This window comes from Lamprobacter sp., from assembly GCF_034860625.1.
Lineage (GTDB): Bacteria > Pseudomonadota > Gammaproteobacteria > Chromatiales > Chromatiaceae > Lamprobacter.
Genome location: NZ_JAYESN010000009.1, coordinates 1 through 57,671 on the forward strand (window position 1 = coordinate 1; position 57,671 = coordinate 57,671).

The window sequence follows — 57,671 nt, forward strand, 5'->3', positions numbered from 1 at the left end:
GCGCGCAACCGCATCGAGTCATGAAGCCAAAGGCGATATCGACTTTTGTTAGCGGCCCTTGGCCTCTGGATCAAGGCGCGCGCTGCCTTAAAGCACAACCACCTGCCAGAGCGCATACAGACCAAACCCGATCACCATCAGGCCCGCAAGTTGACGCAGCCAGCGTTGCTCACTGAGGCGCGCGGCGGCACCGGCTAGAAGACCAAGCCCGAGCAGGTTGGGCAAGGTGCCGAGACCGAACAGCAGCATCAGCAAAGCCCCCTGCAACGGCCCACCCGAGCCTACGGACCAGATCAGCACACTGTAGACCAGTCCGCAGGGCAGCCAGCCCCAGACCAGACCGACTGCCAGCGCTTGCGACCAATGGCGCACCGGCAGGAAGCGGCGGCCGAGCGGCTCGATCCGGCGCCAGAGCCGAGCACCCAGCCGCTCAACCCGGGTCAGACCCTGCCACCAGCCGCCCAGATAGAGCCCAAGCGCGAGCATGAAGACCGCCGCGATGAGATACAGCGCCCGCTGCGCCAGATGCAGCGGCAGAAACTCGAGCGCGACCGCGCCCAGCGCGCCCATCAGCGCCCCCGCCAATGTATAACTGAGGATGCGTCCGCTGTTGTAAGCGAGCTGGAACGGCAGCTGCCGCGAGACCTGCTGCCGCTGCTCGCGTGGCAGTCCGGCGGTCAGAGTCGCGACAATGCCTCCGCACATGCCAACACAGTGAACCCCACCGAGCAGACCAACCAGCCAGGCCGTGAGCAATGAGCCGGTCATCATGCGCATCTCCCCCACGGACGCGACGTCGGACTCGGGCTATCATGCCGGCCCGGTAACGATGATGAGAGAGACCAGACGGCGCCATGCATTCCTATCAACGAGATTTCCTCCGCTTTGCAATCGAGGCCGGCGTGCTGCGCTTCGGCAGCTTCACCCTCAAGTCCGGTCGCATCAGCCCGTATTTCTTCAACGCGGGTGGCTTCAATACGGGCGCGAGCCTGGGCAAGCTCGGTCATTTCTACGCCCAGGCCATCATCGCCACCGGCCTGCAGACCGACGTGCTCTTCGGCCCCGCCTACAAAGGCATCCCGCTTGCCGCGGCCACCGCGATCGCGCTGGCCCATGAGCATGGTCTCGAGACGCCCTTCGCCTTCAACCGCAAGGAGGCGAAGGACCATGGCGAGGGCGGCATCATCGTCGGCAGCCCCCTTCAGGGCGATGTGCTCTTGATCGACGATGTGATCACCGCCGGCACCTCGGTGCGCGAATCCGCTGCTCTGATCGAGCATGCCGGGGCTCGGCTCGCCGGCGTGATTATCGCACTGGATCGGCAAGAGCGGGGCGAAGGCCGCACCTCAGCCATCCAAGATGCGCGCCAGCGCTACGGCATCCCGGTGCAAAGCATCGTCAACCTGGATAACCTGATCCAGTACGTCGACGAGAGCGGGATCTCGAAGGAGACGCTGGCGGCCTTGGCTGACTATCGGGCTGAGTATGGAAGTGAGGTGGAAGATTGAAGCTATAAACCGCAGATGGCGCAGATGCGCGCAGATTAAAATATTACAAATCAACGCCTAGTAGATTTAGCAAGGCCACCAACAGGTGAATCAGTGATGATCAGTAATGCATTAAAATCTCTGGGTTAATCTGCGTAATCTGCGGTTAAAGTGCTCTTTTTAGGTTTTAGGTTAAATGTAAAGCAGGCCAAGTGCCAAAACCTCGACTAGGTCGCAGTTCAGCCGACGGGCATCAGCTAACCTTTGACTGTGACTTCGGCGAGGCGGGAACGCGTCGCTCCACGGCCTTCAGCCACCGTGGAGCGACGCCCTTCATTTACGCCCTCAGCGCCCTCGAATCAGCGTTCCCACACCTTCATCGGTAAACAGATCCAGCAGCACGGCATGCTCGACGCGACCGTCGAGGATGTGGGCGGCACGCACTCCACTTTGAACGGCCTCGAGAGCGCAGCGGATCTTGGGTAGCATGCCGCCGTGGATCACGCCCTCGGCGATGAGCTGATTCACCCGTGCGACCTCGAGCTGACGGATCAACGCCCCCTGCTCGTCGAGCAGCCCAGCGGTGTTGGTTAGCAACACCAGCTTCTCGGCCTGCAGCACCTCAGCCATCTTGCCAGCGACCAGATCGGCGTTGATGTTGTAGGAGAAGCCATCCTTGCCGACACCAATCGGCGCGACCACGGGGATGAAGTCGCCCTGAACCAGCATGTTGATCACTGCGGGATCGATGCTGTCGACCTCTCCGACATGACCCAGATCGAGGATCTCGGGGGCTTCGAACTCCGGCGCATCCCGTTGCAAGACAAGCTTGCGGGCATGGATCAGATCGCCGTCCTTGCCGGTGAGGCCAACCGCGGCGCCACCATGGCGGTTGAGCAGGTTGACGATCTCTTTGTTGACCAGACCGCCGAGCACCATCTCGACCACATCCATGGTCTCGCTGTCGGTGACCCGCATACCTTGGACGAACTCGGTGGCCTTACCCAGTCGCTTCAGCAGATCGCCGATCTGCGGCCCGCCGCCGTGCACCACCACCGGATTGATGCCGACCAGTTTCATCAGCACGATGTCGCGTGCGAAGCCGTCTTTCAGTGCCTGCTCGACCATGGCGTTACCGCCATACTTGATGACCATGGTCTTGCCCGAGAAGCGACGGATATAGGGCAACGCCTCGGTGAGGACGTGGGCAATATTTTGGGCGCTGTCTGCAGCAATCGACATCGAAATTCCTCGCCTGAAGACATCAGCCGCCAAGCACGGCCGATGGAAACCGGTTCGCACCAGGGGCGGCGATCCCAACCACCCCCGTTGCGGCTTGGTGCTAAAGGATCATCGCGCGCCCCGGTTGCGAAGCCGGAATAGCGCCCGAGTTAACCTGATTCTCGCGCGATTCATCATCGAATGGGCACAGCAAGCCATGACCATTAGGATCAGGATCAGGATCAGGATCAGGCTCAGGATCAGCAGCAGGAGTCAGTGTCAGGGTGCGCAGCGAATCCGCCATCAATGCCGACCGCTATGGCCAAAACCACCCTCGCCGCGCCTGCTCTGCTCGAACGCGGTCACCAGCTCCAGCTCGGCATGCACTACCGGCACTAGGATCAGCTGCGCGATGCGCTCGCCGATCTCGATGCGGAAGGGCTCGCGACCCCGGTTCCAGCACGAGACCATCAGTTGGCCTTGGTAGTCTGAGTCGATCAGCCCGACCAGGTTACCGAGCACGATGCCATGCTTGTGGCCAAGCCCGGAGCGAGGCAGGATCATCGCCGCAAGACCGGGATCAGCGATGTGGATCGCCAGCCCGGTTGGGATCAGCTCAACGGCGCCAGCGGCCAGCTCGAGCGGCGCTGCCAGCATCGCCCGGAGATCCAGCCCGGCGGAGCCGGTGGTCGCATAGGCCGGCAGCGGAAATTCGCCACCCAGCCGTGCATCCAAGACCTTAACCTGCAGACTGTGCGGCATAGCGTTCGGCGATCAGATCAGCGAGCGCCGTGGCCAGCGCTGGTTTAGACATCATGGGCAGCTCACGCCGGCCACCGCCTGGCCACAGGCAGATGAGCGCGTTCTTATCAGACTCGAATCCACCCGGTCCGTCACCGACGCGATTGGCGGCGATCATCGACAGCTGCTTGGCCTCGAGCTTTTCCCGTGCATGGCCTTCGAGATCATCGGTCTCGGCGGCAAAACCGACCGTAAACGGCTGCTTTGGCAAGGCCGCCACCTCGGCGAGGATATCGGGGTTAGGCACCAAGGTCAGCGTCATTGCTGCGTCGGTCTTCTTGATCTTGCCCTCGACCGGCGCTTCAGGACGATAATCCGCGACGGCCGCGGTCGCGATAAAAAGATCACAGGTATGCACCTGCGCCATCACCGCAGCCCGCATCTGCAGCGCCGATTCAACATCCACTCGCATCATCTCGACCGGCGCCGGAACGCTGGTCGGCCCGGCAATCAGCATGACCTGCGCACCACAGGCGCGCAGGGCTTCGGCGAGCGCATAGCCCATCTTGCCCGAGCTGCGATTGCCGATGAAGCGCACCGGATCGATCGCTTCACGCGTTGAGCCAACCGTCATCAGCACCCGTCGTCCGGCAAGCGGATGACCGTTGGTGAAGGTTGTTGCCTGCAGCATCCGCTCAGCGCCAGCTGCACCAGCGTGACTCGAAACGGCATCCTGCCGCTGCTGCGCCACTTTGGCTGCCAGCGTTGTCGCTTGGGTTCCAGCGCGTGTCGCTTGGACTTCGGCGCGTGTCGCCTGAACTCCTCCTCCGGCTCGTGTCGCTTGGGTTGCAGCTCGGGCCTCAGCCTCGGCACCACCCTGGACTGCATCATGCGTTGCTCGATGAGCGCCTAAAACCGCCTCTGCGATCGCGACCGGCTCCACCATCCGCCCAGCACCCTGCTCGCCACAGGCCTGCTCGCCAACGGCGGGGCCGATGATCCGTACCCCGCGCGCGGCCAAGCGCTCGGTATTCTCCTGGGTTGCCGGATGCGCCCACATCTGCTGGTTCATCGCCGGCGCAATCGCCACCGGCGCCTCGGTCGCCAACACCAGCGTAGTCAGCAGATCATCGGCTAGCCCGCAGGCCAGGCGCGCAATCAGATCGGCGGTCGCTGGCGCGATCAGCACCTGATCGGCCCAGCGCGCCAGCGCGATATGATCCATCCCCGCCTCGGCCTCCGGACTCAGCAGATCCACGCGCACCGGGTGGCCACTGAGCGCTTGCAGCGTCAAGGGCGTGATAAAGGCCTGCGCCGCAGGCGTCATCACCACCCGCACCTCAGCGCCGCGCTCAAGCAGACGCCGCACCAGCTCGGCGCTCTTGTAGGCGGCAATCCCTCCGCTGATGCCAAGCAGGACATGCACTAACGGCGCTTGCAATTCCTGGTCACGGGGCTCGATCACTGTCAGCAACCTTTACTGAGTCACCTCGTCGATACTAGCCCTGCATCATAACCGATCAGGGTACACTCAGCCGGTAAGCCTCGAAGCAACCGCCGCGCTAAGACCGATTGTATCGCATGGTTTTCTGCCGTAGATTGCTAGGTCAGATTAACCGCCAACTGGGACATCTGATGTCGGAAACACTCAACAGCGTCAAGCAGCACCATGTAAAGCGACTGGAAGCAAGGATCACTCCGGAGCAAAAGCAGCTTTTGAGCAGGGCCGCAGCATTAGAGGGCCAATCTTTAGCAGATTTCGTCGTCAGTAGAGCCCAAAAAGCAGCAAAAGAGACCTTGCTAGAGCATGAACGCCTCCGCCTGAGCAGGCGTGACCAGGAGGCCTTTGTCGAAGCCCTGCTCGACGACGAGCCTCCCAGCGAGCTGCTTCATTCTGCTGCACAGCGATACCTTCAGCGCCAGCAGTCTTGATGCAGGAAGCCAGCACCGAGCCTTCTCTAAGGATCGAACCCCTCGGCCCGCATCATGATCGCAACGACTTTTCGTGCGGCGTAGCGCCACTCGATGCCTATCTGCGCAAGCAGGCACGGCAGGACGCGAAGAAGCGGATAGCAGCGCCCTTTGTGCTAACGAAGGACGATAGTCCGTGCATCATTGGTTTTTATACCCTTTCCGCCATCAGCATCTTACTCGGTGAGTTCCCAACAGAAATCACCCGCAGATTGCCACGTTATCCACAGATTCCCGCGACTTTACTGGGGCGCCTCGCCATCGACACGAGAGCGCGCGGTGAGGGCCTTGGGGAATACCTTACTCATGGACGCGCTTCATCGCGCACTTCATCACTCAAGGTCCATCGCTTCGTTCGCCGTCATCGTCGATGCACTCAATGAGCAGGCAACAGAATTCTATGCACGATACGACTTCAGGCCATTCCCAGAGCAAGCGCTACGGCTTTTCCTGCCAATGCACAAGATCGAGCCACTGTTCCCGGCGTTAGTCAAAGGACCGAACGGAGACCCCATGACCAAGATCACCGACATGCCCGAGGACGACCGCCCGCGCGAGAAATTGCTCAAGCGCGGCGCTCAATCGCTCACCGACGCCGAGCTGCTGGCCATCTTTCTGCGCACCGGCATCACCGGCAAGAGCGCGATCGATCTGGCCCGCGATCTGATCAAAACCTTCGGGGGTCTCGCTGGCCTACTCGCCGCAAGCCAGCGCGATTTTTGCGAGGCTAAGGGTCTCGGCGATGCCAAATATGCGCAGCTGCAGGCGGTGATGGAGATCAACCGCCGCTATCTGCGCGAGGAGCTGACCGGTCGCGATGTCCTGACCAGCCCGGATGCCACGCGTGACTATCTCAAGCTGCGCCTGCGCGGCCTCTCGCATGAGGTCTTCGCCTGCCTGTTTCTCGACAACCGGCATCGCGTCATCGAGTATCAGGAGCTGTTCCGCGGCACCATCGATGGCGCCAGCGTACATCCGCGCGAGGTGGTCAAGGAGGCGATTCGCTGGAACGCCGCAGCCGTGATCTTCGCCCACAATCATCCGAGCGGCGTCGCCGAGCCCAGCCAGGCCGATCTGCGGATCACCAAGCGCCTACAGGACGCGCTCGAGCTCATCGATGTGCGCGTACTCGATCACATCATCGTCGGCGAGCAAGACGGCACCTCGTTCGCCGAGCGCGGGCTGATTTAGCACGCGAGGCGGAATCGCTGCGCTTGCTCCAACCGAGTGCAACGCTGCTGAAGTCTCGATACATGCCGATGACTCACACCATTGTCGATGTTAAGACTGTTGGAGCTTGGGTACTTTCGGGCGATATCAAAATCTTTGGCAGCGTTGCACTCGCGAGCTGCGCAGTGATTGTGTATCACGCCTTGCCGAGCTGAGGCTGCTTTCAGGTGCCCAGCGCCGTCAATAGACGATTTGACGATCTTAGAGTTGACGCTCGCCGCATTTTCCATTAGCGTTTATCGGCTTAGTATTTTGCGTTCGTCGTGACCTGCCATCATCCTGAGTCGGCGGCGCGCGTCGCGGCAGCGGTCGGCTCGAGTCTCAGTGACTCGCCCGCCCCATCGCCGCAGAGATCATCTGCATCGGAGCCCTGCATCATGTCCAAAATCTGTCAGGTCACCGGCAAACGGCCGCTGACCGGTAATAATGTTTCTCACGCCCACAACAAAACTAAGCGTCGGTTCCTGCCGAACCTGCACTATCATCGCTTCTGGGTCGAGAGCGAGAATCGTTGGGTTCGCCTGCGCGTCACCACCAAGGGCATGCGCGTCATCGACAAGCTCGGCATCGACTCCGTGCTCACTGACATGCGCAAGCGTGGCGAGCGCGTCTGAGCCATCACGAATCAACACTAGGAGCGAGCAACCATGGCCAAGGCCGCACGCGATAAGATTCGCCTGAACTCCAGCGCTGGAACCGGGCACTTCTATACCACGACCAAGAACAAGCGCAATCAGCCGGGCAAGATGGAGATCAAGAAGTTCGACCCGGTCGTGCGTCAGCACGTGATGTACAAAGAAGGCAAGATTAAGTAGCGATTGGATTCGTCAGCCGTCACAGACGCTAGCGAATCGGCGGCCTCGGGCCGCGTCGCATCCAAGGTCGGCAGCGATCTGGTAACGGAATCGACTCAGCCGCCGCGGTCTCGAAGGCCGCATGCTGGCCGCCAGAGGCTGCCGGACAGTCGCGAGCAAAGCCTGCCTTAACCAACAGACGCCCTACCCGAGTCCCATCGGGCAACTCACACCAGCCGCTAATAACGGCGCTCTCCCCTCTCCGACAGCCGCGGCACCGCAGCGCCTGACCCAGCAATTGCGCCTGTAGGTAGCGACACGCCCCGCGCGCGGGCGCCGACTGGTTCGTAATCACCACTTCATTCAGCCTGACCCGCGCCTCACCGACACGCAACAACTGTGCACTCGGCACCGCAGTCACCTCGCCCTCGACCGCCGCATGGCATAGCCACTGACGCAGCAAAGCGATCATAGGCAGCGCAAGCACCATAACCAGCACAAGCCAACGCGGACGGCGCATCAATGTTGGTCTAACCACGCAACAGATCCCCCCCTGCCACCACTCACCAAAGCACGGGCTTCTTTTCAGACTCGCCTTGCATTGAGCACAGGCCAAGGGTTAGCTTCATGCTTGCCCAACAGCTATTCTCCGAGACATCGCCATGCGTATGCCCCGTTTTTCGCTTGCCCGGCCCCTTTCACCCTATTCCCTGATTCCAACCCTGCTCTTTCTGTTACTGAGCAGCAACCTCCTCGCCGCCCCGATGGTCGAGGTGATCGCGCTGCGAGGTAGCGGTGAGGTCATTGCGCATGGCAAGACGACTGCACTGTCCGTCGGCTTGCAGCTGGAGCAGGGTACCGAGATTCGCACCCACTCGCCTGGACGCGCCAAATTGCGCTTCCCTGACAACTCTATCGTCATCCTCAGCGATGCATCGCGCATGACCATCGAGCGACTCACCGAGGAAGCCGCGGCCAATAATCCCTCCGCCTTCGTCGACCAGCTCTTTACGCATCAGGGCAAACAGCTCAAACAGGTCCAGTTGATGCTCGCCACCGGCCTGATCGGCCAAAAGGTCACGCCAGGCCAGGACAAGTCCTGGTCGGTGCGCAGCCGAAGCTCGGTGACCGCCGTCCGAGGCACTGAGTTTCAGGTCGCCGTCAATGCCGATCAGACCTCCGAGATCCATATCAGCTCAGGATCGATCTTCGTCACAGCAGTCACCACAGCCGACCAGCAGCCCCTTGGTCAGGGCGCTACCCCCTTCGTGCTCGACCAGCCCAACCAGGGTATCGATTGCCACCTCAGCGCAGGCTGCGACCAGCCCAAGGTGTGGGGCGCCAAGCGCGTCAATGCCATGCTCGAACGCCTGAGCGGCGTTTAGACGATGCCCGACTCACGGCAGCAGCCGCCGACCCGATCGGTGATCAAGCCCCGGCTCGCCGGCATCGGCTACCTCAGCCTCGCGCTGCTCGCGATCCTGGTCACACTCCTCGGCTGGGGTCTGCGCGAGCGCATCCCCTTGCTGCAGAACCTGGAGGGGCAGGTCCTCGACGCACAGATTCACGCCCGCGGTCCAATCATCCCTGCCGCGGCCGACGGCCAGCCGGCCATGGCGCTGTTGCTCATCGATGACCCCAGCATCCGCGAGATCGGCAGCCTACCGATCGATCGGCACATCCTCGCCGAGGTGGTCGATCGATTGCAGGCCGACGGAGCGGCCACGATCATCTTCGACATGCTGTTTTCCGAGCCATCAGCGCATGGCGAGGTAGCCGACCAGGCCTTCGCCGCGGCCATTGCGCGGGCAGGGAACGTGGTGCTCGCCTATGCGCTTCCCGATGAGGCCGCACAAGCCTCCTCAACCATGCTCAGCAGCGGTCCAATCCTCGACAGCGCCTATCGACGCTATCGCAACCAGGCGCTAGGCGCCCAGATCGAGCTGGCACCCAAGGGCGTGCTAGCCCCCATCCCCGCGCTTGCCGAGACCGCGCAAGCGCTCGGACATGTCAGTGCCCTCACCACCACCGACGGCGCTCTACGCTACGATCTTCCGGCGCTGCCATTCGATGGCGAATGGCTGCCAAGCCTCGCCATCGTCTCCGCTGCACAGCTGTCCGAGACGCCTTGGGACAGGGTCGAGGCGCAGTTCGCCGATCACATCGAGATCGGCGCAACAGAGGTGCCCATCGACGCCCGCTCGCGGCAGTGGGTCAACTACTACGGCCCCGCAGCGACCTTCCCCACCTACTCGCTCGCGGACTATGCCTTCGGCCGTCTCGATCCAGCGCGCTTTCAGGGCCGCATCGTCCTGATCGGCGGCACTGCCTTGGGCACCAACGATCGCAATCTCTCACCGTTCGATCCCCTGTTGCCAGGCGTGGAGCGGATCGCGACTGTGATCGACAACCTGATGACCAAGCGCTGGCTCGAGCGCCCAATCTGGGGCGCGCCTGTCGTGTTGCTGCTGATCCTGCTGCTGCCGCTGGTCGCCGTGGCGCTGGTCGCCAAGCTGCCCCCACTGCGCGCCATCCTGGTCTTGGCGCTGATCGGCCTTGCCATCATCGGCCTGTCACAGTTGTTGCTAGTGCAACAGCAGCAGATCGTCTCGATGGTCTTCCCATTGATTGCGCTCACGCTCGCCGGCGGCTCCGGGCTGACCTGGCGCGCTCGTCTCGACAGCAACTCACGCCGGCAGGCAGAGCAGGCGCTACGCGCGAGCGAGCAACGCTATGCGCTCGCCGCAACCGGTGCCAACGACGGGCTCTGGGATTGGGACATCGTCAATGATGCCGTCTACCTCTCAGCCCGCGCCCGTGATCTGCTTGGGCCAGAATCGGCACCAGCAAACCAAGCGCCTGGCATCGGCCAGTTGCTTGATCTTCTCGATCAGGTTGAGCGAGCGGAGTGTGAGCAAGAGCTGGAGGCACACCTAAGCGGTCAGACCGGCCAGTTCAATCGCCTCGTCGCCCTCGAGCGTGGTGGCGAACGACGGTGGCTGCTGATCCGCGGGGTCGCTGTGCGCGAAGGAGACCACGAAGGAGATCACGAGAGAGAACAGCCGGTACGCATGGCCGGCTCACTCACCGACCTGACCGAACAGAAGCGGCTCGAGCGTCAGCTCGCCTTCGACGCCCTGCACGACCGTCTCACCGGCCTTGCCAATCGTGATCTGTTTACCGATCGCGTCAACCAATGGCTCGGCTCAGCGCAGCGTTCAGTGCACGCGGATCAAGCACAGCCGGATCAAACCCAGCCCGATCAAGCGCCCGACGTTGGCCTGGTACTGCTCGACATCGATGGCTTCCGCGCCATCAACGAGGACTACGGTCAGCTCGGCGGTAACGCGGTCTTGACCCAGCTCGCCAGCCGTTTATCGACGCTCAAGACGGAAGGCATCCTAGTCTCGCGCCTCGGCGCCGACCAGTTCGCGCTCGCCTTCCGTGGACCGGATACGCTGGGCTTGGCCGAGCGCGCCCAACGCCTGGTTGCCGACCCCTTCCAGCTCGACGCCGACCAGAAGCCCATCCCGATCAGCATCAGTCAAGCCCATAGCGCTCAGGGACTCAGCAGCACCGATGAACTGCTCGCAGCAGCCACCTTGGCGCTGACCAAGGCACGACAAGCGCCCACCGGCCAGCCGCAACGCTATGACCCGGCCATGCAGCAGCTGGAGACCTCACGCCGCTGGCTGGCCGAGAACATCGACCGCGCCCTGGCGCACGGCGACCAGTTCCAGCTCCACTATCAACCCTTTGTCGCCCTCGCCGACCGGCGCCTGCTCGGCTTCGAGGCCCTGATCCGCTGGCAGCATCCAGAGCGCGGCCAGATCATGCCGGGCGAGTTCATTCCCTTCGCCGAAGAAAGCGGCCAGATCAATGCCGTCGGTCAGTGGGCCCTGTTCGAGGCGGTGCGCCAGCTGGTGGCTTGGGACCAGCTCGGCTTCAAGGGCGAGCTGGCGGTCAACCTCTCCGGGCGCCAATTCACCGAGACCGACCTGCTCGCCGATGCCGCCAACATCATCGAGCAGCTCGGTCCCGTCGCACCAGGCCGTTACAAGCTTGAGGTCACCGAGAGTATGGCGATGGACAACCCACAGCAGACCACGGAGATCCTCAAGGCGCTCGCCAACCTCGGCTTGAAGATCTCGATCGACGACTTCGGCACCGGCTACTCCTCACTCGCCTACCTGCACCGCTTCCCGTTCCACACCTTGAAGATCGACCGCTCCTTCGTCATGCGCCTGGACGCTGGACGCGAGCCTCGGGAGATCGTCAAGACCATCGTCGGCCTAGGTGTCGCGCTCGACAAACAGGTACTCGCCGAAGGCATCGAAGACGAGCAGCAGGCGAGCACGCTAAGAGACCTCGGCGTCCAGGTTGGTCAAGGCTGGCTCTTCGCGCGGGCTCTACCCTCCGCTGAGGCAACGGCGCTCGTGCAGAACGCGCTGCGCGCCTGAGCATGGCAAAACCAACACTGCACTAGGCCCCTGGCAGCGACGGCGACGACTGGGCTTGGTCTTGCGCCGACTCCTCCTGCGCAAGACGCCGCTCAACTGCTCCTGGAGATTGCGTCCCACGCGCCAAGGCCGAGTAGGCCACCGGTACGACGAACAACGTAAACAAGGTCGAAGCGAGCACGCCTGCCAAAATCACGGTGCCGATTACCGTGCGAGTCTCAGCGCCGGCGCCACTGCTGAGCAGCAGCGGGATCGAGCCGGCCGCCGTGGTAATGCCGGTCATGATGATCGGCCGCAAGCGCACATCAGCGGCTTCCAACAAGGCCGCATCGAAGTCCTTGCCCTCATCGCGCAGTTGATTCGCGAACTCGACGATCAGGATGCCGTTCTTGGCCGACAATCCCACCAGCATGATCAAACCAATCTGACTGTAGATATTCAGCGACTGCCCGGTCAGCCAGAGCCCCAGTAAGGCGCCGGCCATCGCCAGCGGCACCGTAAGCATGATCACCAGCGGATGCACCCAGCTCTCGAACTGGGCCGCCAGCACCAAATACACCACCGCGATGCCGAGCAGGAAGACAAACAGGATGCCCTGCCCGGACTCCTGGAAATCCGCCGACTGGCCCTTGTAGTCGATGATCGCCTGCTCCGGCAGATGCTCAGCCGCGAGCGCATTCAGATAGGCCAGGGCCTCGCCAAGCGGTAGGTCATCGGCCAGATTCGCCTCGAGGGTGATCGCGCGCACCCGGTTGTAGCGGTTCAGGCTCTTCGACTCGGCGGTCTCGGTGACCCGCACCAGGTTCGATAGCGGGATCAGCTCGCCGGTCTTCTGGGAGCGCACGTAGAGGTTACTGAGGCTCGCCGGCGTGCGCTGCTCGTCGCGCTCGCCCTCGATGATGACATCGTATTCCTCGCCGGCATCCAGATAGGTCGTCACCCGGCGCGAGCCGAGCATGGTCTCCAGGGTGCGGCCGATGGTCTCGACCGTCACCCCGAGATCGGCCGCACGGTCGTAGTCGACCTCCACGCGCAACTGCGGCTTGGTCTCTTTGTAATCCCAATCGAGGCCTTGCAGGCCGGGATTATTCTTTTCGATCTCGGCGACCAGGGTATCGCGCCAGGCGGCCAGCTCCTCATAGGTGCCACCGCCGATGACGAACTGCACCGGTTTTTGGATGCGCGCACCGAACCCTTGACGCATCACTGGGAAGGCGCGCACACCGGGCAGATCGCCGAGCTTGGCGCGGATCTCATCCATTACCACCTGACTGGGCCGGCGCTCGCCGAACGGCGCCATCACCATGATGACGATGCCGCTATTGAACACCTCCGTGTTACCAAACGACCGCGGCGCGCGCACCAAGACCCGAATCGCCTCGCCAGACTCGGCATAGGGCAAGAGCCGGCGCTCGATCTCGTCCATGTACGTTTCCATGTAGCTGAACGAGGCCCCCTCAGGCCCATTAACCAGCACGAAGAAGGCGCCGCGATCCTCACTGGGCGCATATTCCTTCGGCAACTGCTGGAACAGCCACCAAGCGAGCCCGAGGGTGACCAGAAGCAAGAGCATGATCAGCCAGCGCTGACGGAGGAAAAAAGCCAACAGCCGCGTGTAGCCGCCGCGCAAGCGTTCAAACGCCCAGTCGACACCGGCGGTCAGGTTGGCCCGACGATGCGACTCCGGCAACAGCTTCGAGGCCAACATCGGCGACAGGGTCAAGGCGACGAAGGTCGAGAAACTCACCGCCGCCGCCATGGTCAACGCAAACTCGGAGAACAGCCGCCCAATGTCGCCCTGCAGGAAGGCGATCGGCAGAAACACTGCGATCAGCACAATGGTCGTGGCAATGACCGCAAAGCCGACCTGACGCGTCCCGCGGTATGCAGCGACCAGCCGTGTCTCACCATACTGCTCCATGCGTCGGTGGATGTTCTCGAGCACCACGATGGCATCGTCAACCACCAGGCCGATCGCCAGCACCAGCGCCAACAAGGTCAGAATGTTGACCGAAAAGCCGAGCATCAGCAGTACGCTGAAGGTCGCGATCAGCGACACCGGCACCGTGACCGCCGGCACCAGCATCGCGCGCACCGAGCCCAAGAACAGGAAGATGACCAGCACCACCAGCAGGATCGCGATCGCCAGCGTCTTATAGACCTCGTGAATCGCGTCCTTGACGAAGACCGAGGTATCGTAGCTTTGGAAGATCCGCATACCCTCGGGCAGCGTTGGATTGATCCGTGCCATCTCGGCCTTGGCGGCATCGGCCACGGCAATCGTATTCGCGGTCGACTGTTTAATGATGCCCAAGCCGACCATCGGCGTGCCGTTGCCGCGGAACAGGGTGCGATCCTCTTCGGTGCCGCGCTCGACGCGCGCCACATCGCTCAAGCGCACCAGGTAGCCATCATCACCCGTTGCGACCACAAGTCGCGCAAAGTCATCCGCGGTGCGGAAGCTGCGCTCGGTGCGCACGCTGAACTGACGATCGATCGACTCGACCCCGCCGGCCGGCAGCTCGACATTCTCCGAGCGCAAGGCCTGTTCGACATCGCTCACCGTCAAGCCGCGCGCCGCCAGCGCGTTACGGTCGATCCAGACCCGCATCGCATAGGTCTGGCTGCCGCCGACGCGGACGCGCGCCACGCCATCGAGCACTGACAGACGATCGACCAGATAGCGCCGCGCATAATCGCTCAGCTCCGGCACGGTCATGTTCTCGCTAGACAGATTCAGCCACATGATCACGTCGTCGCTGCTGTCGACCTTCTGGATCTCGGGCGGATCGGCTTCGGCGGGCAACTGATCGAGCACCGCCGAGACGCGATCGCGCACATCGTTGGCGGCGCCGTCGATGTCACGACCGACCTTAAACTCAATGGTGATCTTGGATTCGCCATCCTCGGAGACCGACTCGATGCGCTCGATGCCCTCGACGCCAGCGATCCGATCCTCGATCAGTTGCGTGATGCGGGTCTCGACCACCGCCGCCGCCGCGCCCGGATAGACGGTCTCGATCGAGACTACCGGCGGATCGATATCGGGATACTCGCGCAGCGGCAGCCGATCGAAGGCGACCAAGCCGAAGGCCACCAGCAGCAGCGATAGAACGCTGGCGAAAACCGGCCGGGTAACGGCAAGATCAGAGAGGATCACGGCATCCGCTCCATCTCGCCAGCAGTCGATTCAACCGGTTGCGCGATCAGCTCACTCAGCGGACGACTGCCATCGTCGATTGCCCGCACCTGCACCGGCTGCCCCGGACGCGCCTTGTCCGCGCCGTGGGTAATCACGCGCTCGCCCGGCGAGAGGCCGGTGACGATCTCAACCTCGCCGGGTCGGCGAAGGCCAACCTGCACCTCGCGGCGCTGTGCCACCATCTGCCCGTCGGCATGCTCATCCACCACCAACACCGCATGCTCGCCGCCACGTTGCAGGATCGCCGCCTCAGGCACCATCAGGGCCTCGCGCGGATCGCGCAACAGCTCAACGCGCATCAAGAGACCAGGCCGCAGTTGGCGTTCCGGATTCTCGATCAAGGCGCGCACCTGCACGCTGCGGGTCACCGGATCGACACGGCTCGAGACGCTGGCGACCTCGCCATCGAAGGCCTGATCACCGAGTGCCGGCGCTTGCGCCTCGATCGTTAACCCCGGCACCAGCGACGGCAGGAACAGGCTAGGCACTGGAAAATCCAGCTTCATCACGCGATCATCATCAAGCGTGGTGATCACATCACCGGGCTCGACCAGCGCGCCAAGGCTAATGTTGCGCAGGCCGACCACGCCATCGAACGGGGCCTTGATCAACCGATCCGCAAGCTGCGACTCGATCGCGGCCAAGGTCGCCCGTGCGGCACGCAGGTCACGGCGGCGCTCATCGAGCAATGAAGCTGAGGCCGAGCCGGTCGCCTCGAGCGACTTCACCCGCTCGTACTGCTGCTCGGCCTCGGAGAGCCGGGCCTGTGCCTCCTCCAAGCGCGCATGCTGCTCACGGCTGGTCATCTCGACCAGGATGTCGCCCGCTTCGACCCGCTGACCATCGTTGAAATGGATCGCGGAGAGCGTCTCGGTAACCGTCGCCGTCATCGTCACCGACTCGTTCGCGCGCAGCGTGCCCAAGGCCTCGACCCGATCCGCGACCTGCGCGACCCGCGCCTCGCTCAGAATCACCCCGGGCGCCTGCGGCTGAGCCGAGACGCTAGCCGCGACCAGAAGCAAACTCATCAGTCCTAGCAGTCCTAGCGTTGCCCTCGACATCGTCATCAGCTCATGGTTTTTGGTTTGGATAAACATGGGGTGGTTGGCGCGAAACTCATCCCAGATGCGTCAAGTCTCAGACTTCAGCCTTGGGCTCAGTTCACACATTCAAGCCAACAGGCAACAGAATACGTGAGAAGTTCGCACAACCCGGCACGCCGAACCAAGATTCAGCTTAACAAGTCTTTACAATGGGTATCCGCTCGCCGGTGTAACTTATAGACCTCAGTAAAGGGGGTTGTCTCAACTCCATCAGTTTGTACCCAGCGATCAGGAATTCTTCCCATGAATCATCCACAGCCTGCAACCGCCTCCGCACCCGCTCGCGCGATCGTCATTGATGAACTGACCGCCACCCTCGTCCCTAGCCTGCAGCGCAAGCTTCAGCAGGCACTCACTTCCGAAGGCCCCCAGCTTGTGGTCGATCTAGAGCCTTTGCGCGTCATCGATTCGGCGGGCATCGGCTTGCTGATCGCGGCCAAGAATAGCGTCGCCGAACAACAGGGCCAGATCCGTCTGCTGAACGTTCCTGCCCCCGTCTTCAATCTGCTCAAGAGCATGCGCTTGATCAGCTGCCTCAATGCCGAGCTCGCGAGCAACGACTCGGACTCAGACGACGATCTCGAACGCTACTTTGACGAAGCCCAAGTCGCCTGATCAAGGGCGCCTGGTCTAGTGCGCCTGATCAAGTACGCTTGATCGTCAACGCAGGTGCAGGCAAACTGAACCTAGCTGGCTCTCCCAGGCCCTTGGCGTGAGTCGTAGGTGCCCCATTGGGCCCTCCGCGACGCGGCAGCACGCGCAGTACCCCTCGCTAACGCCAAACGCCCCGCCCGCATCGGCGACAGGACCGCCAGAATAAGCGTCCTGATCGTCTCTAGCAGCCGCTCGTCACCAGGATGGACGCCGCGCGGGTTCCGGCGGAGCTTGCAACCGATCAGTGCCTTTGTTATCCAGACGGCCTATCATGGCGCCTGCCTTGCGACCCCGCCCGGATAACCGCCCCGCCGAGTATCCCCCACAGGTTGCGTAACGCCGGCCCAACGAAGACCGAGAACAAGACGATGGATGAGCTGTTACAAGAGTTCATTAACGAAGCACAAGAACATCTTGCCACCATCGAGCAAGATCTCCTCGCGATCGAGGACGATGGCGCAAGCGCGGACAAGGAGCTCCTCAACAAAGTCTTGCGCGCGGCCCACTCGATCAAAGGCGGAAGCGGCTTTTTCGGACTCGTGCAGGTTAAGGACTTGGCACATAGCACCGAGACCGTGATGGACCTGATGCGCAGCGACAAATTGGCGCCCAACGCCGAGGTCATCAATGTCTTGCTAGCCGCTTTCGACAGGCTTCGCATGATGCTCAATGATACCGAGCAGAGTGAACAGGTCGACAACGCCGACTTATTGACCAGCCTGAACGATCTTGCGTCGACCTCAGTGTCGCCTCAACAAAAGGCTTCGCTGACCGAGCAGCAAACCTTTGATTCACCGTTAGGGCCCGTTACCCTTTCAACAGAGGATCTCAATCGGCTAAAACGCGATGGACATTTACTCTACCTGGTGGAATGCGACCTCGCGCAGGACATCGAAGGCAAGGGCCGCGATATCTTTCACTTTTTCGACGGTCTCTGGGATAGTGCCGAGCTGCTCGATTGCATCGTCAACACCCAAGCCGTCGGCACGCTGGACGACGACCTCGAGCAACCCCTCCCTCTCCCCCTGCAACTGGTAATCGCCACACCGCTCGAAAAGACGATGATCAGCCAGTTGTTCGCGGACATTGAGCTGAGCCAGATCCATCTGCTGTTTGATCCGCAGGTCGAGAACGCTGCTTCCGACCAAACGCCGCTCGCCGAAGCCCCCTCCGCGCACGCGCTGACCAACCCCTTGCCGACGGCCTTGACCCGGACTGCGGAAGCGCCGCCGCCCCCATCAGCGGCGTTGGAGCCGGCCGCAGCCAATAGCGAACGTCCCAAAGCCCCGGCTGATGAATCCCTCAGGGTCAGTGTCAAGCTATTAGAAGACCTGATGAACTTGGCCGGAGAGCTAGTGCTCAGCCGCAATCAGCTACGCACCGCAGTGGCGATGGATGACCGCCAACTCCTTGCCAGCGTGGATCAGCGCATCAACCAGGTCACCGCTGAGTTGCAGGATGTCATCATGCAGACTCGGTTGCAGCCGACCGGTAACGTCTTTGCCCGCTTCCCGCGCATGGTCAGGGACCTGTCGCGCTCGCTCGGCAAGCAAGTCGACCTGCAGATCATCGGTAAGGAGGTCGCCTTAGATAAGACCCTGATCGAGGGATTGTCAGACCCGCTGACCCATCTGGTGCGTAACGCGGTCGATCATGGTCTGGAAACCGAGGCGGAGCGGAAAAACAAGGGCAAGCCGCCGCTGGGCCAGCTGCGTATCGAAGCACGCTACGAGGCGGGTCAAGCGATCGTCGAGATCGCCGATGACGGCAAGGGCCTGGACCCCGAAGCGCTCGCTGCCTCGGCGGTGCGCAAGGGGCTCATCGCGCAAGAGAGCGTACAAGGTCTGTCGGTGCCGGATAAGCAGGCGCTGATCTTCATGCCCGGCTTCTCCACCGCCGCGCAGGTGACCGATGTCTCCGGGCGCGGCGTCGGTATGGATGTGGTGAAGACCAATCTCGACCGCCTGGGCGGCCAGATCGAGATCCACTCCGAAGTTGGCAAGGGCAGTACCTTCCGCATCAAGTTGCCACTGACGCTGGCGATCATCCCCTCGCTGATCGTCTCGGTGGAGCAAGAGCGCTTTGCCATCCCCCAGGCCAATATCGAAGAACTGCTGCGGCTGCGTCCCGAGGAGGTGTCCAAGCAACTGGAGATCGTCGGCGACAGCGAGGTCTTGCTGCTCCGAGATCGCGTCTTGCCCTTGGTGCGCTTCACCGATGTGCTGGGGATTGTGCCCACCTTTGAGGTGGACGGCGGCGAGCGCCGCGAATTCGATCGTCGCGTCCGTCTTACCGATCGGCGATCGCCGAAGCATCCGCTGATTCCCGCCTCGGCGCGGCCTCAGGACGAACAGCAAGCACATCAGACCGAGGGTTTCCTGACCGATGCGCAGACGGGTGCGCAGCTTGATGAGCGGAACGCACTGCGAGATCACAAGGAGCGCCGACGCTCTGCGGCCTCAGCCGTGGAGATCGCCATCATTACCACTGGCACCCTCTCCTATGCCCTGGCTGTCGGCGCCTTCCACGACACCGAGGAAGTGGTGGTCAAACCGCTCGGGCGGCGCCTGAAACACCTGCGCGAATACTCCGGGGCGACCATTCTCGGTGATGGCACCGTCGCGCTCATCCTCGACATGGCGGGGCTATCGGCCAAGGCCGGCGTGGTCTCGGTATCGGGTTCACTGCGTGCCGCCGAACTGGCCGCGCAGGCCGAGAAGCGTCGTCTGCAGGATGTGCATTGGCTGTTGATGTTCCACAACGCCCCCGACCAGCCTTGCGCCCTGCCACTGGAAGCCGTGCAGCGGATCGAGCGCATTCAACCTGAACAGATCAAGTATTTTGGTCAACAACGGACCATGCAATATCGCGGCGGCTCCTTACCCTTGGTCTCCATCGCCGATATCACCGGCTCGGACACCCTGGACCAGGCCTCGAACCTGATCGTCCTAGTCTCGAGCGTGGCGGGCCGTGAGGTCGGGCTGCTCGGCATGCTCCCGGTCGATGTGGTGCAGAGCACCGCCAACATCGACCAGCGCACGCACCGCCGCCCAGGCATTGCCGGGTCGACGATCTTTCAGGATCGCACCCTGTTCATCGCCGACATCCACGAACTGGTCATCACGCTCCACCCGGACTGGGATGACACGCCCGCCGATGCCCGCCAGCACCGTACCGACAGCAATCTGAGCATCCTTTTGGCCGAGGACTCGGATTTCTTCCGCGCGCAGGTCAAACGCTTCCTCGAAGAGGATGGCTATACCGTACTGGCGGCACCCGATGGCGAAGATGCCTGGTCCTTGCTGCTGGAGCATCTGGAGTCCGTGCGCGTCGTCGTCACTGACATCGAGATGCCGCGTTTGAATGGCCTGGAATTCGCCAAGCGCATCCGTGGCGACAGCCGCACCGCAGCGCTGCCGATCATCGCCGTGACCTCACTCGCCGGCAGCGAAGACATCGCCCGTGGTGAGGCCGCCGGCATCAGCCATTATCAAGTCAAGCTCGATCGGGAACAGTTGCTGGGCCGGGTGCGGCAACTCACCCACTGAGGCCCCTCCGGTTTCGCCAACGCCGGGTTGGTTTCAGCCAAACCCTTCCGATTCCACCAATCTTCCACCGAATTCATGATAGAGGCGGCTAAGGAGCCTAAAGAACGTGAGTATTAATGCCAAATTGCTAGCTGGATTTCTCGCCATCGCGGCGTTGACCATGATCGTCGGTGGTGTCGGCTTCTTCGGCATCAACAAACTCGAGAAGGAGCTGTCTTACGTCACCGAAGTCCGCATCCCCGACCTGATCGCACTCGGCGAGCTGAATACCGAGCGCATGAGCATCCGCGCTCAGACCCTAGATGTGTGGATCGAAGAAAACGCTGACCAACAAGTCGCTGTCGCGTCCTATCGGCGCATCCAACAAGAGCGCACCCAGAGCTGGCAAGTCGTCGAGGCAGCCTGGGAGAAATTACTACAGACGGAGCGCTCCACCGAGCGCGCCCGCCAGTTGATGACGGAGCTCAGGGACGCCTACAGGGTCTGGCGCGGTCACTATGAGGAGCTCGATCAACTGTTGGACGATTTCGTCAACAGTTCAAACGATCTGCGGCGCGCGTCCCTTTACCAGAAGTATCGAACCGCGGTCGACAGCATGATCCCAGCCTCGAATCGCATGGGCGCGCTGTTCGTGCAACTCACCGAAGCCGAGAACAGCTATTTCGAGGAAGTGTCCGCCGAGTCAGTCGCGCTCGCCAAGCTGTTGGAAACCTTGATGGTCGTGGTCACCGTCGTTGGCGTTCTATTGGCCATCGCCCTGGGGCTTTTGCTCAACCAGAACATCTCCGGTCCGCTCAAGCGCGTCTCGACCCTGTTGGCCACCGTGGCCAAGGGGGATTTCTCGGCCAATGTCGACCCCAAGAGCGCCCGTCGCGGGGATGAGATCGGCACTCTGACCAAGGCTGCAGAAACCCTGATCAGCAACATGCGCCAGGTGATCTCCGACCTCTCCACCAATGCCCAAACCGTGGCCTCCTCGGCCACTGAGCTGGCCAGCGTCAGCACCCAATCCGCGAACAGCGTGCGCGAGATGTCGACGCGGACCACGACTGTCGCTGCTGCTGCCGAGGAGGCCAGCGCCAACAGCGGCTCGGTGGCCGCCGCCATGGAAGAAGCCACCCACAGTCTCTCATCGGTGGCCAGCGCGACCGAAGAGATGAGTGCCACCATCGGTGAGATCGCCGCGAGCTCCGAGAAGGCACGCTCGATCAGTAACGATGCCGCCACCCAAGCCAATGATGTCTCGCTGCTCATGCACCAACTCGGTCAGGCGGCGCAGGAGATCGGGCAGGTCACCGAGACCATCACCGATATCTCGTCGCAGACCAATCTCTTGGCCCTCAACGCCACGATCGAGGCGGCGCGCGCTGGTTCCGCCGGCAAAGGCTTCGCCGTGGTCGCCAACGAAATCAAGGAGCTAGCCAAGCAGACGGCAGCCGCCACCGAGGACATCAAGCTCAAGATCAGCGGCGTTCAGAACAGCTCTGGCAGCGTGATTACTGACATCGAGAAGATCACCGGCGTCATCGGCGAGGTCGGGCACCTGATCTCCAGCATCGCCACCGCGATCGAGGAGCAAGCCGCTGTCACCCAGGACGTGGCCATCAACATCGCCCAGGCCTCCGAGGGAGTGCGCATTGCCAACGATCAGGTGGCCGAGATCTCCAGCGTCTCTGGCTCCATCGCCCAGGATCTCGCCAGCGTCACCAGCGCCACTGACGAGATCCGCTCCGGCGGCGAGCAGGTCAAGGAGAGCTCGCAAGAATTGTCCCGCCTCGCCGAGCAATTACAGGCCCTGGTGAAACAATTCGTCATCTAGGCTTTTTAGAATGCCTGTTATCAGCCATCTGACCTGATTGCCGGACAGAAATGACCGCAGAAGAACAGCAGAGCATAGAGCCGCTGGTCCGCAAGTCAGGGCAAATGACGATATGAAGACCTGCTCGGAAGGCCTGTTCTAAAGGTCTGCTCGGAAAATCTGTTAGGAATGTTGTTCATGCAAGACTCGACACCGTCGAACGCAAAGGAGCTCGTCACCTGTTTCAACCTGTGCCGAGGGGTGTTTGGCATCAACGCCCAGCTCGTCCAAGAGGTGATCAAGGTCGGTGAATTGACTCAGGTCTATGGCGCCCCTGACGAGGTGGTTGGGATTCGCAATCTGCGCGGTCGCATCGTCACCGTCATCGATCTAGCGGCCCATCTCGGCATCGGCCGGGTCGAGATGGGAGCGGACACCCGCCTGATGATCTTCGAGCACCAGCAGGAGCATTATGGGTTCTTGGTGGATCGCGTGATTGAAGCGATCCCCCTCGAGCAGGACCAGATCGAGCCGGTGCCCAGCAGCCTCGATCCCGCCCTGCGCGCCCGTCTGCTCGGTGTCTGGCGCCAACAGGATGAGCTCACCGCCCTGCTCGATCCCAACCTGCTCTTCACCTGGCGGGATGCCGAATGAAAGTCCTGGTCGCCGATGATTCCAGTCTCTACCGCCGTCTTATCACCGAGGCCCTCAAGTCCCTTCCCGGAATCGGCTCGATTGATCAGGCCTCAAACGGACGCTTGGCCCTGAAAAAGGTGCAGGAGTTGCAGCCCGACCTGCTGACGCTGGACATGGACATGCCGGAGATGGACGGCTTGGCGGTGTTGGACGCACTAAAGCAGCTCCCCGATCCACCGATCGTTATCGTCGTCAGCTCCCTGACCCAAAAGGGCGGGCATCTCGCCATCAAGGCGATGCAGCGTGGTGCCTTCGACTTCATCACCAAGCCCGCCACCACGAGCCTCGAGCTCAGTCTCGCGGCACTGCGGGAGGAATTGGCACCGCGCCTGAAGTCGCTCTCGGTACGCTTCAATGTGCGCAGCATCCTGCACAAGCAGCAGCACAGCTCAGCAAGCGTGAGCCGCCAAGCCGCAGCCGGCAGCGCTCGCCCAAGCGACTCGGCAGCGGCACCATCAGCCACTGCGGGTGCCGCCGGTGGTGCCGCGCCAAGCCCAGCAACCAGCGACACCAAAAGCCCACCGCCCAGCCGTCCACACCAGCTCGCCAGGCCCGAGATGCTGTTAATCGGCGTCTCCACCGGCGGCCCCAATGCCCTCGATTGCTTGATCCCGGCCTTGCCGGCGACGCTTGGGGTGCCGGTGTTCGTGGTCCAGCACATGCCGCCGCTGTTCACCAAGTCACTCGCCGAGCATCTGGCCGATAGAAGCGCGCTCAAGGTCTGCGAGGCGGTGCACGACACCATCGCCGAGGCGGGCACTGTCTATATCGCTCCGGGCGGGCATCACATGCGACTGGCCCATGGCGCCCAAGGCCAGACGCTGATTCAGATCACCGACGAGGCGCCCGAGAACCACTGCCGCCCCTCGGTCGACTATCTGTTTCGCTCGGCGGCCAAGCAGTTCCCCGGTCGGGCGATGGCGGTGATCCTCACCGGCATGGGCAGCGACGGCACCCAGGGTTTACGCGAGCTGAAACGCGACGGCTGCTTTGTGATCGCCCAGGATGAAGCGACCTGTGTTGTCTATGGCATGCCGAAGATCGCCGTCGAGGCCGGTGTCGTCGATCGCGTGCTGCCGCTCGACGCCATCGCCGAGCGTGTGGTGGCGACCATCAAGGGGCGTCACCCGTGAGCCGTCCTCCACCCCTGAAAGGTGATGAGTTGCCGGCCTGGGGTGAGTACATCGCCAAGGCCTGTGGCGTGCGTCTGGACAGCAACAAGGGCTACCTGATCGAGTCGCGCCTGGGACCCCTCATGCGCGAGACCGGCGCGGAGAGCTGGGCGGCCCTGCTGCGCAAGGTCAAGACCGACCCAACTCGACAGCTGCACACCAAGGTCATCAGCGCCATTACCACCAACGAAACCTCCTTCTTCCGTGATCAGGCGCCGTTTCAGCTGTTACGACACAAACTGCTGCCGGAACTGATCGATCGCCGGACTCAGGAGCGCGCCAAGCCGATCCCGATCCGCATTCTCAGTGCCGCTTGCTCGACCGGTCAGGAGATCTACACCACGGCGATCGTACTCAAGGAACTGCTTGGAGATTTCAATGGCTACGATATTCGCATTCTCGGCCTGGACGTGTCCCAGGAGGCCATCGCCCAGGCCAGCTATGCCCACTACAGCCAGCTTGAGCTCTCGCGGGGCATTTCCCCACAACAGCTCACGCGCCACTTTGAACTCGTGGGTAATCAATGGAAGGTCCGCGATGAGCTGCGCGCCACCGCTACCTTTCGCCAAGCTAATCTTCTCGAGCCAATCTCGACACCTGGTCTCTTCGACATCATTTTCTGTCGCAATGTCGCCATCTACTTCAACGAGCCAGACAAGGTCCGCTTATTTAAGAACCTTGGCCGCCTGCTGGCACGCCAAGGCGCTTTGATCATCGGCAGCACCGAGTCGATTACTAATCTCTGCCCGGAATGGGAGCCGCAACGCTATTTGCGCACCCTGTACTACACCAAGAAGACCTGATATCGGCGCCGGCCTCACTCAAACCCGATCCTGAATCGCTTGCCTCAAGACCTCGAGATCAATCGGCTTGCGCAGAATCAGCGTCGGCTCGTCATGTTGATTCCGCGGCGGATCCCAATGCGCCTGCTGACCGGTCATCAAGATCACCGGTAGTTCCGGATGGCGCTCGAGCAGCTGCTTATGCAGCTCGAGTCCATCCATGACCGGCATGGCAATATCGGACAAGACCAGATCAAAGGACCGCGTCGAATTGGCCAGCAGGGCGAGGGCCGCCTGGCCCTGCTCCGCGGTCTCAACCTCAATACCCTCAGCTCTCAGCACCCGCGAGATCGCATCCCGCACGCGGCGATCATCCTCGACCAAGAGCAGGTGCAGCGGCGTTTGCGCCGGTTGCCCGGCTCGTTGTTCAGCCTGGGCCAAGTCCACTGCCTCCTGAACCGCCGGCTTCAACTGTTCGACGGACTTCAGGTCTCGAGCCCGCTGCTGCGCGGCCTCGGCCAACAGAGCCGCTTGCTCCTCGGCCAGTTCAGGCGCGGCAGCGCTTTCATTTGGCGCCTCGGTGGGCAGCAAGAGTCGGAAGCAGCTGCCGGCACCAGGTTCAGATTCCAGGCTCAAGCCCGCCTGCGTCCGGAAGACGAACTCACGCACCATAAAGAGACCGAAACCATGGCCTCGACTCTTGGTCTTGGTGGTAAACAAGGGTCGAAAGATCTTGCTGATCAGCTCGGCTGACATCCCGACGCCGGTATCGCAGACGCGGATCTCAACGCAATCCATCGCCGGCAGTTCGCCGATCGCAAGGTCACTCGTCCCCTCCCAGCGCCGCAACCGAGCGCCGATCGTCAATGTGCCTTCACCCAGGATCGCATCGCGGGCGTTCAGCGACAGATTGAGCAAAGCCGATTGGAGAAAGGCACGGTTGCTAAAGGCCTGTAATCCGTCCTCGAGCTCAAGCTCAAGCCGAATGCGTGCGGGCAACACCTGTTCGATGATCAACGCCAGCTCCCTGATGCTGTGTGCAACATCGAGCGGCTCGAGCGGAATGCGGCCCGAGCCGCTCATGGTCAGCATGCCCGAGGTCAGCACCTTGGCCTGACCCAAGGCGCTGATCGTATCGGCAATCACCTGCCCTAACTCGGGATCAGCCGCGCCCTGTTCCTGCAGTGCGCTTGCAATGAAGAACAGGTTGGCGTCGATCACCCCGAGTAGGTTATTGAAATCATGCGAGACGCCGCTGGCTAAATGCCCGATGGTCTCGCGCTCGCGCGACTGCACCAGATCCTCTTGCAGATGCTCGCGATAGCGGACCGCGGCAACGCGCTGCGCGATCATGCGCAACAGTTGGCTCTGACCAAGATCAAGCTCCGGAATCTCGGTTTCGCCATGCAGGGCCAGAAACAGTCGTTCGGCTTGACCGTCAGGGGTCAAAGAGTCCAGCATCAATCCGATCTTCACCGCCTCTTGCTGATCCCGCTTGGGCGCTGCACCCACCTCCTCCCCTGACAGGAGCACCGGACTGCCCAACTCATCGCTGGCCTTAGCCACCAAGGCTGGCGGCAAGCCCTGGAGCTGAGGATCGCCAGCCTCAGGAACCTTCTTCAGTAAGCAATCCGCACCCGCATCGCCCATCAGCCAGACCTCGGCGGTATCGATTCTCAAGGTTCGACGCGCGAGCCGCAGCAGGGACTCGATCTGATCGGAGTACGGCTGGGAGAGATTGACCACATCAATCATGTACTCGAGCTGCTCGGCATAATCCGCCAGCTCTTGTTCGGCGGCGCGCTGGCGACTGCGCGCGTCATTGATCTCGGTGACATCCTCGAGCATCGCCAGCACCAGGGGCTCTGACTCAGGACTCGCCGACAGCAACGAGAGTCGCAGATCGCCCCAGATCAGCTCCCCGTCGGCGCGCAGATAGCGACTGGTGAAGCGATGCGCCAGGCAGCGACCGGCAAACAGGTCATGCAAGGCGTCGATCGTCTGGCGCAGGTCGTTGGGATGGGTGAATTCATCCAGGCGCATCTGATTTAGCACCTTGGCTTGGGCGCCAAGGAACTGCGCAAGCGCCTGATTGGCCAGTACCGGGCGGCGATCTGGACCAACCAGTGCGATACCCAGCGGAGCATGATCGAAGATCGCGCTCAGGCGCGCCTCACTGCGCGCCAAGCGCTGCAGCGCCCGTTGGCGCTCGCTGACATCACGGGTGACGCCGCGATAACCTTGAAGCTGGCCGTCTTCATTGAGCACCGGGGTGCCATCACTGGCGAGCCAGAGCAGCTCACCAGCCTCACTGCGGAAGGGCAAAACAACATCCTCAAAGGGCTGCTGACGTTCCATGCGTTCGGCCACCTGGACAGCCGCCTCAGCCGCCTCTGGCTCGGCGAGATAGTCGCTGTAATGCTGCCCTAGCATCGCCGCCGAAGGATAGCCGAGCACGACTTCGCAGACATCGCTGATGTAGGCAAACCGGCCCTCGGCATCCAGCTCCCAGGTGACGGTACGGCTCTCGCGCGCAAGACTGTCATAGCGGGCATTGCTCTGGCGCAGCGCCTGCAAGGAGCGCGTGCGTTGCTCGCTGGCAACAAGGATGTTGGCAAACAATTGCAGGAAGAGGGTCTCAACGGTGCTCCACTGGCGCGGCGCGCTCACCATCTCGGCACCGACAAAACCGAACAGACGGCCTTCAAGCTGCAGCGGCACCAGCAGCAGGGCACACACCGGCTGCGCCTCCAAACGGTGTCGCTCGCGAATCCAGCGGCTCGTGCCGAACTCGGCAACGTCAGCGATCACCACCGGCTCACCCACCGCGAGCTGCGCCAACATCATCGGCAGCTCGGTGGCGGCACGGCCTCGGTAATGGGCGCCAATCGCCGCCACGCCCTCGGCGGTGCGCTCGAGGATCTTATCTAACTTGCGCCCATCGGCACTCAGGCAAAAGAGATAACAGCGGTCAGCACCAATGAACCCACCAACCCGCGCCAGGGCCTGCTCGGTGCCCGTATCGCTGGATGCATCCGAGACGCTGACAAAGTCAGTGGCCAAGGCGAGCAGCTCGCTGACCATGGCCTCGCGCTCAGCGAGTGCTGTTTGGGCTTGCTTGCGCTCAGTCATATCGCGGCCCACCCCAATGACGCCGGTCACCTCGCCGCGGGCATCGCGCATCGCCGTGCTCGACCATTGCAACCAGCGCCAACCTTTGCAGGTGTAGGCACACTGTTCGATATCGTTGGTATAGGGCGGCTTAAGCAGCAATTCGATTGTCGCCGTCGCGGCGCTGTGCTCACGCCCAGGCTCCGGCGGCAACAGGCGCTCGCCGAGGAGTTCGTCTTCACTGTGACCGAAGGTCTGGCAATAGGAGGGGCTCACAAACTCGAAGCGTCCCTCAAGATCGATTCGCACAATCAAGTCTTCGACGTTGTCGACCATCAACCGATAGCGCTCCTCCTGCTGGAGGCGCATCGCCTCGCTGCGACGCAGTTCGGTGACATCCAGACAAGTGCCGACAAGACGTACCGCCTTGCCCTCAGCGTCGCACTGAATGCGCCCTTGTTGGAGCAGCGTTCGCGCCACACCGTCGGGGCCGAGCACGTTGTGTTCGATCTGAATGGCCTCCGTCGACTGTTCATCGAGCGTCGCGATCGTCTTGCGCACCCGCTCCCGATCCTCGTCGGCAACAATCGCTAGGTATGCCGTATGACTCGCCTCAACGGCTCCAGGCTCAAAACCAAACAGCCGAAAGGTCTCCTCGGACCATTGCGCCTGACCGCTGTACAGGTCGAGCTCCCAGCTGCCGACATGGGCGATCGCTTGGGCCTCTTTCAGTTGCGCCTCGCTCTCGCGCAAGCGCTCGAGCATCTCGATCTCTTCGGTCAGATCTTGCTGCACGGCGATGTAATGGCTCACCTGACCCTGATGATCGCGCATCGGCGAGAGGTGCAGCGAGTTCCAGAAATAACTGCCGTCCTTGCGATAATTGCGCACGATAACATTCGATGCCGCGCCCTCCCGCAACGCGGCTCGCATCTGCCAACGCGCCGGTTGCGCGCGCTCTGGACCTTGCAAGAAGCGGCAATTACGGCCAATGACCTCAGCGGCGCGATAACCGGTCATGGCCTCGAAACCCGAGTTGACATAGCTGATCAGATCATCGTTTTGGGTCCGTTCAGTAATGATGACGCCGGTCTCGGCCTGCGACAGCGCGTCGATCAATACCTGGTGTCGACGCCGCAGCTGCAAGGCCTCAAAGGCGACCCCGGCGAGACGGGTAGCGACCACCAGCACCTCGCTCACAAAGGTCACGATCGGCTCCCGCGCGTCCTGTTGCTGCTCGATCGCGACCATAACCGTCGAATAGCCGACGATCGGTAGCACCCATCCGGAGACCCCAGCCGCCTCGCGCGATGACGGCTCCAAGCTTGCTGCCGATGCGATGTGAGTGGCCTTCAACGGACAAGCCGCCCCCGCCTGCAGGGCCTCTTGACAGTGCGCGATCAAAAGCGGATCGAACGCTAACCGCGTCATGTCGATACCGGCCAGCGGCCTGCGCAGAGGCCCGAGCAGCACCAGCTCGCCGGTCGTCGTCTGCCGCAGCAGCAGGCAACGATAACCCGGCAGAACCATCTCAACCTGGTCGCAGAGCAACTCAGCAAAGGAGGCCTCATCCGCCTCTTCATCGATGAGCTTCGACAGCAGACTAGCTTGTAGCGCTGATAGCGCCTGCTGACGCGCTTGGTGCTGCTTTTCTTGCTCGAGCTGCCGGAAGCTGGTGCGCAACGACCGTGCCATCCCGAGGATGGTCTCAGCAAGCTCGTCGGTCTCACGAATGAGGGTCTGACTCAAGCGCGATAACGGCCGCGAACTCGCAATCAGGACCGGAAGCTGCTGAGTGGATTCGATCAATTGATGCAAAGGACGCATCAACCAGGCGCTCAGCCAGCTCGCGATGGCAATCGCGAACAGGGCCAGAGCGAGTAGGGCGAAGAAGATCTTGAGGAGCCCCTGTTGGCTATCCTTGAGTAAGGGCGCGGTTTGCGACGCGATGGGATCCATCAGCTCGGTCGCGCCGATCTGGAGCGCCCGCGCGAACGCTTGGCTCTGCCAGAGCTCTTGGCTTTGCCAAAGACTCAGCGCCAGAGCGGGTAACAGGAGCGCAAGCACCAGGATATTAAACAAGATGCGGTCGAAGGTAATCGCTCGGCGCTGATTCCTAAACCAGGCCACGGCGAGCACGATCAACCCAGCCAACGCCGCATTGATGATGCCGTTGAGGGCGAGCTTAAGCGCGATCAGCCAGGCTGGAAACCAGGGCAAGCCTAGGGCAAAATGATAGAAGAACAAGGTCAGCGGTATGCCAAGCGCCAGCCAGAAGAATGCATCTGCGGCGGCAAACGCCAGTGGTCGTCGACCTCGGCACTCCGCGCGCGAGCGCAGCCCGCTGACCAACGCGATCTCGGCAATGAACACAACCATGGCATAGGGATGCCCCCAAAATAGCCAAGTCGCACCACCACCCAGCGCGGCGACTAACAAGCCAGCGCTTGGCCCCAGCCAAAACATCGCCAGAAACGCCGGGATTGAGCTGAACAGCAGATCGAAGCCAAACAGCAGCGGCACTGTCAAGGTGTCGCCCAGCACGGCCCAAAGGCTCAGTAGCACGAGCAGTAACACTGTGGTCGGCAGACGCATAGACTGCACTGAATGCAAGATGCCGCGAAGAACATCGCCGCTCGAGAAACGTGGGTGCAAGGGAACCTCGCAGACAGGGTTAGAATCAGTCAGAGAGTTAGCTTAGCCCGGTGGCTTTGCGTGGTCAGACTAGACTCGCCCAGCAATGTGAACTGGATCACAGATTGGCGGCATCGTTGGGGACACAGCCGACTGCTGGTATCGCGCACTCTTGCCAACGCTTGGACTAGAATTTGCTCAATATAACCCAATCCCTACGAGGTTGGAGATGACAGCTTCAACGTCCCTAAGAGCCCAGAGCCTGCGGACCGCGCGGAGAGACCTCCTCAATGATTCTTAACTGCTTGGATGACGACCCTCGGATGGAGCGCACCTTGCGCCGCTTTGCCGGCTCGCTTGGCCACGAGGTGCGTTTTCAGACCTCGAGCCAGGCGCTGCGCGAAGACCTCGCCAGGCAAGTCCCTGATGTGGTCGTGCTCGATCTCGGTCTTGGCAGCGAAACCGGCATCGACGTCCTTCGCTGGCTTGCTCAACATCACCAAGACATCCCGCTCATCTTCCTCTCGGGCCACGGCGATGAATTGCTCGACACGGCACGACGCATCGCTCAAGGCAGCGGGCTCGCCGTCTACGGCGCGATCAACAAGGCGAATCTGGTGCGGGAACTGCCGGAGGCCCTGGCGCGCTGCCGGCCCCCAGAGCGACCTAAGCCGGAGGCGTCCAGACCGCAGACCTCGCTTGACCTCAAGGCGCTGCGCGAGCATCTGCGCGCCGGCCGCATCAAGCCCTACTTCCAGCCGATCCTCTCGGCGAGCACGCTGAAGCCGGTTGGCGGGGAGGTCTTGGCGCGGCTGTCACTGCCGGATGGCAGCATCTTGGGTGCCGGCGCCTTTATCCCGTTGGCCGAACGCTCGGGGCTGATCATGCAGCTCACGCAGGTGCTCAGCGATCGCCTGATTGAGCTGGCGCCGCAGCTCAAGCCACTCGGACTCGACTTTCTCTCGGTCAATCTCTCCGCCGCCAATGTGGAGGGCCAAGCCGCCGCTGCCATCGTCAAACGTCTGGTCGAGGCCTTCGCTGGCAGCTGCCAGATCATGATCGAGCTGACCGAAACCGCCGTCTTGCCGGACCTGCAGGAGATGCGCGCACTGACCACCCAGTTACGCCTGGGCGGCGCCTCCTTGGCCATCGATGATTTTGGCATCGGTTACTCGAGCATCCGCGCCCTCGCGGAATTGCCCTATGACGCGCTGAAGATCGATCTCTCGTTCGTCAGGGAGATGTTCGACTCCGAGAAATCCGCCAATCTGATGACCTCGATGCTACACATGGCCCATAGCCTCAATCTGAAGGTGGTGGCCGAGGGCGTTGAGACCGAGGCACAACGCGATCGCCTGATCGAGATCGGCGTCCAGCAGTTGCAAGGCTACCTCTTCGGCCGTCCGCTACCGATCGAGCAGTTCGCGCCTTGGATGCTCAAGCAGCAATGAACGACAGGGCCAGCATCATCATCGTGGAAGATGATCAACGCATGGGCTCCGCATTGCAGCGGAATCTGGCCAAATCCGGCTACCAGGTCATCCTGACCGACAGCAGCCAGACACTCCGCCAGGCCTTTCGCAAGACCGAAGCCGATCTGGTGCTGCTTGACCTCAATCTCGGCAATGAGGACGGCATCGATATCGCCCGCGAACTCGTCACGACCACCTCGGTCGCGGTGATCATCATCACCGGGCGCATGGAACTGGAAGATCGCATCGAAGGCCTTGATGCCGGCGCCGATGACTACATCGTGAAGCCCTTCGCGATTGATGAGTTGCTCGCTCGGATTCGCGCGGTGTTGCGCCGGCGCGCACTCGATAACCAATCGGCCGGCCAGATGGAGTTCGGCCCCTTTCGCCTGGATACCACAACCCAAACCCTCTACCGGAACGGCGCATCGGCAGCGGGCTTGACCCTGACTGAAACCGAGGCTCGCATGCTCGGCATCTTGCTTCGGCAACATAGCCGCGCGGTCAGTCGCGAGCGCCTGAGTAACCGAGGCCCAACCGAGCCTGGTGACCGTAGTATTGATGTCCATGTCGGCAACATCCGACGCAAGCTCCGCGAGGCCGGCATCGACGACCTGGTCATCTATCCGGTCCGCGGCTTTGGCTACCGCTTAATGCTAGAAGGCAAAGCCGCCATCCGCGAAGATGCGACTGGCGATGACCCATCGACCGCTGAAGCCTGAAACGATCGGCGCTTAAATCGGCACCTAAATCCTCACCTTAACAAGTCTTTACAGCATATCGCCTTGAGCGCGGATAGACTGCGATCAGGCGCTGGCTTAAAGCAGCAAGACAATTTAGCATTTAAGCATATAAGAACCATCACGCTGTGCTCCCGGACGCCAGGATTGCGATAGCTCACCCAGGAGTCACCTCGATGTGTTCTGATTGTCTCGATCTTTGCCGTTCCGCCCCGGTCGACACGAGGCCGCGTCAATGACCCGGCGCCCGCTGCTGACGTCAGGCAACCTCGTCATCGCCCTCCTCGGTCTATTCGCGCTGGCCGGCAATGCGGTCAGCCTCCCGCTGTTCTTCGGCATCGACTTCCTGTTTGGCTCCATTCCCGCCCTGTTGGCCCTGTTCTGGTTTGGTCCGCGCGCCGCCCTGTTGGTCGCCGTGGTGGGGAGCAGTGTGACCTGGCTGCTGTGGGGGCAGGCCTATACCGCGATCATCCTCGTCGCCGAGATTGGGTTCGTCAGTTGGCTGCACCAGCGTGCCCTTCAGCGCACCCGAAGACCTCCCAAGCTCGCGGCCAGCGATGCCCTCTATTGGCTGGTGCTCGGGATTCCCCTGACGCTGCTGTTCTATCACTCTGTGTTTCAGGCCGACTGGACCTTAACCTGGCTGATCGCGCTGAAAGAGGCGATCAACGGCATCCTCAATGCCACTGTTGCCGGCCTCATCCTGGTGGCGACAGCGCTGTTTTGGAAACGCCAACGCAGCAGTACCAGCTATAATCGCTCCCTGTTCAATGTCTTATTGATCGCGATACTGCTCCCGGGTCTACTGCTCCTCATGTGGCAGACGCTAGGACTCAAGCAACGGCTGGAGACCGAGCTTGCCCAGCGTGCCAAGCTGACCGGCGCTGCGGTCGCAAACCGCCTCCTGAGTCAGGCCGACAACCTGGATGTCACCGACCCCCTCGAGCTCGAAGCCGCGCTTGATGGGCTCAGCCAAGCCCTCTGTGAAGAGCTGGCCCAGGATTGGGGTCCAGGGCTCTCATTTAGCCTCAAACCCTGGTCCGACTGGCAGACCTCGACTGAACGCGCGCTGCACCCAACCCTCGTCGAGGGTCTCTGGGTGCGTCTCCCAGCCCCGTCTCAGGCGTCTGAGATCGCGATCTGGAGCAATGCGGAGTATCAGGTTCGCTTACCGCAACCCTTATCGCCCATCGCGGATCAGGCCCTGATCGTCAGCTTTAGCGCCGCGCCGCTGATCAACGACCTGCAGCAGCAGCTTCTGCGTCTACTCTTGGCCTTGCTAAGCCTTGCGCTGTTTGGCATTGCCCTGGCCACCTGGCTGAGCAGTCGGCTGCCCCCAAGGCTGCATCAACGAACCCTGCAGCGGCTCCGACAAAGCGAGGCGCGGCTGAGTACGATCTTCGAAAACGCCCCCATCGGGATCGCCTTGATCGGTCAAGATCGGCAACCGCTGATGGTCAACCGGGCATTGACGCAGTTCCTTGGCCACCAGGACAAGCACCTCAAGCAGATGCGCTTTGACGACCTCACGCATCATGCGGATAGGCAGGAGGTGCTCAGTGAGCTCGACGCCTTGTTCAAGGGCCAGCGCAGCGCCTATCGCATGACCAACCGTTATCGGCATGCCGATGGTCAACTGCTCTGGGGTGAGCTGCGCGTTTCGTTACTGCCGACTAGCAGCGATGATCAGCCCATGGCGCTGGCGATGATCGAGAACGTCACCGATCTGCACCTGGCCCGCGAACGTCAGTCTGCCGCGGAGCAAGGGCTGAAAGCCTATGCGGAGCAACTCGAATCATTGCTAGCCTTAGCCAACCGGTCGTCGGCGTCTTTGACAACACAAACGCAAGCGCTCCTGCAGCTTGCATGCCGCAGTCTGGAGCTTGAGACCGCTGCGGTCTGGCAACTCGGCACCGACGCCCGCTGTCACCTACTTTGCGCCCTGCCCGACGATGCCAGCTCAGTCCAGGCGCCCTCGCCAAAACTGATGGCCGAGGCCTCGGCGGAGCCTGGCACTCCGGTCCTGATCTCGGATGCGATGGACGCCGAATCGAGCCGCGCTGGCGAGCGGTCAGTCGTCATTGGCATGCTGATCAATCAGCTGCAGGACAATGATGATCTAGAGCCCCTCTTGATCCGCTTTCAAGGCACAACCCTCAGACAAGCGACGGCAGTGGGTGAGCAGCAATTCTTGCGTTTGATCGCCCAACGCATCGCCGCGCTGCATCTGAAGCACCAGTTACAGGAGCACCTGTCCAAGGCGCGCGAACGCGAGGCCATCGGCCACCTCGCCAGTGGTGTCTCGCACGACTTCAACAACCTGCTCGGTGTCATCGACGCGAACCTGTTCTATCTCTCCAGCGGCCTCGAGGATCAGGCCGCGGCTGACTCCGAGATTGGGCAAGTCCTCGCCGAGACTCACAGCGCGCTCGGGCAAGCCAAGGTGATCGCCTCTGGCATGCTCGCCATCAGCGGTTCTGGACCTATCCCCCTCGAGAGGATCGACCTCGGCAACGCGATTAGCGACCTCAAGCAAATCCTCGAGCAGGTCTTACCCCCGCGGATCGCGCTGCGGCTCGACATCGAGCCAGGCCTACGGGCCTTCAGCAACCGAGCCTTCCTCCAGTCAGCCCTGCTCCATCTGATGATGAATGCGCGTGATGCCATGAGCGATCAGGGCACACTCACCATTGCGGCCCGGAGGGTTCAGGGAGCCGCTGCCAGCGCGCCGAGGATCGGTGTCATCCCCGCCCAGGATTGCGTCGAGATCGCGGTGATCGACACCGGCAAGGGCATCGCGCCGAGCGTACTCGAGCGCATCTTCGACCCGTTGTTCTCGACGAAGGCCAAGCAACGTGGTCATGGCATCGGCCTGTTCATGGTGCGCGAGTTTGTGCTTCGCACCCAAGCCGGGCTCTGGATCGACGCCAACGCCGATCAAGGCACCTGCTTCCGCCTCTGGTTATCGGCGCAGCCCTTCCCTGAGCCTCGCCGGGCGCAGACCCTCACTGGACCTCGGCGCCTGCTGCTGGTCGAAGACGATCGCCGTGTGCGGGATTCACTCAGGCGCCTGCTGAAGAGCGAAGGCATTGTCGTGGAGACCGCTCAGGATGGCCAGGCCGCCCTGCTCCGCCTCGCCGAGCTTGGCGCAGCGGTCGATCTTGTCCTCTCCGATATTGCCATGCCGGTGATGGATGGGCTGGAACTGTCCGCGCATCTGACTGAGCAGTATCCGCATCTGCCGTTCATCTTGATGACCGGGCAGCAGGCCCACTGGGAGCCGCCGCTCAACAGCCACGGCGAAGCGGTCACCATCTTGCGTAAACCCATTGATCTCAGCGATCTCAAACAGGCCTTTCATGAGGCGCTGCTGCAAAAGCGGGCTTAACAAAGCTTTACCATGGTCTTCAACCGGCGGCGTTAGTCTATCTCTCACAGGCAGCGATACCAGGAGACCCGCCCTCGGCGGAAACTCCAATCGCCTGCAACGGCCTCGGATGGCCTCGACGGTCTAGCCAAGAATGGCTGGCTAGGCTCACAGAGATGACAGAAACAGGTTGTTGAGGAGACTGACCGTGCTAAACGCCCCCAAGATCAAGATTCTTTGTGTTGATGACTCGGCGAGCATCCGTGCACGACTCACCGAGATCATCAACCGACGCCCAGACATGGAGGTCGTCGCTGTCGCCTCCGACCCAATTATCGCGCGCGAACTGATCAAGCTTCACAATCCGGACGTGCTCACCCTCGACATCATGATGCCGCGCATGAACGGACTCGACTTCCTCGAGAAGCTGATGCGGCTGCGCCCGATGCCGGTCGTCATGATCTCATCACGCACGCAGCCAGGCTCGGAGGAAACGCGACGCGCCTTGGAACTTGGCGCGCATGATGTCATCGCGAAACCCCGGGTTGGCTCCAACACCGGCTTGGAGGCCGAGAGCGCCAATATCGTCAATAAGATACGCGCCGCCGCAGCCTCGACCTCGCTCGCGTCGCAGCCGCGCAAAAAGTCAGCACCCATCCGGCTACCCGCCCCGATTCGCGCGGCCGCACCTCGCCGCACGAACGGCGAAGACCTACTCGTGATCGGCGCCTCCACCGGCGGCACCGAAGCCATCCGCGAGGTGCTCGAGCAACTGCCGGCCAGCAGCCCGCCGGTGCTGGTGGTTCAGCACATGCCCGCCGGCTTCACACGTTCCTTTGCCGAGCGACTCAACCGCACGAGTCCATTGTGGGTCAAAGAGGCTGAGCAGGGCGAGCCGCTGTTGCAGGGCTGTGCCTATATCGCCCCCGGCGATCAGCACTTAAAGGTTGAGCGCCGTGGCTCCCAGTACTTCGCTCAGCTCGATGCAGGCCCTGAGGTCAATCGGCATCGTCCCTCGGTCGATGTGCTCTTCCATTCGGTGGCGCAACAGGCGGGCAAGCGTGCCCGCGGCGCCCTCCTCACCGGCATGGGCAAGGATGGTGCCGCAGGCTTACTGGCGATGCGCAACAGCGGCGCCTTCACCCTCGCTCAAGATGAAGCCAGCTGCATCGTCTTTGGCATGCCGCGTGAGGCCATCCTACGCGGCGCCGCGAGCGAGGTGGCCCCGCTCGAGCAGATCGCAGACCGTCTCGCCGGGCAGGCCAGCCTGTCGCGCCAACTGCGGATCGACTCCATAACCACGGCTAGGATTCACCGTTTTTGGCCCGAGACTTCTGCACGCTTTCGCGCCAAAGCCGCCGGTCAACTTCAAAGGGGCCAGGCGGCCTACTGACCTCAAAGCAGAGGCGACCCATCCTCTGCAAACTCCTCTTCCCGGCGTTGCCTCGCGCCCCGTGCCTGAGGCTAAACTATCACAGCTTCTGCAGTTTCCTGAGCTGCGGTTTTCGGCGATACTCGCAGCATCTGATCGCTCACTCCGACGCTCATCCGGGATATGCGCATGGAGATCTGCCTCCGCAATAGGGCCAGCACCACCGATCGGCTCTCTCAACAAGAGAGCTTAGGCTAATGGGCCGATGGCGGCTGTTAGCGGTCCCTCGCCAAGGCAACCGGCTGGCGTCAATGTCGCAAGCGGTGCGCTCACTCCCGCTGCTCCTCGCCTTATTGGTTGCGGCGGCGGCTGCAGGCGGTTTTTTTTGCCTACCGCTCCCGTTCGGCCTATACGTCTCCTGCGGACTCGTTCCGGTGCTGCTCGCACTGGTGTGGCTTGGCTTACCGGCCGCCCTCTTGGCGGCGGTGGCACTCAGTGGCTCAGCCTGGCTGGCGGTGGGCGAACATCCTTTTGGCGTTGTGCTCATCGGCGCGCTACTCCTGTTCGTACAGGCGCTGTCCGCGCGGGCGCGCCGAGCCAAGCAAGAACCGCTGGCCCTCCCCGTGCTCGTCGTCCTCTTTTGGGCGACGCTGGGCATCCCTCTGAGCCTGTTCCAGACGCTAGTCGTGCTGAATCTTGGCCTCGATACCGCCCTCTTGCTAGGGCTCGAAAACGCCGCCAACGACATCATCGCCGCGACCCTCGCCGAGCTGGTGCTGCTGCTGGTTCCGCTGCTGCGCCAGCGCCCGGCCAGCCTCTCCAATCGCCATCTGCTGTTTGTGCTGTTCACGGTTGTCGCGCTGCTCCCCACCCTGACGCTGACCCACATCGGCACGCGTGATCTCCAAGACCAACTCGAAACCGAGCTGGCTCAGCACCTCAGGCTGTTTGCTGCCGCTGCCGAAGAGTTGCTGCGCCTGGAGTCCACACAAGTGCCCGCACAGACGACACTCGAACAACGCTCTGAGCAGCTTGATCAGCTCTCCGAGCGGCTCGTCACGCGTCTGGCCAAACACTTTCCGGCGTCTGCGACGCCGACCGTTGAACTCCTCCCGCTGTCCACACAGAGCCTGCAGGAGCAGGCCCTGCCCGTTGCCCGGCAGGCCGGTCTGCAGTTGGTCAACACCGGCGGTGAGCCGCCAACCGGGCTCTTTGATTGGTACCAGGTGCGTTATCGCTTCACGCTGCCGTTACCCGATGTGCACAGCCTGGCGGGTCTACGCATTGAGGTCAGCAGTGCGCCACTGATTAACAAGGTTCATACTTCGCTGCAGCGGTGGCTCGCCGCGCTGCTGGGCTGGGCAGCGATGGCCGTCTTTGCTGGCTGCTGGCTGAGCCGCTGGCTGATGCAGCCGATGCAGGATCTGATCCAGACCGCGGAGGCACTGCCGCGCCTCATCGACTCGGGTCACCCGATGCCGACGCTCCCTGCGAACCGGCTGCAGGAGTCGGTCACCGGCGCTCAAGCCCTGATCGCGATCAGCAAGCGACTCGAGGCCAGCTTCACGGCCCTGGCCGAAGAGCGAGATCGGCAACGAGAGCAGCGCGCGCTGAGCGACTTGCACGCCGACATCCTCAACGAGCTCGTGACCACGGACACGGACGAGCATCAGCTCACCAAGCACCTCTGCCAGCGCATCAGCCAACTGACGCCAAACCGCCAATGCACGCTGCTGGTGCGCAAGCCAGAGGGAACGCTTGAGGTGCTGGCCGCTTCCGACCTTGACGATCCTCGCATCGTCCAGCTCAACGCCCGGCTCGCCCAGCACCCCAGGGTCTGCGTGCATCGCGACCTGCCTTGCACCCTCTACGAAGCCTTTGAAAGCGCGGCAGAGACGCCGAGCCAACCACTGGACTCGACGCCACAAGGACCTCTGGAGACCTGTTGGTGTCAGCCCATCCAAGGCCAAGACGACCGCATCCTCGGTGTCATCACGCTCACCGCGCCACAGCCGGACACAACCGATCGCTTCGCCTCGATCTTACTCCAGCATGCCGCAGCGCTCGCCGCTACCGTCCTCAGCAGTCTTAGGCTGCGCCGCGACCATCAGGTCATGCTCGATGCCCTGTCGCAAGCCGAGACCGGGATCGTCATCGCCGAACGCCACGAAAACGGCGATTTTCCGATTAGTTTCGTCAGTCAGGGCTTCGAGAGCCTGACCGGCTACAGCGCCGCCGAGGTTTTAGGCCGTGATTGCCGCCTCTTGCAAGGCAACGACCGTGATCAGCCAGGCCGTTTCGAGATACGCGCCGCGCTCGATGAGGGGCGCGCCTGCCAGGTCACCTTACGCAATTATCGTAAGGATGGCCGCTGTTACTGGAACTCGGTCACCATCACGCCGGTGAAGGATGCACGAGGCCAGATTCGCCACTTTCTCGGCATCCAGCGCAACGATACCGAGCGTATCCAGGCCATGGAGCAGCTCAGCGCCAGTGAGGCGCGCCTGCGGGAGCTGACCGAGACCATCGCCGAGGTGTTCTGGGTCTTCGATCTCGAGCAGGATCGGCTGACCTATCTCAGCAGCGCCTTCGAGGCGATCTGGGAACGACCGATCGCGGAGGCCTACGCTGACCGCAGGCTCTGGCGCGAGTGCATCCACCCCGAGGATCGCGAACGGATCATCCAAGGTCGTCTTGAGATGGCGACAGGCAGCGGCAGCGAGACGGTCGAATACCGCATCCTCACCCCCGCAGGCCAAACCAAATGGATCGGCGACCACCGCTTTCTGGTCCGCGACGCCCATGGCCAACCCTGTCGGATCGTTGGCGTCGCCGCAGAGATCAGCGAGCGTAAGGCGGCTGAGCAGGCGCTTGAGGAACAGCGCCAGCGTCTTGAGCAGATCATCGACGGCACCCGTGTCGGCACCTGGGATTGGCGCATCGAGACCGATGAGAATCACTGCAACGAACGCTGGGCCGAGATGCTCGGTTACCGGCTAGCCGAGCTGCAGCCGATCACCCGACACACCTGGCGCCAGCTAGTCCATCCCGATGATCTGCCGCTGGCCGAGCAGCAGATTCAGGCCCATGTCGACGGCAAATCGGTGCTCTTCGAGGCCGAGTTCCGGATGCGCCATCAGGCCGGTCATTGGATCTGGATTCAGAGCACTGGCCGCCTCATCGAGCGCGGCCCCGATGGCCGCGCCCGGCGCTTCATCGGCATCCATCTCGAGATCACCGAGCGCAAACAAGCCGAGCTGCAATTGATCGCCCAAGAACGCCTCGAGCGCGAGCTCGTCGCGCTCACCCGATCCTTTGTCGATCGGACGCAATTGCCATTCGACGCCCTCATGGAGCAGACGCTGGCGAAGGTTGGGCAGCTCACCGGCGCTGATCGCGCCTACTTGTTCCAGGTCGACAGCGGCGGTGAATCCTTCAGCAACACCTATGAGTGGGTCGCGGCCGGCATCCAACCCATGAAGGACAGTCTGCAAGGCCTCCCAATCAGCCACTTGGGTCCTTTGCCGAGACTGCTCGCCGAGGCCGAGGCGTTCGTCGTTCCCAAGGTCGCCGAGCTCGGCGACGACTGGACTCTGCTGCGCCAAGACCTCGAGCGCCAACAGATCCAATCGCTGCTGGTAGTCCCGCTCATGGAAGAGGGAGCCTTGATTGGTTTCGTCGGCCTCGATGCCCAGCGACAGCAACGCGACTGGACAAGTCCTGACTTGAATCTGCTGATCGGCCTGGCCGGCGCCCTGGTCGGTGCGCTGCAGCGCGAGCGTTTTATTGCCGAGCTGCGCGCGAGCACCGAGCGCTACGATGCACTGGCCTCGCAAAGCCGCATGATGACCTGGGAGATCGACTGCACTGGCCGCTATACCTATGTCAATCCGGTCACCGAGACCTTACTCGGCTATCCCGTCGAGGAGCTCAAGGGCAATAAGGCCTTCTATGATCTGATCCCGGAACCTGAGCGGGCCGAGATCAAGGCTGAAGCCTTCGCGCTCATCCAGCAGCAACAGCCCTGGCGTGACTTTCAGTGCCCTATGATCACGGCGGATGGTGGGCGCCTCTGGGTGAGCGTCGATGGCCTGCCCATCTTGGACACCAATGGCCGCCTGCTTGGCTATCGCGGCAGCAGTCTGGATATCTCCGACCTGCGGCATGCGGAAAACCAGCGTCGCGCCGCCGACCGCGCCCTGCAGCGCTATTCCCAGGATCTCGAGCGTTTGGTTGATCTCAGCAACCAGGAGCTCGACGCCAACGAGGAGATCGTCGCCCTGCTGCAGATCGCCAATGACGCGCTTGGCATGGCCGCCGCCGAGACCGGTTCACGCGCGCTTGGAGGGCATTATCAACGCCTAGCCTGTTTCCCGGCCATCAGTGTCGAGCCCTCCGGGGTGGCCGCGCGCGCCGTCACCGAGGTGTTGTTTGCCGACCCGGCTAAGCACTTGAACCAACCAGAGGTCATCCTTGGTAAGGCCGTGCCGAAGACGATTCGCGTCCAGGGCTACTGCAGCATGATCCTGCTGGCCTCAGGCTGGCCGGGCGAGGCGAAACCGCAGCGCTGGCTGCTGACGCAATTCTGGGGCAAGCAATCACGCGCCGCCCTCAGCAAACCCGAACAGGAGCTGCTGCGGTTCATTAACCAGCGCATGGCCACCATCCAGCATGAAGCCGAGCTCGAGCGCGACCTGGTCAGCGCCAAAGAGCAGGAGACCATTGGTCATCTGGCGAGCGGTGTGGCCCACGATTTCAACAATGTACTCGCCGTGCTCGACGCCAATCTCTACTTCCTGCGGAGCTTTATCAAGCCGAGCGAGCCGGATGCCGAGATCAGCCAGGTACTCGACGAGATGAGCAGCGTCTTGGGGCAGGCCAAGGTCATCACCTCCGGCATGCTCGCCTTGAGCCGTGCGGGGGGGGTGCCGCTGCGCCCGACTCCGCTGGAGCCGCCGCTGACGGAGCTCTCGGACATCCTGCGCATGATGCTGCCAGAGTCGATCGACTGGCAGCTTGAGGTCGAGCCGGGACTGACCGCCACCACCAACGGCGGCTTTCTGCAGGCCGCACTGCTGAATCTGGCCCTGAATGGTCGCGATGCCATGCCGGAAGGTGGCAGGCTGCGGATCATAGCCCAACGCGAGCATTGGCGAGGCTTTCCGATACTCATGGTTGGTGATCTCAGCCCTGGCGAGTACGCCATCATCCATGTCAGTGATACCGGCAGCGGCATCCCGGCAGCGGTCTTGAACCGCATGTTTGAGCCACTGTTCTCAACCAAGACGCAACAACGCGGCCACGGCCTCGGCTTGTTCATGGTGCGCGAGTTCGTGCTGCACTCCGGCTCCGGCCTCTCAGTGCAATCAAACCCCGGCCAAGGCACCAAAATGCAAATCCTGATGCCGCTTGCAAAGGCCGATTAGTCTTCATCTTTCGACCCGCCAGCCGAGGGTCTGGATCAGATTGGCGGCGACAACAGAGGCGAAGTCGAGGTCGAGCCAACCGCCCGATCGGGCGGGTAATACGAATACCCAGGCTGTTGCCCCAAGGCTGAACGGTTGCCTCGAATCGCGCTTTAGTGTGCTCGAATGCCTCCCTAGCCCGCCCTGTCGGATTTGCGACAGAGATAACCTCCCGGCAGGTTGTCATCGCTTCAAACCTGGAACCCGTCGCCGTGAAGTCGTTGATTCTTCAGCTCGGATAAGCTAGGCCCAAGATTTGCATTCAACCTCTCGTCATGTCTAACGCCAAGCCCTGAGAACGTTTTCGCAACCGCTCATCAGCGAGCGATTTAGCAACCACTGCTTGAGCGACGCCTTTACGACAACCCTGACTGGAGCTTAGACCGATGCCGATCACCAATGCTCCGACCTCTCCTCGGGTCTGTATCAACGACACCACGCTGCGTGATGGCGAGCAGTCCGCGGGCGTTGCCTTCTCGCTCGATGAAAAGCTCGCGATCGCGCGCGGGCTCGATGCCTTGGGCGTACCCGAGCTCGAAATCGGTATCCCGGCCATGGGCGAAGAGGAGCGCGACTCGATCCGTGCCGTCGCCGGCCTTGGGCTCAAGGCGCGACTGATGGTTTGGGCACGCATGTGCAGTGCCGATATTGACGCCTGCATCGATCTCGGTGTCGACCTCGTCGATCTCTCGATCCCCGTTTCGGATCAACAGATCGCGCGCAAGCTCGGCCAAGACCGCACCTGGGTGCTCAACTGCATCGCCCAAGAGGTACGTATCGCCCGTGATCAGGGCCTAGAGGTCGGTGTTGGCTGCGAGGACGCCTCACGCGCCGACCCGGACTGGCTCAAGCAGGTTGCCGAGGCGGCGCAGCAGGCCGGCGCCCGTCGCCTGCGCTTTGCCGACACCGTTGGTCTGCTCGACCCTTTTGGCACCTATGAGCGCATCCGCGACCTTGCCAGCGTCTGCGACTGTGAGATCGAGATGCATGCCCATGACGACCTCGGTCTGGCCACCGCCAACACCCTCGCCGCGGTGCGCGCCGGCGCTAGCCATGTGAACACCACCGTCCACGGCCTCGGCGAGCGCGCGGGTAATGCCGCGCTGGAAGAAGTCGTCATGGGACTCAAGCATGTGCATGGACTCAATATCGGCATCGACCTGACCCGTTTCGGGGCCCTGTCCAAGCTCGTGGAGCAGGCCTCCGGTCATGCGATTGGCTGGCACAAGAGCCTGGTCGGCGATGGCGCCTTCACCCATGAAGCGGGGATTCATGTCGATGGTCTGCTGAAGGATCTGAACAACTATCAGGGCATCGACCCCGCCGAGGTCGGTCGCCGACACCAGATCGTGCTCGGCAAGCACTCCGGTCGGCAAGCCATTCGGCTCGCCTACCAGCAATGGCTGCAGCTCGACATCGACGCTGCGCAGGCCGAGCGGGTGCTGCCGCAGCTGCGCCGCTTTGTCACCAAGGCCAAGCGCGCGCCGGCGCGCGCGGACCTGCAGCGGTTCCTGGAGCAAGCGTTCCTAGAGCAAGCATTCCTAGAGCAGGCATTCCCAGGGCAGGCCTCAAGCCGATCCGAGGGACCCACGGAGCCGGAGCCGAGGCGCGGTTGCCCGATTCGCCCAGGCTCAAGCCCGGCCTTGCTTCAGCAGCGCAGCCAACCAGTGAACCAAACGATCAGCCAGACCGTCAGCCAACCCGTCAGCCAAACACTGAATCAGGCAGTCAGCCAGGCAGGACTCACCTGACATCAGCGCAGCGAGCAATAGACCATCATGGACCTACTCGAGATCACCGATGAGGCAATGTACTTCGAGACGCCACTGCCGACCGAGGTGCAGCAGTTGATCGAGGAGAGCGGCCAGTGCTACCGCTCGCGGGCGCTTGATGGATCATCCGACGATGAGATCGAGCTGACCTCGGTGGACAGCGCCGAATGGGGCCTGCTGCAAGCCTATCGCAAGGCTCCCGAGCATCTTTCGGTGGTCGTCGCGCTCTATCGCTATTACTACTACCGCCATCGCTACGTCGATGCCCTGAGCATGGCCGACCGCGCCATCCAATTGAGCTGCCGTCAGCTCGGACTGAGCGAAGATTGGCGCCAGCTTGGTCAAGCCGAGATCGAGCAAGCCTCGCAGCGCTCGATGGCCGGCACCCGCTTCCTGTTGCTGGCGCTCAAGGGCGCCGCCTGGCTGCTGCTACGCCAAGCGCAGCCCACCGCCGCCATCGAGCGTTTAGCCCCGCTGCGAGCCTTTGATCACAAAGACCAGCTCGGCACAGGTGAACTGCTGGGCTGGGCCGAAAAAGCCGCCCGGCGCGAGCAGATCGCCAGCGCCGGCGACAACATCCATCTGCTCGGTGATTGAACGCCGAGCGCCTGGAAAAACCGATGGAGCCTGGATCAGGAGACGATCAGAAGAGGATCAGAACCTGTGAGTATCCGCCCGTCCATCTGTGGCTCTCACTTGACCAATACCGGAGACCGCCATGCCTGAACAGACCTTAGCGACACCGACCTTCATCGATACGATGCCCGATGCCTTACCTGCTCATATCCCAGACTCGCTCGACCGCTTCGAGTGCGATCTCGATGAGCTGGAAACCGCCGAGGATTTTCTCGACTACTTTGGTGTAGCCTTCGCGCCGGCGATCGTGCATGTCAATCGGCTGCATATCCTGCAGCGCTTCCACGATTACCTCGCCGAGATCGACGAGCCACCCGACAGTGCGGCAGGCCGCTACCGCCTCTATGCCGACCTGCTGCAGGGCGCCTACCAAGACTTCGTCGGCTCCGATGCCCGCACCGAAAAGGTGTTTCGCGTGTTCAAGATGCGTGAGCCACGTCAGGTCAACGTCGGCCTTGATCAACTCCTCGCCAGCCGCGGCACCGGCTCGCCCCGACCTGAGCACCCACGCTGATGCGACCTGTCTACGACTACGGCGATGAGGTGCGGGTATTGCGCAATCTGCGCAACGACGGCACCTTTCCCGGCCAGCCTACGGGCGCACTGCTGGTGCGCCGCGGCAGTACCGGCTATGTGCGTGAGTTTGGCACCTTCCTGCAGGATCAGATCATCTACAGCGTGCATTTTCTTGACAACGATCGCATCGTCGGCTGCCGCGCGGAGGAGCTACAGCCGGCCAGCGACCCTTGGACCCCAAGTCGCTTCGAGTCGCGCGAGAAGGTCAGCGCCCGCATCGCGCTCGGCCGCGGCGGACGCGTCCTGGTCGAGCAGGGGCGGATCGGCGAGGTGATCAAGGTGCTGCGCGGACCAGCCACGCCCGAGCAGACCGGCGAGGTCGCCTACCATGTGCTGTTTCCAGACTGCAGCCTGTTGCAGGTTCCCGAGTCAGCGCTAGAACCGGCGCCAGCCCAAGCGGACGCAGAGGGATCGCCAGTGGCAGATCCCGCATCGCCCGCCGAGGGCGCCAGCAGCCATCAGCCAGCCTTCGCGGAGCAGAGCCCATGAGCGCCTCAGAGGCCATCGTCCCCCCTCCAGCAGACGCCCACCTCGGAGCCGCCGAGGCCGAAGGCTTCCGCTACCATCTGCTGCGTGCCGCAACGGCCCGCTTTCAACGCAACATTCCAGCCCTATCGCGCGAAGAACTGGCCGAGGCCGAGCACCAGGCCAAGCGCAGTGTTGCCCTCGAAGCGCAGGTCTTGCAGAGCGCCGAGGCGCGCGATGTGCTGATCCCGGATACCCAGGTGCAGCGTGCCTATCAGGCCGTGAAGCAGCGTTATCAGAGCCAGCATGAGTTTGAGGCCGATCTGGAGCGCAACGGACTCGACAGTCGCCAATTGCGCCAGGCCTTACGCCGCGAGCTCATCTTCGATGCCGTGATGCAGCGTGTCGGCGCGCGCCACGCACCGATTACCGATGCGGATGAGCGACTCTTCTACGAGCTGCATCGCGAGCGCTTCAAGACAACGGAGAAACGCAACGCACTTCATCTGCTGATCACCATCAACGACGACTATCCCGAGAATCACCGTACAGCCGCGCGCGCGCGCATCGAGGCCATTGGCGAGCGCCTCTGGGCACAGGCCCGCGCGCAGCCCGATGACTCCGCGGCCTTACGCGATGCCTTCAGCAACGAGGCACGCAGGCATTCCGAGTGCCCCACCGCGATGCAGGGCGGTCAGCTCGGCACAGTCAGCCCCGGCCAACTCTACCCGGCGCTCGACGCCGCTCTCTTCGCGCTAGATGCCGGCCAGCTCAGCGGCGTGCTCGAGTCCGAGCTCGGCTTTCATCTGTTGTTGTGTGATGCCATTGACCGCGCCAAGACGCTAGCCTTCGACCAGGTTCGCGAGCGCATTCACCAGGCCCTAGAGCAGCGCCGCCGGAAAGAGCAGCAACGCCTGTGGCTGGCGCAGATTAACTCTTAAAAATAAGGCTCTAGCAGGTTTAAAACAAAGCTCTGACAGGTGTTAGCAAGGCCACCCAGCAAGTGCAGCAGTGAGGAAGTAGATCGGCTCGCACAAAGCCGGCAGACTGATCGCAAACCGATTTCACCCTATACTCCGCCATCCCAATCTCATCAGCATCCAACCTCACTCGAAGAGACTGATCACGATGGCGACCCGTCCCAGCCAAGCCTTGGAAACCTTCCCGAATCCGCAGCCCGAGCGCGACTACACGATCCGCATCCGTGTGCCAGAATTCACCTGTCTATGTCCGAAGACCGGCCAGCCAGACTTTGCCGAGCTGAACTTGGAATACGTGCCAGAGGCAACCTGCGTCGAACTGAAATCGCTCAAGCTCTACGTCTGGTCGTATCGAGACGAGGGCGGCTTCCATGAGGCCGTCACCAACCGCATCCTGACCGACCTGGTCCAGGCCACCGAGCCGAGATTCATGCGTTTGACCGCTGAATTCAACGTTCGCGGCGGTATCTACACCACGGTGGTTGTCGAGCACCGCGCGACCGGTTGGCAGGCGCCGGCGGCTGTTGCGCTTCCCTGATTGGTGGCATCCCTGATCGGCATGGCGGCTCTCCCTTGCTGGGGCGGGCTAGCCAAGAGCCACCAGCGGCTTGACCGCTTTGACCAACGCCCGCACCTTCGGCCTGCTTCTTTGGCACAATGGTCGCCTACGGGTCACCTCTCGGGCCCGATACCGGTCCTGATCTGTCCCGCGGAGTTGTCACCCTCATGGCCCAGCAAGTCCTCAAGGTCCCGCCGACCAAGAACACCCTGCTTTCACTGAAGAAGCAGGCGACATTCCTTGAAGAGGGACACGATCTGCTCGAGCGCAAACGCGAGCTTCTCACCCGCTTGGTGTACGAGCGAATCGGCGAATATCGGCGGCTACGCGAGGAAGCTGAACGCGGACTCGCCGAGGCCTACCGTTGCCTCGGCATCACCCATCTGCGCATGGGCAGTCGCGGACTGAATCAGGCAGCACTAGGGGCTGCACCAGGACTTCGCATCGATATCCTGCCGCGACGATCGCTGGGCGTTGAGTATCCCTCGGTGTCCGCCGAACGCTTGTCGATCAAACCGGCTGGGCTGCTCGGAACCGACGCCAGTTTCGACAACACGCGCGAGCACCTGGCTGAGGCTGCCGTGCTCCTAGCACGGCTCGGCGAGGTCGAGATCGCGCTCTATCGGCTGATGGAAGAGCAGCGCAAGGCGCAAAAACGGGTGAATGCGCTCAAGTACAACATCATCCCGCTGTACCAGCGCAGCATCCATTTCATCCAGTCCGCATTGGAGGAGGAAGAGCGCAACACCCTGTTCCAAGTCAAGGTACTGCGCGAACGGGCAGCGGTATAGGCAGGCCAGATCGAGCGCAAGGTGAATACAGCGAAGCGCAGGGCGATCTTCGAAAGACTCCGCGCGGCCAACCCAGCACCGACGACCGAATTGCGATACCGCTCTGCCTTTGAGCTGCTGATCGCCGTGATCCTCTCGGCCCAAGCGACCGACAAGGGCGTCAACAAGGCCACAGAGCACCTGTTCGCGCTGGCCAATACTCCGAGCGCCATCCTGGCCTTAGGCGAGGATGGCCTTAAGGCGCAGATCCGCACACTTGGTCTGTTTAACAGCAAGGCAAAAAACATCATCGCGACCTGCCGCAAACTGCTCGATGAGCATGACGGCGAGGTGCCCCGCGAGCGTAGCGCGCTCGAGGCGCTGCCGGGCGTCGGCCGCAAGACGGCGAACGTGATCTTGAATACGGCCTTTGGCGAGCCGACTATCGCCGTCGACACGCACATTTTCCGAGTCGCAAACCGCACCGGACTTGGAACCGGAAAGACGCCCTTGGCCGTCGAGCAGCGCCTCCTTCGCTTGGTGCCAAGGCCCTTCCTGCAAGATGCCCATCACTGGCTGATTTTGCACGGTCGCTATGTCTGCAAGGCCCGCACACCAAGCTGCCCGACCTGCCTGATCTCAGACCTCTGCGAGTACAGACAGAAGACCCCTGCCAATGTGAACACCAGCCCTGATCGAATCTCACCGCCCTGATCCGGGTCCAGCAATCGATGAGATCGACGCTGCCGAGCCTTTGCCAGAGTCCCATCAAACGCCCATGTTCAGCCAAGATCGCGATCAGCTCCGCCAGGTCTATCTCACCGCCTGGCGAAAAGCGCAGAGCGGTGAGCCCTTAGAGCCCGTCGAGCAGCAAATCGTTGAAGTTGCCGGCCAGCACCCGGAGTATCAGGCCCTGCTCGAGCAAGGCGAGGCGGCACTTGGCCGCGAGTGGCTTCCCGAAGGTGGCGAGAGCAATCCGTTTCTGCACATGGCCCTGCACATCGCGCTGCAGGAGCAGGTCAGCACCAATCGGCCAGCCGGCATCCGACGGCTGTACCAGGGCATGATCGCGCATTGCCTCGGCAACGTGCATGAGGCTGAGCATCGCATCCTCGATTGCCTGGCCGAAGCGCTCTGGAAGATCCAGCGCGATGGCCGCGCGTTCCAGTCGAAGGGGTATCTGAAGTGCATCAAGCGCCGTGGAGGCGGACAGCGCCGGCGCGATTGAGGACTCGCGATTATGGACGCCCAACTCGTCAGCGATGAACCTAAAAAGAGCATTTCAACCGCAGATGACGCAGATTAACGCAGAGATTTCAATACATTGCAGTTGTTCATTGCTTCACCTGTTAGGTGGTCTTGTTAAAGCCTCTAAACCATTGTTTTATATTATTTTAATCTGTGAGAATCTGCGTCATCTGCGGTTTATAGGATGAAACATTTGCGCGGTTGACTGGGTCTCTAGGGGCGATAACAACGTCTGACGGGGTCGATCTTTGATTTTACCCGAGCGAAAGACTATGTTATCAATCGCAGCCGGCTTGTGAGACCGGGCCTAGCCCGTCAAGCAATCAGGCCGCCAAGAAGCACAAAAACATCCTTTTTCTTTGGAGTGGAACCATGTCTAAGAACAGTATGACGCCTGCTGCGGTCATCGGCGCTGCCCTAGTCGGCAGCCTTTCTATCGCCAACCTTGCGCAGGCATCGGAAAACCCGTTCGGGGCCGAGCAGCTCGAGAGCGGCTATCTGATGCTGGCGACCGGCGAAGGCAGCTGCGGCGAGGGCAAGTGCGGCTCGAAGGATGGCGGTGAGGGCAAGTGTGGCGAGGGCAAGTGTGGCAACAAGGATGAAGGCGAAGGCAAGTGCGGTGAAGGCAAGTGCGGCGGCACCAGCTAATCACCCCCACTCGCTAACCCCTGAGCGAAGCAAGCACAGCCGAGATCGAACCCGTGACCGAGACCCCCTACCCCGTTCATGGCGCCGGTCTCGGCCTGCGACGGAGCTTTGCCTCCGCTGCGGCCGAGCAACCACCGACGGAAGTCGATTTCTGGGAGATTGCCCCGGAGAACTGGATCGGCGTCGGCGGACGTTGGGGGCGCATCCTGCGGAGAATGACCGAGCGCTACCCGTTCGTCTGCCATGGGCTCTCGCTCTCTATCGGCTCACCGGAGCCGCTGGATCTCGACCTGGTCCGCCGCATCAAAGGCTTTCTGGATCAGCATCAGATTCGCGCCTATACCGAACATCTGAGCTACTGTTCGGATGAGGGCCATCTCTACGACCTGATGCCCATCCCCTTTACCGAAGAGGCCGTGACCCACCTGGTCGACCGCATTCGTCAGGTGCAAGACATCTTGGAGCGGCGGATCGCGCTCGAGCATGTGTCCTACTACGCTGCACCTGGCCAGGAGATGAGTGAGTTGACGTTCATCAACAGCCTGCTGCATGAGGCCGACTGCGACCTGCTACTGGATGTCAACAACATCCATGTCAATAGCATCAACCATGGCTATGACGCGGGCGCCTTCCTTGAGGGGCTACCAGGCGAGCGCATCGTCTATGGCCATATCGCCGGACACTATGAGGAGGCGCCTGATCTTCGCATCGACACGCATGGTGCTGACGTCATCGAGCCGGTTTGGGGATTGCTGGAGCAAGCTTATCGGCGTTTTGGCGTCTTCCCGACGCTGTTGGAGCGAGATTTCAATATCCCGCCGCTTGACCAACTGACCCAGGAGGTCGGGCGGATCAGCCGCATCCAAGCGCGCCATGGAGTAGAGACTGCTCGTAGCAGTGCTCGGGCCAGTGCCCAACCCCCTCAGGAACCGTTCGCCAATGCCTCCTGACCTCAATACCCCAAAAGCCATGCCAGCCAAGCCAAGGCCCGGCCACTTCACGGAGGTGCAGCGCGCCTTTGCCGGCCATATCCGTGACCCGAAGAGACGATTGCCACCGGCCGACGTCGACCCGACGCGGATGGCGATCTATCGTGATCTCTTCTTCAACAACCTTTCTTCGCTGTTGGGCCAGGGCTTTCCGGTCTTGCAGGCATGCCTGGGTCAGGCTGGCTGGGACGCGCTGATCCGACAGTTCCTGATCGAGCACCGCGCGACTACAGCATTCTTTCCGCAACTAGGCCAGGAACTGGTCGCCTTCCTCAGCGACGAACGGCAGCCACAGCCCAATGATCCGGCGTTCCTCCTCGAGCTTGCCCACTATGAGTGGGTCGAGGCCGCGCTCCTGTTCAGCGATGACGAAGCCACCACCGATCTCGCGGACCCAAACGGCGATCTGCTTACTGGTATGCCCTTGGTCTCGCCGCTGGCTTGGAACCTGAGCTATCGCTTTCCGGTGCATCGCATCGGGCCTGAGTTCCAGCCACAGGAGCCCGATCCCGAGCCGACGCATCTGGTGGTCTATCGCAACCGTCGCGACGAGGTCGAGTTTCTGAAGATCAACCCGGTCACCCAGCGCTTGCTGCAATTGCTAAAAGCAGGGTCTCAGCCATCAGGGCTCGAGTGCCTGAAAACGATCGCCGAAGAACTTCAGCATCCAGAGCCAGATCGAGTCATCCAATTCGGCGCTGGACTGCTTGTCGATCTCAGAGAGCGGCAGATCCTACTCGGTACGCGTCGCTGAACGGGCTAGCAGGGAAGGGTCTGCGTCCTCCTTCGCCGGATCGCCCAGGTGCAACAGCCTAAGCTGAAACCCTATGGGCTGGAAGTCTGGCTCTGGGTCTTGCTGCTTGAGGCCCCAGCGCTTGCACGATTTGGCCTCAGCGTGAGGCGGTTGTTCTCATCGTTGATCGTCATCTGATAGCGTCCCAATACGCTCATCCCGAGCAGGCCAGAGACCCCGAGCTTGTCGACCTCAATAAAGGCAACAGCCACTCCAGGCAGCCGTTCTCCATCCAGCCACACCGCCTCTAAGGTTCCCATCAGGGCCTGGGTGCGGCCATTCGCGGTCTGCACCTCACGCTCCGACAGTGTCGACTGATCAAGCCCAAGTGGCGCGATCATCGATGCCGGCAACACAACCGCATCCGCGCCGGTATCGATCAACAGCGTCCGATCGACGCGCCGACCACCTGCCCCCTCCAGCGTCACCCGAACCGAATGCTGCGCACCTTCGCGGATGGTCTCCAGCTCAATCTGCCCTGCCACTGCATCCGCGCTCGGCTCGGGATCAAGCTGCATCTTTGGCGGTGGAGCCCTATTAGTGCGCCCCATGATGATCACCCGCGCCACCTCCCCGCTGGCACCATGGACCAGGATGTGATCAAAGCGTTCGAGAAGAACCCGCAGCCGGCGGAAGAGGTCAACCTCCTCGGAACGCCCACGCTCATCCTCGATCACCTCGATCCCGGTGACTGAAAACCCATGCGCAGCAGACAGCCGATTCAACTCTGGAGCAATCTCGACCTGTGCCGCCAGCAGCGGCACGCTCAACCAAAACAGCAGCAGCGAGGCGCATGCGACGCACACCGGATTCCAAGACTGAGCGTTCATAGGACCCATCGCGATGCTCCGCGCAAATGACCGAGGCTCAACAAGATGCTGAGCTTAGCAGGCTCGATGGCGAGTACCCAACCCGCGCAAGCGCGCGAGAATTGGGCATCGTGCTGTTCGGCCCATGCGTTGATCACCCAACCCGCGCAAGCGCGCAAGGATGCGGCATTGCGGCATCCAAGATCCGCGGCAAATCCCACATGGCCTGATCGTTGCCAATCATTCGCAACCAGAATCAGACTCGAGCGCGGATCGCGGACAATTGGCCCACACCTGCTCAAGCCTGTTATAATTTTCTGTTTACTCGATCACTTCAGCGGCTGTCATCGCTTGTCACCCGATGGCTCGCAGCTCCGATCGACGACTTGGAGAGACCATCGTGAACGGGCCTGAAGACATCGGCACAGCATCGGGCGCCGAGCCTCAAGCGAGCGAAAGCGGTGCACCCCTGATGGCGACCTATCAGCGACTACCGGTTGCCTTCGATCATGGAGAGGGCGCTTGGCTCTGGGATGTCAATGGGCGGCGCTATCTCGACGCGCTCTCCGGGATCGCGGTCTGTGGCCTCGGTCATGCCCATGCGGCTCTGCGTGAGGCGATCTGCGCTCAGGCCGGCACCTTGCTCCATACCTCCAATCTCTATCAGGTTCCGCAGCAAGTCGCCCTCGGCACTCGCTTATGCGCTGCAGCCGCGATGGACCGTGTGTTTTTCGGCAACTCCGGTGCTGAGGCGAACGAGGCCGCAATCAAGCTGGCGCGCCTGCACGCCCATCAGCGCGGTCTCTCGAACCCTGCGATTCTGGTGATGGAGAACGCCTTTCACGGGCGCACCCTGGCCACCCTGACCGCGACCGGTAACCGCAAGGCTCAGGCCGGGTTCGAGCCCCTCGTGCAAGGCTTCGTGCGCGTACCCTATAACGATATCGACGCCATCGAGACCGCTGCCACTAACCGACCCAACATCATCGCCGTGCTGGTCGAGCCGATCCAGGGCGAGGGTGGCATCATCGTTCCAGCCGAGGATTATCTGCCGCGCCTGCGCGCACTCTGCGACCAGCATGGTTGGCTCTTGATGGTCGACGAGATCCAGACCGGCATGGGGCGCACTGGGCGGCTCTTCGCGCATCAGTGGAGCGGCGTGAAGCCTGACGTCATGACTCTCGCCAAGGGGCTCGCCAACGGCGTCCCCATCGGTGCCTGCCTCGCCAGCGGCGCAGCCGCCGAGGTGCTCGGCCCTGGCAGCCACGGCTCGACTTTTGGCGGCAATCCACTTGCCTGCCGAGCGGCGGCAAGCGTGCTCGACATCCTCGAGCAAGAGCATCTACCCGCGCGCGCGGCGCTGCTGGGTGATCGCTTGATCGATGGCTTCCGCCGGCGACTCAAAGGCATCGCCGGCGTACAAGACATCCGTGGTCGCGGACTCATGATCGGGATTGAGCTAGACCGTCCCTGCCCCGAGCTGGTCACACAGGCACTGGCACAGGGCCTGCTCATCAATGTGACCGCTGGCTCGGTGGTGCGCTTGTTGCCACCGTTGATCATCGATGACGACCAGGCGGCCGAGATCGTCGAGAGGGTCTCCGAGCTGATCCTGATGTTCTTAAGCACTCCCGCAGACACTGACGCAGGAAGCCCCTCGTGACGCGCGCTAATAGCCAGACTCCGCCCAAGCACTTCCTCACCCTACTCGACCTCAACCCAGGTGCAGCAACAGGGCTCATCACGCGGGCGACGGAGCTGAAGCAACGGCGACAGCGCGGCGAACACTACCGGCCGCTGATCGGCTATACACTCGCAATGGTGTTCGAGAAATCCTCGACCCGCACGCGGGTGTCGTTCGAGGCCGGCATGGCTCAACTGGGCGGCACCGCACTCTTCCTGTCACCAAAGGATACCCAGCTCGGGCGGGGCGAGCCGATCGAGGACAGTGCACGGGTTCTGTCGCGCATGGTCGATGTGGTGATGATTCGCACCTTCGAGCACGAGACGCTGACGCGTTTTGCCGACTATTCACAGGTGCCGGTGATCAATGGGCTGACCGACCGCTTTCATCCCTGCCAGTTGCTAGCCGACATGCAAACCTATACTGAACATCGCGGCCCGATCCAAGGGCGGCGCGTGGTCTTTATTGGTGATGGCAACAATATGTGCCATTCCTATATCAATGCCGCCCGCCTGTTTGACTTTGAGCTGCACATTGCCTGCCCACCCGGCTTCGAGCCCGAGCCCGAGATCTTGGCAGCTGCCGCAGACCATTGCACCCTTCTGGACGACCCGGCGGCCGCTGTCGAGGACGCGGATCTCGTCGTGACCGACGTCTGGGCCAGCATGGGTCAGGAGAGCGAGGAAGATCAGCGCAAGGCGTTGTTCGCTGATTTCAGCGTGACCTCAGCACTCATGGCCCGGGCGCGGTCAAATGCCCTCTTCATGCATTGTCTGCCGGCACATCGAGGCGAAGAGGTCAGCGCCGATGTCATCGATGGGCCCCAATCCGTGGTCTGGGACGAGGCAGAGAACCGCTTGCATGCACAGAAGGCCCTGCTTGAGTGGCTACTGCTAGATCAGCGATCCGGCTCGGAGCCGGCGCACTGAGACAGCATCCGGAATTTGGCTCAGAGCCCATCATCTATGCAGTTCCTGCCTCCTCTCCCGCAGTCCCCTTACCTGACAGGCCTGTGCCTGGCAGCCCTATTGACCGCCTGGTCAGCAGGCGCATTCGCAGCCAATGAAACGCGCTATGTCACCGACCAATACAACTTCAATCTGCGCAGTGGCGAGAGTACGCGGTATAAGATCCTTCGGCAATTGCCAAGCGGTACGCCGCTAACCGTTCTCAGCGTCAATCGGGAGAGCGGATACGCGAGAGTGCGAACCGCGGAGGGGTTGACCGGATACATCATGCTGACCTATTTGCAAGATGAGCCGTCCGCACGCAATGAGCTGGAGTCGATGCGCAATCAGCTCGCTGCACTACAGGAAGAGCCCGATAAACTCGCGGCGCGCCTGAGCGCGCTGCAGAACCAATACGACAAGCTCGAGGACAATGCCGAGGCGCTCAAACGCGACAAGCAAGATCTCGAGGCCGAGCTGGCGGAAATTCGACATGCTGCCACCAACGCGGTGCAGATCGACCGCGAGCGGCGCGAGCTTCAGCAGCAGGTCTCAAGCCTCCTGCTCCAAGTCGATCAGCTCGAGCACCGAAATCTCGAGCTGAGCAATCAGACCCGACAGGATTGGTTCCTGATCGGCGCCGCGGTGGTCGCCGGCGGCATCCTCATCGGCCTCATCCTGCCGAGCCTGCGCCTGCGACGACGGCGCAGCCCTTGGAGCAGCTCGTCACTCTGATTGCTGGCTGGCTTTCGCGCTCGCCTGTACTCAGGCCTCAGTCTCGGGTGGGAATGCTGAAACGGGCATCCTTGGCGGCGTGTGGCGCCGCGTCTTTCTGAACCCTGATCGATTAGGGGATGACCAGCGACATCCCGAGCGTCAACGCATCCGGCGTCGCTAACAGATCACGATTGGCTTCATAGATGCGCCTCCAAGCACTAGCATCGCCATAGACTCGGGCGCTAATCCGCGACAGCGTATCCCCGGCTCGAACCTCATAGAACACCGGCTCTGTGGGCACTTGCCCCGCTTGGACGCTTGCATCCGCAGGTTCAGCAGTGGTATTGGCTGTCGAGCGGGAGAGCCGGGCCTCAGCGGTTGCCAGTCGGCGCTCGAGCTCAACCGCATGTTGCACGGCCTCGCTTTGGCGCGTCCTAGCGGTCGCGAGCTCGGTGCTCAAACGCTCGATCTCGGTTTCCGCCTTTACCTGCGCCTCGCTCATCGCCGCGATCCCCTTTTCGGCCTTCTCAGCACGACGCTGGGCCTCATCGAGTGCGAGCTGTTGCTGCTGCAAGCGCGCGCTCAGCTCCGCAATCTCGCCTTGGCAGGCCGATAACGCATCCTGACCGGGCGCTGAAGAGGCCGCGGCGTCTTCTGACGGTGGCGAGGATTCCAACGCCACCGGGAGCAAGCCAACCAGGCTTGAGAGCAGGCGACTCATCAGCTCTGACTGGGCAGCGACCTTAGCCCGCAGTTGGCTCGCCTCATCGGCAAGCGCGTCGAGCCGCTCATGGATGCCTGCAGTCGCTGGGGGGCCGTCAAACTGTTCAGGCAACTGTTCAGATAACAGGGGTCCATGCTCGGCAGCATGCGCATCAAGTCCGTCAGCCTGTCCATCAAGTCGGGTTTGAGGCGCGCCTGAGCTCGGGGTCAGCAGTGCAGCGATAACCAGAACACTGAGAGGCCACCCGCTCAGGCGCCGCAGCCGCTTATCCTGGTGCAAGCGCCTACTCTTTCGGGATGGCGACGGGTCATGGCGAGACCGCACCATGCGCATT

44 protein-coding genes and 1 pseudogene (1 of these 45 running past the window's edge) are annotated in these 57,671 nt (G+C 62.1%); 34 read left to right on the plus strand and 11 right to left on the minus strand.

The window, feature by feature from the left end; translation table 11 throughout:
• Positions 1 to 87: 87 nt before the first annotated feature.
• Complete coding sequence (locus VBE63_RS03935) at positions 88 to 768, minus strand: sulfite exporter TauE/SafE family protein (RefSeq protein ID WP_323681747.1); 681 nt, start codon at positions 766 to 768, stop codon at positions 88 to 90.
• An 86-nt stretch (positions 769 to 854) separates the two neighbouring features.
• On the opposite strand from VBE63_RS03935, the gene pyrE reads away from it, so the two are divergent.
• Positions 855 to 1,508, plus strand: a complete 654-nt coding sequence (gene pyrE, locus VBE63_RS03940) for an orotate phosphoribosyltransferase (RefSeq protein ID WP_323681692.1) — start codon at positions 855 to 857, stop codon at positions 1,506 to 1,508.
• Positions 1,509 to 1,832: 324 nt separating this feature from the next.
• Here the strand turns inward: pyrE and argB are convergent, their stop codons facing one another.
• The 3 genes from argB to coaBC form a co-directional block, all read right to left on the minus strand.
• Positions 1,833 to 2,729, minus strand: coding sequence for an acetylglutamate kinase (argB, locus tag VBE63_RS03945; RefSeq protein ID WP_323681693.1), 897 nt, complete (start codon positions 2,727 to 2,729; stop codon positions 1,833 to 1,835).
• A 282-nt stretch (positions 2,730 to 3,011) separates the two neighbouring features.
• The gene (gene dut, locus VBE63_RS03950) at positions 3,012 to 3,470 is read right to left on the minus strand and encodes a dUTP diphosphatase (protein WP_323681694.1); all 459 of its coding nucleotides are present in this window, start codon (positions 3,468 to 3,470) and stop codon (positions 3,012 to 3,014) included.
• Positions 3,448 to 4,923, minus strand: coding sequence for a bifunctional phosphopantothenoylcysteine decarboxylase/phosphopantothenate--cysteine ligase CoaBC (gene coaBC, locus VBE63_RS03955; RefSeq protein WP_323681695.1), 1,476 nt, complete (start codon positions 4,921 to 4,923; stop codon positions 3,448 to 3,450). The genes dut and coaBC overlap by 23 nt, the downstream gene beginning before the upstream one ends.
• A gap of 161 nt (positions 4,924 to 5,084) precedes the next feature.
• Between coaBC and VBE63_RS03960 the strand changes: the two genes are divergently transcribed.
• The 5 genes from VBE63_RS03960 to rpmG all read left to right on the plus strand — a co-directional run bounded on the left by VBE63_RS03960 (position 5,085) and on the right by rpmG (position 7,465).
• A complete protein-coding gene (locus VBE63_RS03960; protein WP_323681696.1) occupies positions 5,085 to 5,381 on the plus strand; it encodes a DUF1778 domain-containing protein in 297 nt (98 codons plus the stop codon).
• Positions 5,381 to 5,803 carry a GNAT family N-acetyltransferase gene (locus VBE63_RS03965; protein ID WP_323681697.1) on the plus strand — a complete coding sequence of 141 codons (423 nt, stop codon included), beginning with the start codon at positions 5,381 to 5,383 and terminating at the stop codon, positions 5,801 to 5,803. The genes VBE63_RS03960 and VBE63_RS03965 overlap by 1 nt, the downstream gene beginning before the upstream one ends.
• Positions 5,804 to 5,933: 130 nt before the next feature.
• Positions 5,934 to 6,611: a RadC family protein gene (gene radC / locus VBE63_RS03970; protein ID WP_323681698.1), complete on the plus strand. Its 678-nt coding sequence runs from the start codon at positions 5,934 to 5,936 to the stop codon at positions 6,609 to 6,611.
• A gap of 416 nt (positions 6,612 to 7,027) precedes the next feature.
• Complete coding sequence (gene rpmB, locus VBE63_RS03975) at positions 7,028 to 7,264, plus strand: 50S ribosomal protein L28 (protein WP_200238241.1); 237 nt, start codon at positions 7,028 to 7,030, stop codon at positions 7,262 to 7,264.
• A 33-nt stretch (positions 7,265 to 7,297) separates the two neighbouring features.
• Complete coding sequence (gene rpmG / locus VBE63_RS03980; protein ID WP_093034499.1) at positions 7,298 to 7,465, plus strand: 50S ribosomal protein L33; 168 nt, start codon at positions 7,298 to 7,300, stop codon at positions 7,463 to 7,465.
• Between the two features lie 28 nt (positions 7,466 to 7,493).
• On the opposite strand, the gene VBE63_RS03985 is transcribed toward rpmG, so the two are convergent.
• A complete protein-coding gene (locus tag VBE63_RS03985) occupies positions 7,494 to 7,916 on the minus strand; it encodes a hypothetical protein (RefSeq protein WP_323681699.1) in 423 nt (140 codons plus the stop codon).
• Positions 7,917 to 8,106: 190 nt separating this feature from the next.
• On the opposite strand from VBE63_RS03985, the gene VBE63_RS03990 reads away from it, so the two are divergent.
• Positions 8,107 to 8,829 (plus strand): FecR domain-containing protein, encoded by a 723-nt coding sequence (locus VBE63_RS03990; protein WP_323681700.1) that lies wholly within the window; start codon positions 8,107 to 8,109, stop codon positions 8,827 to 8,829.
• 3 nt (positions 8,830 to 8,832) lie between these two features.
• Positions 8,833 to 11,904: an EAL domain-containing protein gene (locus tag VBE63_RS03995; RefSeq protein ID WP_323681701.1), complete on the plus strand. Its 3,072-nt coding sequence runs from the start codon at positions 8,833 to 8,835 to the stop codon at positions 11,902 to 11,904.
• A gap of 22 nt (positions 11,905 to 11,926) precedes the next feature.
• On the opposite strand, the gene VBE63_RS04000 is transcribed toward VBE63_RS03995, so the two are convergent.
• On the minus strand, positions 11,927 to 15,064 hold the full coding sequence (locus VBE63_RS04000) for an efflux RND transporter permease subunit (RefSeq protein WP_323681702.1): 3,138 nt from the start codon (positions 15,062 to 15,064) through the stop codon (positions 11,927 to 11,929).
• Positions 15,061 to 16,134, minus strand: coding sequence for an efflux RND transporter periplasmic adaptor subunit (locus tag VBE63_RS04005; RefSeq protein WP_323681703.1), 1,074 nt, complete (start codon positions 16,132 to 16,134; stop codon positions 15,061 to 15,063). Before VBE63_RS04005 ends, VBE63_RS04000 begins: the two co-directional genes overlap by 4 nt.
• A 318-nt stretch (positions 16,135 to 16,452) precedes the next feature.
• Between VBE63_RS04005 and VBE63_RS04010 the strand changes: the two genes are divergently transcribed.
• From VBE63_RS04010 to VBE63_RS04035, 6 genes are all read left to right on the plus strand, one after another.
• Positions 16,453 to 16,824 carry an STAS domain-containing protein gene (locus VBE63_RS04010; RefSeq protein ID WP_323681704.1) on the plus strand — a complete coding sequence of 124 codons (372 nt, stop codon included), beginning with the start codon at positions 16,453 to 16,455 and terminating at the stop codon, positions 16,822 to 16,824.
• A gap of 407 nt (positions 16,825 to 17,231) precedes the next feature.
• Positions 17,232 to 20,411 (plus strand): hybrid sensor histidine kinase/response regulator, encoded by a 3,180-nt coding sequence (locus VBE63_RS04015; RefSeq protein ID WP_323681705.1) that lies wholly within the window; start codon positions 17,232 to 17,234, stop codon positions 20,409 to 20,411.
• A gap of 106 nt (positions 20,412 to 20,517) precedes the next feature.
• On the plus strand, positions 20,518 to 22,230 hold the full coding sequence (locus VBE63_RS04020) for a methyl-accepting chemotaxis protein (protein WP_323681706.1): 1,713 nt from the start codon (positions 20,518 to 20,520) through the stop codon (positions 22,228 to 22,230).
• Between the two features lie 177 nt (positions 22,231 to 22,407).
• The gene (locus VBE63_RS04025; RefSeq protein ID WP_323681707.1) at positions 22,408 to 22,863 is read left to right on the plus strand and encodes a chemotaxis protein CheW; all 456 of its coding nucleotides are present in this window, start codon (positions 22,408 to 22,410) and stop codon (positions 22,861 to 22,863) included.
• On the plus strand, positions 22,860 to 24,038 hold the full coding sequence (locus VBE63_RS04030) for a chemotaxis response regulator protein-glutamate methylesterase (protein WP_323681708.1): 1,179 nt from the start codon (positions 22,860 to 22,862) through the stop codon (positions 24,036 to 24,038). The genes VBE63_RS04025 and VBE63_RS04030 overlap by 4 nt, the downstream gene beginning before the upstream one ends.
• Complete coding sequence (locus VBE63_RS04035; protein WP_323681709.1) at positions 24,035 to 24,880, plus strand: protein-glutamate O-methyltransferase CheR; 846 nt, start codon at positions 24,035 to 24,037, stop codon at positions 24,878 to 24,880. The genes VBE63_RS04030 and VBE63_RS04035 overlap by 4 nt, the downstream gene beginning before the upstream one ends.
• A gap of 18 nt (positions 24,881 to 24,898) precedes the next feature.
• On the opposite strand, the gene VBE63_RS04040 is transcribed toward VBE63_RS04035, so the two are convergent.
• Positions 24,899 to 30,565, minus strand: a complete 5,667-nt coding sequence (locus tag VBE63_RS04040; RefSeq protein WP_323681710.1) for a PAS domain S-box protein — start codon at positions 30,563 to 30,565, stop codon at positions 24,899 to 24,901.
• Between the two features lie 329 nt (positions 30,566 to 30,894).
• Between VBE63_RS04040 and VBE63_RS04045 the strand changes: the two genes are divergently transcribed.
• The 17 genes and pseudogenes from VBE63_RS04045 (at position 30,895) to VBE63_RS04125 (ending at position 52,417) form a co-directional block, all read left to right on the plus strand.
• Positions 30,895 to 32,055, plus strand: coding sequence for an EAL domain-containing response regulator (locus VBE63_RS04045; RefSeq protein WP_323681711.1), 1,161 nt, complete (start codon positions 30,895 to 30,897; stop codon positions 32,053 to 32,055).
• Positions 32,052 to 32,798 (plus strand): response regulator transcription factor, encoded by a 747-nt coding sequence (locus VBE63_RS04050; RefSeq protein ID WP_323681712.1) that lies wholly within the window; start codon positions 32,052 to 32,054, stop codon positions 32,796 to 32,798. Before VBE63_RS04045 ends, VBE63_RS04050 begins: the two co-directional genes overlap by 4 nt.
• Positions 32,799 to 33,051: 253 nt before the next feature.
• Complete coding sequence (locus VBE63_RS04055; protein ID WP_323681713.1) at positions 33,052 to 36,204, plus strand: response regulator; 3,153 nt, start codon at positions 33,052 to 33,054, stop codon at positions 36,202 to 36,204.
• 181 nt (positions 36,205 to 36,385) lie between these two features.
• Positions 36,386 to 37,576: a chemotaxis response regulator protein-glutamate methylesterase gene (locus VBE63_RS04060; RefSeq protein ID WP_323681748.1), complete on the plus strand. Its 1,191-nt coding sequence runs from the start codon at positions 36,386 to 36,388 to the stop codon at positions 37,574 to 37,576.
• A 290-nt stretch (positions 37,577 to 37,866) separates the two neighbouring features.
• Complete coding sequence (locus VBE63_RS04065) at positions 37,867 to 42,981, plus strand: PAS domain-containing protein (protein WP_323681714.1); 5,115 nt, start codon at positions 37,867 to 37,869, stop codon at positions 42,979 to 42,981.
• Positions 42,982 to 43,406: 425 nt separating this feature from the next.
• Positions 43,407 to 44,540, plus strand: a pseudogene (gene nifV, locus VBE63_RS04070) (homocitrate synthase); the annotation flags it as partial.
• A gap of 258 nt (positions 44,541 to 44,798) precedes the next feature.
• The gene (locus VBE63_RS04075) at positions 44,799 to 45,389 is read left to right on the plus strand and encodes a hypothetical protein (protein ID WP_323681715.1); all 591 of its coding nucleotides are present in this window, start codon (positions 44,799 to 44,801) and stop codon (positions 45,387 to 45,389) included.
• 163 nt (positions 45,390 to 45,552) lie between these two features.
• Positions 45,553 to 45,942, plus strand: coding sequence for a nitrogenase-stabilizing/protective protein NifW (nifW, locus tag VBE63_RS04080; RefSeq protein WP_323681749.1), 390 nt, complete (start codon positions 45,553 to 45,555; stop codon positions 45,940 to 45,942).
• Positions 45,942 to 46,493: a nitrogen fixation protein NifZ gene (locus VBE63_RS04085; protein WP_323681716.1), complete on the plus strand. Its 552-nt coding sequence runs from the start codon at positions 45,942 to 45,944 to the stop codon at positions 46,491 to 46,493. The genes nifW and VBE63_RS04085 overlap by 1 nt, the downstream gene beginning before the upstream one ends.
• A complete protein-coding gene (gene nifM / locus VBE63_RS04090) occupies positions 46,490 to 47,410 on the plus strand; it encodes a nitrogen fixation protein NifM (protein WP_323681717.1) in 921 nt (306 codons plus the stop codon). The genes VBE63_RS04085 and nifM overlap by 4 nt, the downstream gene beginning before the upstream one ends.
• 187 nt (positions 47,411 to 47,597) lie before the next feature.
• A complete protein-coding gene (queF, locus tag VBE63_RS04095) occupies positions 47,598 to 47,987 on the plus strand; it encodes a preQ(1) synthase (RefSeq protein WP_323681718.1) in 390 nt (129 codons plus the stop codon).
• Positions 47,988 to 48,175: 188 nt separating this feature from the next.
• Positions 48,176 to 48,799 (plus strand): V-type ATP synthase subunit D, encoded by a 624-nt coding sequence (locus VBE63_RS04100; protein WP_323681719.1) that lies wholly within the window; start codon positions 48,176 to 48,178, stop codon positions 48,797 to 48,799.
• Between the two features lie 21 nt (positions 48,800 to 48,820).
• Positions 48,821 to 49,492, plus strand: coding sequence for an endonuclease III (gene nth / locus VBE63_RS04105; RefSeq protein WP_323681720.1), 672 nt, complete (start codon positions 48,821 to 48,823; stop codon positions 49,490 to 49,492).
• A gap of 64 nt (positions 49,493 to 49,556) precedes the next feature.
• On the plus strand, positions 49,557 to 50,006 hold the full coding sequence (locus VBE63_RS04110) for a DUF1841 family protein (RefSeq protein WP_323681721.1): 450 nt from the start codon (positions 49,557 to 49,559) through the stop codon (positions 50,004 to 50,006).
• Between the two features lie 392 nt (positions 50,007 to 50,398).
• The gene (locus VBE63_RS04115) at positions 50,399 to 50,674 is read left to right on the plus strand and encodes a low-complexity protein (RefSeq protein WP_323681722.1); all 276 of its coding nucleotides are present in this window, start codon (positions 50,399 to 50,401) and stop codon (positions 50,672 to 50,674) included.
• Between the two features lie 53 nt (positions 50,675 to 50,727).
• The gene (locus tag VBE63_RS04120) at positions 50,728 to 51,624 is read left to right on the plus strand and encodes a DUF692 domain-containing protein (protein ID WP_323681723.1); all 897 of its coding nucleotides are present in this window, start codon (positions 50,728 to 50,730) and stop codon (positions 51,622 to 51,624) included.
• Entirely contained in the window at positions 51,614 to 52,417 is an 804-nt protein-coding gene (locus VBE63_RS04125; protein ID WP_323681724.1) for a DNA-binding domain-containing protein, read from the plus strand. The genes VBE63_RS04120 and VBE63_RS04125 overlap by 11 nt, the downstream gene beginning before the upstream one ends.
• Positions 52,418 to 52,488: 71 nt before the next feature.
• Here VBE63_RS04125 and VBE63_RS04130 read toward each other — a convergent pair whose 3' ends face one another.
• Positions 52,489 to 53,295, minus strand: a complete 807-nt coding sequence (locus VBE63_RS04130; RefSeq protein WP_323681725.1) for a retropepsin-like aspartic protease — start codon at positions 53,293 to 53,295, stop codon at positions 52,489 to 52,491.
• A 442-nt stretch (positions 53,296 to 53,737) separates the two neighbouring features.
• Between VBE63_RS04130 and VBE63_RS04135 the strand changes: the two genes are divergently transcribed.
• The 3 genes from VBE63_RS04135 to VBE63_RS04145 are packed head-to-tail and all read left to right on the plus strand — an operon-like array spanning position 53,738 to position 56,631.
• Positions 53,738 to 54,928, plus strand: coding sequence for an aspartate aminotransferase family protein (locus VBE63_RS04135; protein WP_323681750.1), 1,191 nt, complete (start codon positions 53,738 to 53,740; stop codon positions 54,926 to 54,928).
• Positions 54,925 to 55,878 (plus strand): ornithine carbamoyltransferase, encoded by a 954-nt coding sequence (argF, locus tag VBE63_RS04140; RefSeq protein WP_323681726.1) that lies wholly within the window; start codon positions 54,925 to 54,927, stop codon positions 55,876 to 55,878. Before VBE63_RS04135 ends, argF begins: the two co-directional genes overlap by 4 nt.
• A gap of 36 nt (positions 55,879 to 55,914) precedes the next feature.
• Positions 55,915 to 56,631: a TIGR04211 family SH3 domain-containing protein gene (locus VBE63_RS04145; RefSeq protein WP_323681727.1), complete on the plus strand. Its 717-nt coding sequence runs from the start codon at positions 55,915 to 55,917 to the stop codon at positions 56,629 to 56,631.
• Between the two features lie 112 nt (positions 56,632 to 56,743).
• On the opposite strand, the gene VBE63_RS04150 is transcribed toward VBE63_RS04145, so the two are convergent.
• Entirely contained in the window at positions 56,744 to 57,448 is a 705-nt protein-coding gene (locus VBE63_RS04150) for a LysM peptidoglycan-binding domain-containing protein (RefSeq protein WP_323681728.1), read from the minus strand.
• Between the two features lie 221 nt (positions 57,449 to 57,669).
• Positions 57,670 to 57,671, minus strand: partial view of a protease SohB gene (gene sohB, locus VBE63_RS04155; RefSeq protein WP_323681729.1) — a 2-nt sliver only. It continues 1,081 nt past the right edge of the window; only 2 of the gene's 1,083 nt are visible here; the start codon falls outside the window, past its right edge; its stop codon straddles the right edge of the window (only 2 of its three bases are visible, at positions 57,670 to 57,671).

Excerpts from the sequence above, each read along its gene's own strand:
- VBE63_RS03935 (WP_323681747.1), bottom strand. The coding sequence starts at position 768 with ATGACCGGCTCATTGCTCACGGCCTGGCTGGTTGGTCTGCTCGGTGGG.
- pyrE (WP_323681692.1), top strand. The coding sequence starts at position 855 with ATGCATTCCTATCAACGAGATTTCCTCCGCTTTGCAATCGAGGCCGGC.
- argB (WP_323681693.1), bottom strand. The coding sequence starts at position 2,729 with ATGTCGATTGCTGCAGACAGCGCCCAAAATATTGCCCACGTCCTCACC.
- dut (WP_323681694.1), bottom strand. The coding sequence starts at position 3,470 with ATGCCGCACAGTCTGCAGGTTAAGGTCTTGGATGCACGGCTGGGTGGC.
- VBE63_RS03960 (WP_323681696.1), top strand. The coding sequence starts at position 5,085 with ATGTCGGAAACACTCAACAGCGTCAAGCAGCACCATGTAAAGCGACTG.
- VBE63_RS03965 (WP_323681697.1), top strand. The coding sequence starts at position 5,381 with ATGCAGGAAGCCAGCACCGAGCCTTCTCTAAGGATCGAACCCCTCGGC.
- radC (WP_323681698.1), top strand. The coding sequence starts at position 5,934 with ATGACCAAGATCACCGACATGCCCGAGGACGACCGCCCGCGCGAGAAA.
- rpmB (WP_200238241.1), top strand. The coding sequence starts at position 7,028 with ATGTCCAAAATCTGTCAGGTCACCGGCAAACGGCCGCTGACCGGTAAT.
- rpmG (WP_093034499.1), top strand. The coding sequence starts at position 7,298 with ATGGCCAAGGCCGCACGCGATAAGATTCGCCTGAACTCCAGCGCTGGA.
- VBE63_RS03985 (WP_323681699.1), bottom strand. The coding sequence starts at position 7,916 with ATGATCGCTTTGCTGCGTCAGTGGCTATGCCATGCGGCGGTCGAGGGC.
- VBE63_RS03990 (WP_323681700.1), top strand. The coding sequence starts at position 8,107 with ATGCGTATGCCCCGTTTTTCGCTTGCCCGGCCCCTTTCACCCTATTCC.
- VBE63_RS03995 (WP_323681701.1), top strand. The coding sequence starts at position 8,833 with ATGCCCGACTCACGGCAGCAGCCGCCGACCCGATCGGTGATCAAGCCC.
- VBE63_RS04005 (WP_323681703.1), bottom strand. The coding sequence starts at position 16,134 with ATGAGTTTGCTTCTGGTCGCGGCTAGCGTCTCGGCTCAGCCGCAGGCG.
- VBE63_RS04010 (WP_323681704.1), top strand. The coding sequence starts at position 16,453 with ATGAATCATCCACAGCCTGCAACCGCCTCCGCACCCGCTCGCGCGATC.
- VBE63_RS04015 (WP_323681705.1), top strand. The coding sequence starts at position 17,232 with ATGGATGAGCTGTTACAAGAGTTCATTAACGAAGCACAAGAACATCTT.
- VBE63_RS04025 (WP_323681707.1), top strand. The coding sequence starts at position 22,408 with ATGCAAGACTCGACACCGTCGAACGCAAAGGAGCTCGTCACCTGTTTC.
- VBE63_RS04030 (WP_323681708.1), top strand. The coding sequence starts at position 22,860 with ATGAAAGTCCTGGTCGCCGATGATTCCAGTCTCTACCGCCGTCTTATC.
- VBE63_RS04040 (WP_323681710.1), bottom strand. The coding sequence starts at position 30,565 with ATGCGTCTGCCGACCACAGTGTTACTGCTCGTGCTACTGAGCCTTTGG.
- VBE63_RS04045 (WP_323681711.1), top strand. The coding sequence starts at position 30,895 with ATGATTCTTAACTGCTTGGATGACGACCCTCGGATGGAGCGCACCTTG.
- VBE63_RS04050 (WP_323681712.1), top strand. The coding sequence starts at position 32,052 with ATGAACGACAGGGCCAGCATCATCATCGTGGAAGATGATCAACGCATG.
- VBE63_RS04055 (WP_323681713.1), top strand. The coding sequence starts at position 33,052 with ATGACCCGGCGCCCGCTGCTGACGTCAGGCAACCTCGTCATCGCCCTC.
- VBE63_RS04065 (WP_323681714.1), top strand. The coding sequence starts at position 37,867 with ATGTCGCAAGCGGTGCGCTCACTCCCGCTGCTCCTCGCCTTATTGGTT.
- VBE63_RS04075 (WP_323681715.1), top strand. The coding sequence starts at position 44,799 with ATGGACCTACTCGAGATCACCGATGAGGCAATGTACTTCGAGACGCCA.
- nifW (WP_323681749.1), top strand. The coding sequence starts at position 45,553 with ATGCCCGATGCCTTACCTGCTCATATCCCAGACTCGCTCGACCGCTTC.
- VBE63_RS04085 (WP_323681716.1), top strand. The coding sequence starts at position 45,942 with ATGCGACCTGTCTACGACTACGGCGATGAGGTGCGGGTATTGCGCAAT.
- nifM (WP_323681717.1), top strand. The coding sequence starts at position 46,490 with ATGAGCGCCTCAGAGGCCATCGTCCCCCCTCCAGCAGACGCCCACCTC.
- queF (WP_323681718.1), top strand. The coding sequence starts at position 47,598 with ATGGCGACCCGTCCCAGCCAAGCCTTGGAAACCTTCCCGAATCCGCAG.
- VBE63_RS04100 (WP_323681719.1), top strand. The coding sequence starts at position 48,176 with ATGGCCCAGCAAGTCCTCAAGGTCCCGCCGACCAAGAACACCCTGCTT.
- VBE63_RS04110 (WP_323681721.1), top strand. The coding sequence starts at position 49,557 with ATGTTCAGCCAAGATCGCGATCAGCTCCGCCAGGTCTATCTCACCGCC.
- VBE63_RS04115 (WP_323681722.1), top strand. The coding sequence starts at position 50,399 with ATGTCTAAGAACAGTATGACGCCTGCTGCGGTCATCGGCGCTGCCCTA.
- VBE63_RS04125 (WP_323681724.1), top strand. The coding sequence starts at position 51,614 with ATGCCTCCTGACCTCAATACCCCAAAAGCCATGCCAGCCAAGCCAAGG.
- VBE63_RS04130 (WP_323681725.1), bottom strand. The coding sequence starts at position 53,295 with ATGGGTCCTATGAACGCTCAGTCTTGGAATCCGGTGTGCGTCGCATGC.
- VBE63_RS04135 (WP_323681750.1), top strand. The coding sequence starts at position 53,738 with ATGGCGACCTATCAGCGACTACCGGTTGCCTTCGATCATGGAGAGGGC.
- VBE63_RS04145 (WP_323681727.1), top strand. The coding sequence starts at position 55,915 with ATGCAGTTCCTGCCTCCTCTCCCGCAGTCCCCTTACCTGACAGGCCTG.